A 57,671-nucleotide genomic window follows, 5' to 3' on the forward strand; every position below is an offset into this window, starting at 1 on the left:
CGTAAAGCAGGCCACCGCGACAGGTGGCGTAATGGCCGACATACAGGAGAAATACAGAAGGAACATGTGGGTGCCGAGCACTGGCAACCCGAATTCGCCGATGAGAACAGGGGCAAGCAGAGCCGCGCCCATAATGTAGACGGCAACTGTCGGCATGCCCATGCCCAGAATAATCAGCACCACCGCAGAAACGATAAGGGACGGTACCAGAAGGCCTCCGGCCAGTGCATACAGCACGGCGGCCGCCTTGCTGGAAAGGCCTGTCATCTCAATACATCCGATGATAATCCCTGCAACAGCTACAGCTGCCGTCAGGGGCACCACTCTAAAGCAGGTTTCCACACATCCGGAGATCAGTTTTCTGGGGCCAATGGCGTGCCGAACAGCGATCCAGCTGGTTACCAGGGTGACCAGACAGGCCCCTGCAGCGACGTAGGCGGGCGAAAAACCACTTAACAGAAAGTAGGTCAACACAAAGATGGGAATCAGGCTTGGCCAGCCACGACGCAACGCCACCATCAGGGTAACGCGCTCTTCAGCAGGCATGGCCTTGATACCAAGGCGCCGGCATTCAAAATGAACGAGCGTAAAAACACCCAGGTAATAGAGACAGGCAGATAACAGGCCTGCGATCAGAATGTCTCTATAAAGAATGCCCGTCATATCTGCCATCAGGAACGCTACCGCGCCCATCACCGGTGGTAGTAACGCACCACCCGAGGAAGCAGCCGCTTCGGTTGCGGCGGCCTGTTTTTTGCTGATGCCAAAACGTTCCATCAATGGAATCGTTATCGGCCCGGTCGTAGCCACATCGGCCGTAGGGCTTCCCGATACCGAACCGTACAAAGCACTGGAGACAACACAGGCTTTTGCCGGACCGCCGATCATTCCTCCGGTACTGCAGGCCGCAATATCGAAGAAAAGCTGGCCACCGCCAGACAGCTGAAAGAAGGCACCGAACAACACAAAAAGGAAGGCATAAGTTGCCGCTACATAAAGCGGAACACCAATCAGTCCATCCATCGTGATGGCCTGCATTTCGATAAAATAATTCAGGTTAACGCCACCGTGGGAGAAGCTGCCGGGAATGTTTGGCCCCCAGACCACATAGCCCAGAAATGCAAACGAAAGCAGAAGCAAGGGCCATCCGGTCGCCCGGCGCACCATTTCCAGTGACAACCCCACTAGCGCAAGGCCACCCCAGATTTCATAAGTAGTCAGTTGATCAAAGCTCTGCATCCAGTTGTGGTAGCGGGGTTCGTAATAGCTGAATCCGGCGGCAAGTAAACAGCCGGTAGCCCCCAACACACCATCAAACCAGGTAATACGCTCAACACTTTTTGAGATTGTTGTTGTGAGAAATGCGATAGGAAACAAAAACGCCAGAAACAGACCGACATGCAACAGTTCAGACTGGCTACTGAACAGCGCCATATAAATAACCACCGCTGTTCCGAGCACAGCGAGTAGCGCGACAAATCTGCCCAGCCAACCAGTAGGCACGAAACGGTTGCCTTCACCGGTAAGCCAGAAAAATCGCTTCAGTCCGTGTATAAGACTGCTTTTAGCAGACATACCCCCCCCCTAATCACCGAAACTGCGGCAGGTAAAAATAGTTCTGTGACCTGGGCGGAACCGCCGACCTGATCAATCGGCAGTTCCGCCTACGGCACTTCATTACTGCTTTCCGGTCGGAGCTTTAGTCGATAAGGCCCTTCTCACGGTAGAAGCGCTCGGCTCCCGGGTGCAGAGGGAGATTCATCGGGTTCCATACCATCATCTCCGGCCCGAAGTTGCGCAGGGAAGAGTGAATGGACTGGACGCGATCAACATTCTTGCTAATGGCTGTCAGGAATTTGTAGACAGTTTCTTCGGAGACGTGTGGGCCAGCCTGCAATGCGTTCCACATTTTCTGTGTGGCACTGTCTTTCTCAATAAACGGGCTTATCCCGGCTGGCGCGATATACAGGTCGTAGTCCCAGCCTTCGGCAGCGGCCGCCATCTTGTCGCGGTCAATGTCGATCCATTTCAAAGGACGGTTGTTGTGGATCTCTTCCAGACGCGAGTCAGGCATAAACCGGCCATTGATAAAGACGTCCGCACGGCCATCGGCCAACGCGTCCATACCAATGCCTGAGTTACCACGCAGTACGGAACCTCCCCAATCTTCGACGTCATCCATGGAGAACCCATACTCGTTAAAGATGTGCTCATACATGGCGATGGTTGACTGAAGATTGGCTTCGGTGTTCACCGCAATTTCCATGGGTGGCTTCTTCTCTGCGATGTCCGCCATTGACTCGATACCATGTTCTTCAGACCACTCTTCGGTCATCAGATAATGAACGGTCAGTTCATTGTGGATCGTCATTACATGAAAAATCTGGTCTTTCAGGGACTCCCGGAATGGCGCCGTTCCCTCCAGCGCGTACTGAACTTCCACTGCGCCACTGGCGCCCGCAAAATCCGCATTACCACGGGTGATTTCAAGCAGACTGCCTGCTGGAGAGCCGGGCTTGAACTCTGCTGCAGAGTCAGGGTATTCATCCCGCACAATCCCGTTCAGCGCTTCAAAAACAACCCGTGAATATCCACGTGCGCTACCGCCTGTGGCGGTGTATTTGATGGGATCGTTATCCTGGAATTTTTCCTGGGCGAAAACCGCTCCTGATCCTGCGGTGGCTAGTGCGCCACATGTAATCAGGACGCCAAGGCCGGCTACTTTCAATTTCTTTTCGAAGGTCATGTGCTACCCCTTATTGTTTTTGTCCGAGTTAGGACCATGCTGTTTTCTCTTTATGGACGGAAAGAGAAACCGTTATTCAGGCACTTCACCAAGAACCGTCACTCGCCGCAGCCATCTGCGTTCCGCCGGATCAAAATCACGACGTGCATGCAAAGTGCAACGGTTGTCCCAAAGCAACAGGTCCCCCACCTGCCACTCGTGGACATAGGAAAGTTCTGGCTGGGAAATGGTTTCAAACATCACATTGAGAAGGGTTTCACTCTCATCAGAGTCGAGACCTTCTATTGAATGGGTCATCAGTTTATTGACGAACAAACTCTTGCGGCCGGTGGCCGGGTGTGTCCGTGCAATCGGGTGGGCCTGCGAAATACCGTCTTCTATACTGACCATATTCTTCCGGTCGGTGCCCTTGCCGCCATAGTCATACACGTGGGTAGCCCTCAGGCCCTCGATCCTTGACTTGACGGAGTCCGGCAACCGCTCATAGGCCATGTAGCCGTTGGCGAAAACGGTTTCACCACCGGCGGAAGGAATCTCGATGGCGTACAGCATGGTCCCTTTGGCCGGGCGCTGCTGATAGCACTGATCGATATGGAATTCCATTTCACCCAATGGCAAGGCGCCTTCGCTTTTGCCTTTTTCTTTCAGGTTACCGATGTACATCACCGCCGGGTGGTTACCCTGGTACTCAGGCACGTGAACTTCCGCCAGCTCGCCGAAACGGCGGGCGAACGCCACTTGCTGCTCTTCTGTGGGCAGGCTCTGATTGCGAAGCAGAATCACCTGATACCGGTGCCACGCCTCAATTATCGTGGCGAACTCTGCATCCGTGACACCTTTGCTGACATCCACACCCCGGATTTCTGCCGCAATGGCCGGGGAGCAAGGCACGATTTCAATACTCATACAAACAACTCCTGCCTGAATTAATTCAGTGCCAGATGGACGGTTTTGGTCTCTGTGTAGGAAAGCAGCTCTTCAATGCCCTCCTCCCGTCCAAGCCCACTGTTGCCCATACCACCAAACGGCGTTCCAAGGTGATGCGCCGAGAATCCGTTCACCCACACGTAACCAGCCTTAATCCGGCGGATGCACCGCGTTGCTGCATTGAGATCGTTCGTCCAGATGGCAGCGGTAAGCCCGTATTCCGTGCTGTTAGCAATGCGTATTGCCTCGTTCTCATCCTTCCAGCGGAAAACCGACAGCAAAGGTCCGAAAATTTCTTCGTGTCCTATGCGCATTTCGGGCGTCACATCGGCAAACACCGTAGGCTGATGCCAATAGCCATGCTCAAACCGGGCGCCAGGCGGGCGTTCTCCGCCGGTCATCAGGCGTGCACCGTCCTCATGGGCGGTGCGCACATAGTGTTCAACCTTGTCCAGCTGCATGCGGGAATTCATGGGCCCCATCTGGGAGCTCGGATCCAGCGGATCCCCCATCACCAAACGCTCTGTTTTTTCAACAATGCGCTTGAGAACCTCTTCATACAGGGATTCGTGAACGAGCAACCGGCTGCAGGAGCCACAAGACTGTCCCTGCCAGGCAAAGTTCATTGCCGCTACCGCTGCCGTCGCTGCAACTTCAGGATCGATGTCGGGAAAGATAAGCATCGGGTTTTTACCACCCAGCTCGAGACTGACATGCTTGACAGACACTTCTGCCGCAGCTTTCTGAATGACCAGCCCGGTAGGAACGGAACCGATAAACGCGAGACGCTTGATATCCGGGTGCCGAACGATAGCGTCGCCCGCCTCCGCCCCGAGACCGGTGATAATATTGACAAGGCCCGGCGGCAGTTCGTCCCGGCAAATTTCAGCCAGAATGCCGGCGGAAAGGGAACTCGACTCAGGTGGCTTGATAATGATTGCGTTCCCTGCCATCAGAGGAGCAGCCATCCTTGACAGCGCAAACATGATGGGGTGATTGAACGGAATTATCCGTCCGACGACACCGTAAGGCTCCCGCACAGAAAAGTGCAGGTTGCGCTGGCTGGCAGGAATCGTACTGCCTTTAAGCTCAAGCCCAAGGCCGGCGTAATATTCCAGGACCTTGATACCCATTCCCACGTCACCGCGCATTTTGGTGATGGTGTTGCCCGTATCAAGAACTTCCAGTTTCAGAATTTCCTCTGCACGCTCGGCAACCCTGGCTGCCACTGCGCGAAGCCGCTCTGCCCTGTGGGACATTTCGGTATTCGCCCATTCAAGTTGGGCTCGAGTAGCTGCCACCACAGCGCGGTCTACATCTACCGTGTCACCGGCCGGAATCCGACCGATCACTTCTTCTGTTGCTGGGTTCAGCGAGTCCAGCGTTTTTCCACTGGCGGCTTCAACCAACTCGCCATCAATCAACATCAAGGTCGTTTGGACATTCGTCATTTTCTTGTTCTCCGATTCAGCTTTTACACACTCAGTGCATGGACTTCCCGCCATCGACGTTAATCGTCTGGCCGGTTATGAAATCGCTGGCAGGGGAGAGCAAGAAAAGGACCGTTCCAACCAGATCCTCAGGTGTCTGGGGACGCTTCAGGGCGCGCTGCTGATTGTATTCGTCACTCAGGTAGCTGGTGCTTGAAGATGCGAGTTGGGTATCGCTCAGCGTCAGTCCGGGCATAACAACATTGACATTAATGCCGTCATCCCCGACTTCTCGGGCCAGCGCTCTGGAAAAGCCGATAACACCCGCCTTCGCTGAGGTGTAATGAAGCCGGTTGGGCGTACCTTCAAGAACGCGGCTGGATGAGACGTTGATGATCTTGCCGCACTTTTGAGCCTTCATGTGTGGGTAGACAGCGCGACAAACCGTCAACAAACCGCGGAGATCAACAGCCATTACCCGGTCCCACTCTTCCGTGGGAATTTCAAGCCAGGAACGGCGGGGCAGCGAACTCATCAAAGATGCGTTATTCACAACACCATCAATGCGACCAAAGGCCTCCATGGTTTTCCTGGCCATGGCCGCGACACTTTCCTCATTGGAAATATCGGTGGTGACAGCAATGGCATCACCGCCGGAATCCCGCAATTCCGCGGCAGTCGTCTCCGCCTCTTCCCCATGAATGTCCGCGATAACAACATTCATACCAGCGTCCACGCACGATTTGGCATAAACCTTGCCAATCCCGCGACCCCCGCCAGTGATGATCACTGTGCGTCCTTCAAGATCAAACAGCTTAGAAGCCATTGAACCAACCCCCTGTGATTGTTTTTGTTGTGCGAAATCTGCTGATCAGTGCCCGCCTGACTCATCGAAGCCATTCAAGCTGCCAGCCACATTCTTTATTATTGAGATGCTATTTTGTTTTGTGAAATCTAACTATAAAATTATACAAACGGCTTCAGGTGTCAACTATTAATTGGAAATCGGCAGAAACAAATAACTCATGGGCTGGAGGCGTATGAACAATTATTATTTTGTATTATTTTCATATGGCTTTATGACGACACATCTACTGCGTTTATTGTATTAAATAACTATACATATCTGACTTTATTAAAGACTTATTACTTTTCCTGAATAAGTATTACAAGGCACTTAATTCTATATATAGAATCCTGGGGAATACCCAAACTTCTCCTTGCCTTGCGCAAGCCTCACCTCACTTCGAGGCTTGACGTACACAACACCTGACGGTACCTTTCGACTATACTATAGTGAAAGCCACTCTCGCTTAATGATAAAAAACACAAAAATCAGGAACAGAAAATGGTTGCCGAAAACACGGGAAATACACCCTCTCGCCCCCTGCCACCTTCACCTGAAAAGCTGGAATGGGGCAGCGATGCCGTGGCCTGGACGCTCAGGTCACTGCCAATAGACTTCATTGCGCTCAATCCCGGGGCCAGCTACCGAGGCCTCCACGACAGTCTGGTTAACGTTCTTGAGGATACGGCCCCGGAAATGCTGGTATGCCTTCATGAAGAGCACGCCGTTGCCATGGCCCACGGCTATGCCAAGGTAACCGGACGACCCATGGCCGTCGCCCTTCACAGCAATGTCGGCTTAATGCATGGCAGCATGGCCATCTACAATGCCTGGTGTGACCGCGCACCCATGCTGATCCTCGGGGCTACCGGGCCGGTTGACGCAAACCTGAGACGGCCCTGGATTGACTGGATACACACGTCCCAGGATCAGGCTGCCCTCATTCGCCCGTTCATCAAGTGGGACAACCAACCTGCATCGGTTGAAGCCGCTGTGGAGTCCATTCTGAGAGGCTGGCAGGCGACCATCCGGCGGCCTCAGGGCCCGGTGTATATATGTCTTGATGTAAGTTTGCAGGAAAAGGCACTGGACAAACCGCTGTCGCTGCCCGATCCGTCCCGCTTCGCGCCCGGCGAACCGCCAGTGCCGTCGGCGGGGAAGCTGGATACAGCCGCGCAGATGATTCGTGCCGCCCGGAATCCCGTGATTCTTGCAGGCAGGGTTTCCCGGGATTCTGCGGACTGGGCCAAGCGGGTAAAGTTGGCTGAACGGCTTGGCGCAACCGTCATGACCGACCTCAAAATCGCGGCGGCCTTTCCGACCGATCATCCCCTCCACCCTTTACCACCCGCTTTCCGGCTGGATAGTGCCGCGGTACACCTGATATCCGAGGCAGACCTGATTATCAGCCTCGACTGGCTGGATCTTGGCGGAACACTGTATACGGTTTGGCCTGATGGAAAGCCCTCGGCAAAAATCATTCACGCCTCGCTGGACGATTATGGGATGAATGGCTGGGCGATGAACCATCAGCGCATGGCTCCGGTGGATCTGGCTCTCGATGGCACACCAGAGAGTACCGTTGATGGTCTGCTTGAACGAATGGAATCCACCGCTGCCGTTAATACACAGAGCTCCTACCAGCGGCCACCGCTCCCATCTCAAACCGGCGTATTCGATCTTCTTGCCCTGGCAACGACACTGGCATCAACGCTCGAAAACAGGGATGTCAGTTACCTGCGCCTGCCACTGGGCTGGCCTTCATCCACCAGCACCTTCAGGCACCCGCTGGACTACCTGGGTTATGACGGCGGAGCCGGTATTGGTTCGGGGCCGGGAATGGTGATTGGCAGTGCACTGGCTCTCAGGGGTTCCTCGAGATTGCCTGTCGCTGTTCTCGGTGACGGAGATCTGATGATGGGTGCCAACGCACTCTGGACCGCTGCCCGCCACAAGATTCCCGTGCTGATTATTGTTGCCAACAACCGCGCTTACTATAACGACGTCGCGCATCAGGAAACGGTCGCGATCAACAGAAGCCGTGACGTTGAAAACAAATGGGTTGGTCAGCGGCTTGATGATCCCGCGATTGACCTGGCGTCCATTGCCAGAGCGCAGGGTTTCCAGGCGGAAGGCCCGATCCTTGATGAGGAGTCTTTCCGGACCGCACTGAAAAAAGCCATCACCGCCGTGGAAAACGGCCAGCCAGCGCTTCTTGATGTTGTCGTCAAAGCCGGCTACATGAGCGGAGTGGTTGATTTCAATAGTGATTCCCACTCAGACGGCAATAAATAAATAAAGGGAGCCACCCACAATGACCACCAGTAACCAAGCACTCACAACCAAGTCTGTGCTACCGCTCAACCGCGGGCTCTATTATGGCGGCGCCTGGCACAAAGCCGCCCTTGGGCGCCAGATTGCAGTGACCAACCCGGCCGATGGCAGCAGCCTGGGCGAAGTGGATGAAGCAACGACTGAGGACATCAATCATGTCGTGGACGCCGCGCGCAAGGCTCAACCCGCATGGCGGGCCATGGCCCCGACACAACGGGCAGCAGCGGTGCGTAAGATGGCGCAGAAAGTGCGCGATCACGCCGAAGAGCTGGCCCTGCTTGATGCTCTTGACTGCGGCAACCCACGCTCCGCCATGGTGGGAGACATGCAGGTAGGCGCGCATCTGCTGGATTACTTTGCCGGCCTCGCCACGGAACTCAAGGGTGAAACCATTCCCACCGCCGCCGGCCAGCTGAACTACGTCCTGCGGGAACCTTTGGGTGTGGTTGCGCGCATTGTTCCATTCAACCATCCCGCGATGTTTGTCTGCGCCAAAATCGCCGCGCCGCTGATCGCCGGTAACAGCGTCATTATAAAGCCAAGTGAACACACGCCACTGTCGGCTTTGAAACTGGCCGAACTGTTCGATGGCCTCTTGCCAGCCGGTGTACTCAGTATTGTCAATGGCCAGGTGGAGGCGGGAGTTGCCTTGTCCGAGCACGAGCAGATCGACAACATCAGCCTGGTGGGCAGCATCCAGACCGGTAAGGCCGTATGCCGGGCTGCCGCCAATACCCTCAAGAGCACCCTGATGGAACTGGGCGGCAAAAACGCCATGCTGATATTTCCGGACGCCGACCTGGAAAAAGCGGCGGCAAGCGCCGTGCACGGAATGAACTTCGGCTGGACCGCCGGTCAGTCGTGCGGCTCAACAAGCCGCCTGTTCGTCCAAGAAAGCATCTATGACGAGGTGCTCAGCCGGATTGTCGAACAGACCAACGCTATCAAGATGGGCTTGCCGGAAAAGGTCGAGACCGAGATGGGCTGCGTCTCAAGCAAGCCCCAGTTCGACAAGATCATGGAATACATCCGTATTGGTCAGTCAGAAGGGGCACGGTTAGTTGCTGGAGGTACGCAGCCCGACGACCCTGCACTTGCCAATGGCTATTTTGTGCGCCCCACCATCTTCGCCGATGTGTCAGCAACAATGCGCATCGCCCGGGAAGAAATATTCGGGCCCGTGCTCAGCGTAACTCCGTGGTCCGATGAACAGTCTGTATTCGCCATGGCCAATGGACTTGAATTCGGCCTTACCGCGTCAGTCTGGACAAAGGATCTGGCCCGGGCGCACAACGCCGCCGCCAAACTGGAAGTCGGATACGTCTGGATCAATGGCTCCAGCGCCCACATACCCGGCGCGCCATTTGGCGGGAGCAAGCAATCAGGGCTTGGACGTGAGGAATGTATGGAGGAGCTCCTCGCCTTTACACAGAGCAAAAACGTCAATGTGACTCTGGAACCATGATATGACGGCAATTCTTGAAATCGCGGATGTCTCCAAGACATTCCAATCCGAGAACGGGGAAAGCATTCAGGCTCTGGCTCCGGTAAGTCTTGGCATCGAGCAAGGGGAATTTCTTTCCATCATCGGTCCCAGCGGCTGCGGAAAATCCACACTATTCAATGTGATCGGGGGCATGACCCCCGCCGATTCCGGACAGGTGTCAGTAAACGGCAAGCCCGTTTCCGGAACCCATAAAGATATCGGCATGGTTTTTCAGGAAGAATCGACGTTCCCCTGGCGGACTGTGATCGACAATGTCGCTTTCCCTCTCGAAGTTGCCGGAATGGCTAAAAAAGAGCGCCTGGAAAAGGCTCGTCACTTTGTGCAGCTGGTTGGGTTAACCGGATTCGAAAATCATTTTCCCTATCAATTGTCCGGAGGCATGCGCCAGCGCACGGCCATTGCCCGCACACTGGCATCCGAGCCACGCATTCTGTTAATGGACGAACCTTTCGGGGCGCTGGATGAGCAGACACGGCTTTTACTTGGGGACAAGCTACTGAAGATCTGCGATGAGCTGAAGCAGACCACAATGCTCATTACACACAATATTACTGAGGCTGTGCAGCTCAGTGACAGAGTGGCGGTCATGTCTTACCGCCCTGGCACCATCATGCGAGTGATCGACATTGAACTGCCGCGACCGCGCGGTTCAGAACTGATTTCGACGGACAAATTTTCCGGCTACGTCGGGCAAATCTGGGAGGACCTGCGCACGGAGGCAGACAGAGGGATGAAAGCAGCCGGTGAAGCGTGAAGCCCGCCGGAACACCTTGTAACAAAAACAAAAGCATTAAGGAGAACAATCTGATGAAACGCCAACTGTGTAAATATGTGGTCACCCCCGTGGTTGCGGCCATGCTGTCACTGAGCGCTGTCGCCCAGGAAATGGACGAAGTTTCGGTCGCTATCGGCCAAAGGGGCCTGTGGGACACCCTGGTGGTGCACCAGGGTATTGAAGAAGGCATCTTTGCCGAAGAAAACCTTTCTGTTGATATGACCTGGACCAAAGGCGGAGCCGAAACACTTCAGGCGGTCACGACCCGAAGCGTTGATATGGGTTTTGTTAACGGTATGCTCGGTGTTCTCGGAGCCTATCAGCGCGGCGCGCCGGTGCGGATCGTAGGCGCTGAAATGACAGGTTCCAATGACCTGTTCTGGTATGTAAAAGGTGACAGCGACCTGGAAAGCCTCGCCGATGCGGAAGGCGCGACTGTGGGCTATTCCCGTCCTGGTGCATCTACCCACCTGGTTTTGCTGAACCTCCTCGCGGAAGCCGGGGTAGACGCTGAAATTGTCTCTGCAGGCGGCATTTCCGATAACCGCACCCAGGTGATGTCCGGTCAGCTCGATGTTGGCTGGTCAGTCCCTCCTTTCAATCTTGACCTGGTCGCCGCGGGTGATCTGAAAATCATCGCGAAGGGCAGCGACATCCCGGAACTGGCTGAACAGACTGTACGGGCCAATATTTCCAATACAACGTTCCTCACTGAGCGTCGGGATGTTGCCAAACGTTTTATGCGCGCCTACATGAACACCGTGGACTGGATGTATGACAACAAGGACGAAGCCATTGAGCGTTTTGCAGAATTCAACGACATTGAGCTGGAAATTGCGAAAGAGGCTGCAGAGTTCTATCCCAAGGAGGCGTTGCTGTCGGTACCTGTAAAAGGACTGGATAAGACGATCCGGGAAGCCATGGAACACGATGCCCTGCGGGAGCCCCTGAGCGAGGAGCAGATTGACGAGTTGCTGGACTATGTCTATGACCCCCGCTGAACACCGTCGCAAACCATTCCTGGCGTTCATCTGGGGCCCGACAACAGCAGCTCTGCTTGTGCTGCTATTGCTGGGGCTCGCCCTGGAGGGGCTGCTTGCATCGGGGCTGGCTGATCGCTCCATTGTCGCTGCACCTTCGGAAATGCTGCAGTCCCTGGGACGCCTGTTCGCCAGGGACGAACTGGGCATTTCCTTTCTGATAACCCTGGCACAGGCATTGTCTGCAACGATAATGGCCATGCTGATCGGATTGCCGTTTGGCTACGCCCTGTTCCGCTATGAGCTTCTGGGGCGCGCCTACAGGGGTTGGCTCGCCGCCTTGTTTGCAGCGCCTTTGGTGCTGCTCTACCCACTGTTTCTGGTGGTCATCGGGCGCAACTACGGGACCACGATCACCATGGGCGTCATGACCGGTATGATACCAATTGCTCTGTATACCTGTGAGGCCCTGCACAAGGTGTCCCCCACGCTGTTAAAAGTGGGGGCAGCTTTCAACCTTACCGCCAAGCAGCGGTTTCGGCTGATACAGATTCCGGCTGCGGTGCCAGACACCTTCACAGGGATCAGGCTCGGGCTGATCTACGCCCTGGTCAATATCATAGGCATTGAATTTCTGATCGATTTTGGTGGGCTCGGACGTGTGGTATCCACCATGTTTTTCCGCTATGACATTCCGGGAATGTACGCCGCGATCTTCTTTATCATTTTGATCAGCTTACTATTTCTCACAGTTCTAAAAAGGGTGGAACGATGGCTCAGACCCGTATAGATCCGAAAATGCGCCGTCAGGTTCTGACCCTTCAGGTGCTGACACCGGTCGTACTGATCATTCTGTGGGAGCTCATTGCCCGCTCGGGTTTGCTGTATGAAGGGGTTGTTCCCACCACTCTGGAGGTGGTACGAGCATTCTGGGGTGAGATCACGAGCCCGGCGCTTTACCACCATTACGGCATAACCCTGATGGAGCTTTTCGGCGGCTTTATCATTGCAACCATCACCGGTGTTGTAGTCGGAGTGGCGCTTGGCAGCCGGCCCTTTGCTTCGCGCGTGGCTGACCCATTCCTGTCATCGCTTGCGACAACTCCCAAGATTATCTTTCTGCCGGTCGTCATGCTGATGTTCGGTATCGGGCCGGAATCCAAGGTTGCCCTGGGGGCACTGGCGGGATTTTTCCCTATTGCGCTCAGCACCATGGCGGGAACACTTGGCGTACGCCCGGTGCTGGTTAATGTTGGCAAGGTGCTCAACCTGAGCCGTTGGCAGATGCTGACAAAGATTTACCTGCCGTCGTTGGTAGGCCCCATCATCCGGGGCATGCGGCTTGGGCTGGGGGTAACCGTCATCGCAATACTGCTGGGAGAGATCAAGTTATCAAATGCTGGTCTTGGCTTCCTGGCCATTGAATACTACAACTCTTTCCATATCGCGAACATGTACTCAATCCTGATCATTATTTTTCTAACGGCCCTGATCATCAACGCAGCCATGAGCTACATCAGTCAGCGTTTCGATCGGTCATGAATTCCCGGAGAATACCAATGCCAGAATCAGACAGCCCCGTATGGGGAAAGAGAATGGGGTTTGGACAGCGCCCGGCCCTATTGATCGTTGACCTGACCCGCGCCTTCACCGAAGCGGGCCGTCCGCTGGGTTCGTCTATGCCGGCGACCCTTGAGGCCACCAATGCGTTATTGGATTGTGCACACAAAGCGGAAATTCCGGTCATTTTCACGACGGTGAGCTACGACTCGAGTGACCTCAGCGATGCGGGAATCTGGATCACCAAGATAGGTGGCCTTGAAGATCTCAGATCCGGCAGCAATGGCGTCGATATTGCCCCTCAACTGCACCGTGAAGAAAAGGACGGACTGCTGGTCAAGAAATACGCCTCCTGCTTTTTTGGCACTGACCTTGTGAGCAGGTTGCTTTCGATGGGTTGCGACACCCTGATCATGGCCGGCTGTTCCACCAGTGGTTGTATCCGGGCGACAGCCGTGGATGCCATCCAGTATGGATTCCGGCCCATCGTGGTAGAGGATGCCGTGGCAGACCGCTGGCCAGAGGCTCATCGGCAGTCATTGAGTGATTTGCAGGCAAAATACGCCGATGTATTGCCGCTCGAAGACGTGCTGGCACATTTGGAGGCGCCACTGAAGGCTTGATCAACGAACAGTACGGGACTGAGGGAACGGCTCTTATGGCGCAACACGACAGGCAGTTCGGTATTGTCGGGGCAGGAGGCATTGGCAGCTTTTACGCGATGAAGCTGTTAAATGCCGGGCATCGCTGCGTGATGGTGGCCCGCGGGAAGCGCCTAGGCCAGTTGCTTGAGTCCGGCCTGCGGCTATCCCATGATACGCAATATCATGAGGTGCCTTGTCCGTCTGCCTGTGACCTGAGTCAGCTGTTTGAACACTATACCCCCGGGCAGTTTCATGCTCTTGCTCTTTGCACAAAGTCTTCTGCAACCAAGGAACTCGCCGGTGCCATTGCCGGGTGGTTCGCTCGCTGTAATGCCACTTGCCCGGTCATCTCATTACAGAACGGCATGGATAATGAAAGCACCCTGGCAGGAGCACTTCCCCGGAACTGCGTGTTCGGGGGGCTTGCGGTGAAAATCGGTGCGCATCTGACCGCCGATGGCTCTGTAGAGGCGAAGGGACCGGGTGAACTGATAATCGGCCCCTGGCCCAAGGGTTCACCGGACAGGGTGCCGGCTGAAGTGTCTACTGCCTTTGAGCAATCAGGCGCCCCCATCAGAATCAGCAATAATATACAGCGGGAACTATGGCTTAAACTCGCCATCAATAATGGCGTCAATCCACTGTCTGCACTGACAGGCCTGGATACTCGGAGCCTGAGCCGGGAGCCCCCCTTTGCGCCGATGGTTTACAGCCTGATGCAGGAAGTCGCGATAGCCGCAAGTGCGGACGAAGTGCTGCTAACCCGCCAGGACATAGACGATATGTACTACCTGATCCGTAGTTTTGATGCGATCAAGACATCCATGCTGGTTGATCATGAACAGGGGCGGGCCCTGGAGCTTGACGCCATCTGTGGCGCAGTGATGTCTCGCCATCAGCGACTGGGAATCGATGCACCCTATACCCGTTTGGTCTATGCCCTTCTGAGCCAGATGCCCGGCTCAGTTCAACATTGATGAACCCGCCTGCCAAAGCAGGCGCACCGACAGAAGCGTCAGTACGATATTGAACAAGCGATGAAAATGTTTATTGGAGATAGTTCGGAGCACGTGCAACCCCAGCCAGGTTCCGACAAATCCGAAAATTGCCATACCCGCCATGAACAGCAGCCACTCCTGGAAAACAAAGCCCGCAAAACCAAACACAATGGCTTTCGGAGCGTGTTGAAGAGCCATCGCGGCCGCCTGGGTAGCGACGGTACCGAAACGATCCATTTTTATCTGCTTGATAAACGCAGCCACCAATGGCCCTGTAGCGCCAACAAACAGGCCGATAAAGGTGGTTGCGGTGGCGGCAATAAAGACACCGGTACTGCCAAGTACAGCCTTCGGCAGGCCGGGGCCCCAGCACAGATAAAGGACAAACAGCCCGATGGTCAACTGCCAGATATAGGCGGGCAGTTGCACCAGCAACAGGGTACCCAGCAATGACCCGGCAACAACCCCTGGTATAAAGGCCGCCAGGACCTTCCAGTTGATGTTTCTCCAGGTCAACACCACCCTGCCTCCGTTCGAAGCAAACTGGATGATGCCATGGACCGGAATAATCGCCGCGGGTGGCACCCACATTGCCATCAGGACAAGCAGCAACAGCCCTCCCCCGACCCCGAAACTTGCGGTAACCATGGACGTCATGATTGAGCAGATGAAAAGAAACGCAACAATGCCTGTTGTCAGGGAATCAGGTATCAATATCAGTTCCATCGTTGCCCCATCAGAATTATTCTCGTATATTAATATTTCATCTTGTTTATTAAGATTTTTGGCGATTATACGATTCCCGTGTGACAGCCACAATTGTTTGTTGCGAATCCACCAATTACAAAACCAACAGCAACGAAAGGGGAAGTAGCATGCTTTTTCTGAACAACGATGATATTCATGAATTGTTGAACATGAGGGATTGCATAAACATTCAGGAAGAGGCGTTCAAGGGTCTTGCAAAAGGTCACTCGATACATCGCCCCAGGATTGACATGTACGTGCCTTGTGAGCGAGACGACGGATACTGGCGCTGGGGCACGATGGAAGGCGCAACCCATGCCCCCGGACCCTATTTCGCGATTCGGATGAAGTCGGATGTCATCCAGTGGACCGAGGATAAGCGCAGTGGTCTGCCCCGCGAGGATAAATACTGCGTGGAACCCGGCACCTACTGCGGGCTCATTATGCTGTTCTCAACCCGGAATGGCGAACCTCTGGCCATGATGAATGACGGCCACCTGCAACATATGCGCGTGGGAGGCGGAGCCGGTATCGGAGTCAAGCACCTTTCCCGTGAAGACTCCACCACGGTTGGCATGCTGGGCTCCGGTGGTATGGCGCGCACCTACCTGCAGGCATTCTGCTCGGTACGCCCCATCACCAGGGTCAAGGTGTACAGCCCCAGCAGGGAGAATCGCGAACTCTACGCCAGAGAGATGGAGCAGGAACTGCAACTTGAAGTCATCCCCGTAGACAGTGCAAGGGAAGCGGTTCGGGGGGTAGATATTGTCTCGTCATGCACCAGCAGCATGGTACCGACCATCGAACCCGAGTGGCTGGAGCCGGGCATGCATGTTACCAACCTGGGGCCATTCGAGCTGTCTGAAGAGCTGCTTCTTCACGCAGACGTGGTTATTCGCCAGGGCATTGCCGGTGGCGCCCCCACTGCAGGCGAAGATCCGGTACGAGTACGATCGGGTGTTGGCCATAGCCCGGTTGCCTACATTGCCGGCACTGAAGAAGAACTTCGCCGGTTACCGGAAGCCCGTCCCCGGAATACCCTGTTCCGCCGGGATTGTCCCGACTTCTCTGATCTTGTTAGCGGTAAAAGCGCCGGGCGACAATCCCCTGACGATATTACTCTCTACATCAACGGAGGTAATCAGGGACTGCAGTTTGCCAGCGTTGGCGGCCTGGTCTACGAGGCCGCCAGGCTGAAGAAGCTGGGTCGCGAGTTACCCAGTGAATGGTTCGTGCAGGACATTCGCGACTGACATCGCAGAAAGAAGTGCAGGAAACCGGTCAACGGTATGCGCAGTTTCCTGCACTTCTGATTGGCTAGGCCTTTCCATAGTCCTCGTGCGCCGCACGTGATGAAACATAACCATCCGCTACGTCCTGCGCCACTTTCTCCGCCGCTCGCAGGCATGGGTCACCGTAACCCGCACCGCCACTCTGTTGCAGTCGCAACACCTGGCCCGCCTTCAAATGGCAGGTGACCAGCGGGCCCAGCTCTTCTTCGCCAGGCGTCCCCGGGTCCAGAATAGCCCTGGAATGCTGCGGTGGCTTGCCTCCTTTCAAGCCCCAGGCACCGTAGGTATGATTTGATGTCCTCACGGTTACCACGCAATCGCTGAGAAACTCATACTCCCGAATGAATCCGATACCACCACGCTGCTCACCCGGCCCGGCCGAATCACACCAGATATCAAAGCAGGATACCCGCACCGGATACTCGGTCTCCAGAACCTCGACCGGCGTACTGGGCGTAAAGTGATTGATGGGTAGCACCACCGATGCACCATCCTCAAGACTGGTACCGCCAAGAGACGTCACCAGTAACTCATATTGCACCGCACGTTTACCCATTCGCGAGTAAGGGTAGCCCACGGCAAGAGCGCCGGTTCCCAACCCTGAAGGTGCCACAGCACGGGTAGGATTAAGCTGGCCGAGAGCGGCCAGTACGACGCTGTAGATAAGGTGTGACGTGGGAAAATAATGATTCACTGTCGCCGGATGCTGTGGGCTTACCACCAGGCCCGGCGGGATCATGAAATCAACCTGATCCACAAGCCCCGAGTTAATGGGGATAGTCGGATCACTCACCGCAATGGCCGCCAGCAGGCAAACCGCCTGCGCGGTTGGCGTGCAGCAGTTCACCGGCCCCAGGGTTTGGGGGCTGCAGCCACTGAAATCGAGGGTAAGCCGGTCGCCGGTTTTTGTCGCCTTCACATGAATGCGCACGGGCACATCTGTGTTTGCCCCGTCATGATCCAGCAGTCCCTCAGCTTCTGCGGACCCATCGGGCCAGTCGTTCAGCTCGGCAGCCAGCCGCGCGGCCGTGCTTTCCAGCAGTGACGCCATCACTCCTGTGAGCGTCGATGTACCGTACTCCCCACACAGATCCACTAACCGCTTTGCACCCAGCCGGGTACACCCGACCTGACCTCGCAGATCACCTACAACAGCTTCCGGCACCCGACTGTTGTTGCGGATAATGTCCTCTACAGCTTCGTTCACGCCCTCCTTGCTGGAATAGAGCACCGGGGGTAATAACAGGCCGTCATGATAGATTTCCCGGGCGCCCGCCCCCGAAGACCCGGGTACCAGTCCGCCCAGGTCCGCCTTGTGAGCCAGGCTCACTGCAAATGCAATCAGTTCACCTGCAACAAACACAGGCGTGATAACCATCATATCCGGAACATGCGGATTACCGGCCAGGTACGGATCATTCAGGACATAGCAGTCCTCCTGCTGAATCCGGTCGCCGAACCGCGCCAGCACACTGCGTACTGCGGTGGTGTAAGGGAGCGAGTGATATTGTAGGCCACCACTGACGACAATGACCCGGCCACTGGCGTCAGTGATCCCCGCAGTACCATCCTGGGATTCACGCAGAATGGTTGAGTAGCCACTGTGGTAGAGCGCGTGCTCCATTGTCGCCGCGGTCTCTCGCAACCGGTTGATAACCACTTCCGTCGTAATCGGATCGGTGCTCATTGCCTCACCTCCGTATCGATGACCAGCGCGCCAGAGGCATCCACTGTCAGGCGCTGCCCCTCCAATACCCATGTAGTGGAATCGAACTGCTCGATAACACAGGGCCCCGCAATCGAGTCGCCTGCCCCCAGTCGGCTGCGATCATAGACAGCCGCGGTCACACTTTCGCCGCTGTCGATATCCAGCACCTCCCGCTCCCCTTTGTAAGCAAGAGTGATGTCGCCGCCACGATCAATATCCTGCTCTGTTAACTGTGGAACTTTGATGCTGGCCTGCAAACGGAAGGTCACTATTTCGGCCGGCTCATCAGGCGCACTTTGCCCATACAAGTTGGCGTGCAAATTATCGAAATCCTGTTTGATCCCGGCTTTGTGCTCCTGACGGACCGGCACATTGGGGCAATCAACGGTCAGCTCGTAGCCCTGATGCAGGTAGCGAATATCCAGCTGATAACGCAGCTCCACCTCTTCCGGCTGAAAGCCTTCCTCACGGGCATCGGCGTATGCCTGCTTACCCAGCTCGTCCATCAGGGCGTTCATTTTACTGACATCAAACTCGTCCAGTATGCCCGGCGCAGAGCGGACATAAGTGTGCTTGACTTCAGTCTGCAGCAAGCCCAGGGCACTGTTCAGGCCCGGGTGACCGGGAACAATGACGCGGGGAATGCCCACTGCGCGAGCCAGCCAGCATGCATGCATAGGGCCAGCGCCACCAAACGGCACCAATGAAAAGCGACGGGGATCCTGGCCACGTTCCTGAAGCGCAAGCCGCAAGTCGATGGCCATGTGATTGTTCACGATTCGCAGAATGCCCGCCGCCGTATCCAGTGGCGTCAGGCCCAACGACTCGGCAATTTCCTCCATTGATCTGGTCGCCGCTTCCAGGTCCAGATGCATACGACCATCCAGAAGGCTTCCTGCACCCAATATGCCCACCACGAGATTGGCGTCTGTAATGGTAGGCCGGGTGCCACCGCGGCCATAACAGGCAGGGCCAGGGACAGCACCAGCACTGGCCGGGCCCACCTTCAGCAGGCCATCCTTCCCGACATAGGCCAAGGTTCCACCCCCCGCGCCCAGCGTACGCACCTGTAACATGGGCGTGCCCACATGCTGGCCTCCCAGCACACCTTCACTGGTCTGCTGAGCAAGTCCTCCCGCGATCACACAGATGTCAGTGCTGGTGCCGCCCACATCGAACGTAACCAGATTGCCGGTACCTGCGCGCTCGGCCAGTCTTAACCCTGCAACAACGCCACCGGCCGGTCCTGAAAGAAGGGTCTGGTTGGGAAACCGGGCCCCGATGGTAATCCGCATCAAACCACCGTTGGACTGCATCAGATAAACCTGGGGTGTGGTTACACCCCGTTCTTTCAGCCGCCCGGCAAGACTCAAAAGATAGTGTTCAACAACCGGTCCGATGTACGCATCCACCACGGTTGTTGATAATCGCGGGTACTCTCTTATCAGGGGCAATATGGCCGAGGAAAGCGAAACCCGCACCCCGGGCGCCTCTTCAGCAATGATTTCAGCGGTGCGTTGCTCGTTCACGGGATTCAGGAAGCTGAACAGGTAACACACAGCAATGGCTTCAACGCCCTGATCCCGCAAGTGTCTGACAGATTCCCGAAGCCGGGCCTCATCCAACGGAGTCTGGATGCCGCCGTCATAACCCAGGCGTTCATCCACTTCGGCTGTGAATCGCTGCGGTGCAAGTAACGGTGCTTTCGAGTAAAACGGGTCAATCAGGCTCACCGGGTCCGGACGTGTCCAGCCCCTGGCCTCATAGACCGCCCGAAAACCTCTGGTTATCAGAAGCCCTGTAGCAACGCCTTTGTTTTCTAACAGCGCGTTGGTGGCTACCGTCGTACCATGCACCAGCATCTGTATTTCCCCAGGTGCCACGCCCTGATCAAACAGGTCCTCCAGTGCTGCCATTACCGCCCTTGAAGGGTCCTCCGGTACAGAGGGTACTTTCGCCAGGCGCAACGCCGGTTCGTCGGGGCTGAACGCAACCAGATCCGTAAACGTTCCCCCTGTATCGATTCCCACCAGCCATCGTTTCACAGTTCCGCCCCCTTTACTTGCCACTTACTGAAATGTGATTCCAGCATCGACAGAAGCCAGTTAACGGTCAAAACCGTCAACAGCGCCATAAGAATGCCAAGATAGACATGGCCGGTATCAAACATGGTGCGATGGTATGCAATCATGTAACCGAGCCCCCCGAACGAGGCAAGCATTTCACTCACCACCACGCTGATCATGATCAACGCTGTACCAATGCGCAGGCCGGAGATAACCGATGGCAAAGCCAGACGTAAAACGACGCGATAAAAAATCTGTAGTCTGTTCGCCCCCATAGCTCTGGCCATGGTGACGTAGTTCTGATCCACCTGACGCACACCCGACAGCGTGTTCAGTGCTATCGGGAAAAAGCCGGCTATAACCCCGAACAAAACCTTGGATTCAGGCCCCATACCAACCCATGCGATAAAAAGTGGGTAAAGGATGATGGCGGGCACCGCAAACAGCGACCCCAATATGGCTGACGCTGCCATGGAAGCTGCCCTGAGGGTGCCAAAGAAAGCTCCAATGACAATCCCCAGTGGCCAGGCGATGACTATAGCGGCCGCGATCTCAGCGGCGGTCAGGGCAAACGCGTCGAGAAAACGGGAGCCGTCGGACTGCCAGGCGGCCCACAATCCTGACGGTGGAGGCAGCTGCATGGGCTTTACCCACTCCATGGCCGTTACCAGAAACCACAACGCAATCAGACCCAGGATGATCCCATAGCGTATCAGGGCTGGTTTGCTCACGCTTCAGCCCCTTCCTGAATCAGCTTCCAGATCCGGTTACGAGCCTGCCCGAACACCTCACTGCTGATCATTTCAAACGTCCGTGGGCGTGGCAGATCCACCGGAATTACGTCAACAATACGACCGGGCTTGCTGCCCATCACCAATACCGTGTCGGACAGATAAATCGCCTCGGTCAACCCATGGGTGATGAACAGAATGGTTTTGCGAGTTTCCTGCCAGATCCACAACAGCTCTTCCCCCATTTTGAAACGGGTCTGCTCATCAAGTGCCGCAAATGGCTCATCCATCAGCAGAATGCGGGGGTCGCGAACCAATCCACGAGCAATGGCAACCCGCTGGCGCATGCCGCCAGAGAGCTCTGCCGGGCGGTGGTTGATGAAGTCACCCAAACCCACAAGCTTTAGCAGGTCGCGAGCCCTGCGCTGACTCTCATCTCTGTCGGCACCACAAAGCGAGAGTGGAAAAGCCACGTTTTCTTCAGCGGTGAGCCAGGGCAGTAATGTGGCATCCTGAAACATCACGCCGGTCTTTTCCGGCAATGGCCCACGCACTTCAACACCATCGATTAACACCTGTCCGGAGGTAGGTTCAAGCAGGCCGGTCAACAGCTGAAGCAGGGTCGACTTACCGCAGCCACTCGGGCCGACAATGCTGACGAAGCCACCTTCCTCGATAGCAAAGCTGAGTTTGTCCAGGGCATGAAAGTCACCCTCACGGGTGGAGTACATCTTGCTCAGATTCTCGACTCTGATAATTTCACTGCTCATGCCTGGTAACCCCCCGCGGCGCGATGTTCGCAGTAACGCATAACCTCATTGATTATGATGGTCAGCGCAGAGACCAGCAGAATGCCCGCCAGTAACAGGTCGAGTTGAAACCCCTCCCCCCAGGAAAACAGTCGTCGACCAATACCGGCGCGGCTTGCATCCATTTCTGCCAGCAACACACCAATGATGTTAAAGATCATTCCCAGCCGGAGACCCGTCATCACCACTGGCAACATAGCGGGGAGATAAACTCGCAAATAGATCTGTCGGGGCGTGGCGCCGAATACCCTGGCTACCGTTACGTATTCGCGCGGCACGCTGTGAACTGCAGCGGTCGTCGTTACAACAATGACGAACAAAGCGTGGGTAATACCAAAAACGACTTTTTCCAGGAAGCCGATACCCAGCACAAGCATGAAGATTGGCAGAAAGATGGATTGCGGGACTGCCATCATGAAGTGAAACATCGGGCTTAGAATCTGCCCCAGATAAAGTTTCTCTCCAAGCAAAAAACCAATAGAAATACCTAAAGGGGCGGCAATGATAAATGCCACGCCCACTTCCAGCCCGGTTATACCCAGATCCATCAGGAATTCCCGCTGTGTCAGCAAGTCTCCCAGCACTCCCAGAACCGTAAGGAAGGAGGGCAGCAGTCTTGGATCAACAAGCTCCAGCCGACTGGTCGCCTCCCAGACTACGGCAAGCAGGAGGAAGAAGCCGGCCTGAGCTCCGAGCAACACGGACAAACGCATGTGCGCACCTTGGTATTGTTGTCGTAGATCTGACGCAGGACTAACCCTTCTTCGACTGAAAGTGAGCAACGATCTCTTCCACATGCATCACATCTGCGTATTTATGATGCAAGTCGAATAGATTCACTTTGTGGGACAGAAGGCTGCGATCGAAACAGGCCTCTTCAGCCATGACCACATGAAAACCGTATGAGTAGGCATCCACTGCCGACGCGCGGACACAGCCACTGGTGCTCTCGCCACAGACGATCACAGTGTCAATGTTCATTTTCTGAAGGTAAGCGATCAGAGGCGTGCCAAAGAACGCACTGGCCCGCTCTTTGCCAATAACCAGATCCTCTGGTTGAGGCTGAAAATCCGCATAAATTTCGAAGTCGTCATTGTGGGACGCATCCACTGCACGCGACGTTGCACGCACTCCCGCTTGCCGGCGTTCAACCTGAGTGGTGTAGATAAGGGGCACAGAGTGCTCACGCGCCACGGCAAGTAATTGTCTGGTTGGCTCTATCGCATTCCAGGCATTCTCCCCACAGCTACTCGGGAACTCATTCAGCAGTTCAACCACGGGGCGAGCCCCTCCCCTGTAAGCTTTGTTATAAAGGTCAATCGCTAGAATCGCGGGGCGCGGACCGATATAGGTATTGCGAATATACGCTTCATAGATGCGAAAAATATCGGGGCTGACGATATCCTGCCAGCAATGGTCTTCGAAACTGTGTGGCATCGCTACTGACTCTCCTCTGATGACAATTGGCCTGATCTATGTGAGATCATTCCCCAAACTATTCGGCGCCAATGTCTGCGAACTGATCGGTATAAACCTCAGAGGGAGAAAGTGTTCCGGACCCGGAATCACCGGCAAGGCCAAGAGATGCCTTGAGCCATTCAGGCTCGATGTGGGCGCGGGTAGCACGGTTCATGATGCCCACTTCGTATTCCAAACGAAGTACCTCGGGGTCTTCCTCACCGGTGAATTCCCGGAGAAATTCGATGGAATAGTCACGGTTCTCCTGCATGTAACGGGTCGCGCGATACATTGCCCTCAGGACTCCCTCAACCTGCTCGGGATGGGCGTCAATCATGCTCTGGGATGCAATCCAGACATCCGGCAGGGTTGGCGGCATATCCGCGGCATAGTCGACAAGGGAGCGACCATCACCGGAAACAATCAATCGGTAGGTCAACGGCGAGAAGGCCGAAATGGCATCCACCTGATCAGACAACAACGCCGGGATCATCCCGGCGCCACCGACGGGAACCGTTTCAATCTCAATGCCGTATTGATCCGCTACCCAGAGGGCATAGTAGTCCGTTGTACTGTTCTTACCCGTAATCCCCACCCGGCGGCCATCCAGGTCTTCAGGCTTCTCGATGCCGGAATCGGACTTCACCATCATGTGCCAGCCATCCGGCCTGGCCGCTCCCACGGCTATCACTTTCTGCTCCACACCACGCTCAATGGCCACGGCCGCGCCCGGGGGGAAATAGTTGATGATGTCCATGCCGCCAGAGGCAAGAGCCTGCTGCGCCGCACTGCCCCCGCGGAATGCCGTGATTTGAACGTCGACACCTTCATCCGCGTAATAGCCGAGATCCTCCGCCACATACACCGCGGCATAAGGGCCAAAGTTTGGTACTGACAGCCCGATATCCACCCTCTCTGCGGCATGAAGCGGAGATAATGTAATCGCCGAAGAGAAAACTGCGGTCAAAAGTACATTTTTCAAATTCATGCCCGATATCCTTCTATTTATTGTGGTGAATAAAGGATTGCTGATAAACCTCACATCCAACTTTTATATCACATATCAAGATTTATTCTTCAATAATGATATATTTTAATAGTCCAACGAGCGGCGACTGTCAATAATTCAAAAAAATAAATGCCTAGACCGCGCCAGCCTGTACCAGTGACTCGATCTCTTCCTGGCTGTAGCCAATGTTGGTTAGAATTTCTCTGGTATGTTCTCCCAATCCGGGTACCGGACGCTGGGCCTCATCCCGTGGGCGTGTTTCGTCATCCACCCCATAGCCAACCAGTGGTGTGGCTCGGCTCCCTGTACCGAAGGTGCGAACCATGTCCAGGGCTTTGACCTGGGGATCGTTCAGCGCTTCCTCGATCGTGTAAATCGGGCCCGCAGGTACGTCATTGGCAACGAGTTCGGTCAGCCAGTACTCACGGGGACGTCTGGCAAATTCGGCTTGCAACTCGGCCCTGAGCTCATCGTAATGAGCAACCCGGTCAGTCTTTTTGATAAAGCGAGGGTCCTTTTCCAGCTCCGGACGGCCAACAGTGGCAAGCAGAGCCTTCCAGAATTTCGGGGGCGACGATAAATGAACCGCAAACGACAGACGGTCCTGCCCGACAAACGTGTAGGATTGAGAGAGGTGGGGGCGTGAGGACTTGTCAGCGACCTTTCCCGATAGCAAATAATCCGCCACCGCCAATGGCTGGAACGCCAGGCTTGCACCCAGCATGCTGACATTGATTTTCCGGCCCTTGCCGGTTTTCAGTTTCGAAACCAGTGCCCCAAGAATACCGTAGGCGGTATAAATACCCGTCAGTTGGTCCGAAAGCGGTGGTCCCACCGGTTCAGGATCTTCAACGTCAGAAAGCTGGCTCCACAGGCCGCTCATCGCCTGGGCTATGGCATCGTATGTTGGTCGATCGCGGTAAGGGCCAACGGTCCCCATGCCGGTTGCCGCGCAGTACACCACTTCAGGGTTGGTTTTACAGATCTCATCGTACCCAACGCCCAGTTTGTCCAGAATCCCCGGTCTGAAGTTGTCGAGCACTACATCCACATCCGAAGCCAGGCGAAGGTAAAGTGCCCGCCCTTCCTCGGTTTTGACATTCACCGTGATGCTCTTCTTACCCCGATTGAATGCCGCAAATGCCGGATGCACACCGGCATCCTCACCGGCCCAGTTGCGAAACGGGTCCCCGGTTCCCGGCATTTCGACCTTTATGACCTCGGCCCCGAGATCGGCAAGCAACATACTTCCAAAAGGTCCGCTGATGACATTTGCCATCTCCAGCACTTTGATTCCAGTAAGCATCGCACTCATTCAATACCCCTTCTGTCGTTGCATGCGATCCGGGTGGTACGCAGCAATCTGATCAGTATTTATCGTTTCTGAAACATGAACTCTGGCAAGGCAGTGGCCAGATCCTGAAAGAAAAAGACAATAATCATCCCTATTACTGATACCGCTGCCGTAGCAAGGCCAGCTTTGTATAGGTCCATAATCCGGCTTTCAGGAATTGCGCCTTTCAACACAAAAATCATGGAGCCAACTGGTGGCGTCATACTCCCAATGGGGAGGGTGATCAGGAACAGGAGGAAAAACCAGACAGGGTCAATGCCAGCCGGCACAATCAAGGTGGAAAACAGAGGGGCCAGCAATACAATCAATGCCAGTGTGTCAATGAACGTACCCAATACCAGCAGCAAGCCCAGCAGAACGGCTGCCAATACCATGGGTGGCAAAGACATTTGTTGCAACCAGAGGTTAAGCGACGTTTCTGCGCCACTAAGCGCAAGAATCTGGCCAAACAGCACGGCCCCCATGATCACAATAAATACCATCGCCGTCAGCCTGGCAGTCGCAAGCAGAGCGCGGGATAACACAGAACAGTCCAGGCGACCATATAATGCAGCCACCAGCATTGCACCGACTGCCCCCGTAGCAGCAGCTTCACTGGCTGTCGATATCCCGAAAAGTATGAAACCCAGGACCATGAATATAATCACGCAGAAGGGCAGGCATTTAGCCAACGACAGCCATCGCTCTCGCCAACTCGCCCTTTCTACTTCCACCGGGGGAACCAGTGAGGGGTTTAACCTGACCCGAATAAACACGTACAACGCAAACAACACAGCCAGCAAAACACCCGGAATCAACCCCGCCATCAACAAAGCGCCGACAGATACGTTCGCCAATCCACCGAGAATAACTGCAAGGCCGCTCGGAGGAATGATTGGGCCGAGCGCACCTCCGGCCAGTACAACGCTGTAACTGATCTGTTGCTCATAGCCTTTTTCGGCAAGCACAGGGTATAAAGTGCGGCCTATGAGAGCCGTATCCGCAGACCCAGAGCCACTCAAGGCCGCCAGCCCCGTGCCCCCTCCAATGGCAACGTAAAGGTGCTTCCCCCGCACGCGGCCGATCCACTTCCCCACCATATCAAACAGCAGATCAACGACACGGGACTGGAATAATACTTCACCCATAAGGTAGAACATCGGGATAGCAATCAATGCAAACCCGGAAATCGAATCTACCATGCTGCCGGCTACTATATTTAAACCATGGGGGCCAATAAATATCATGACGCCAATGAGATTAACCGCCATCAATGCAAAAGCAACATGAATTCCAGATAGCATCGTGCCAAGCAGAAGCCCGAACACAAAAAGGAAAATAACATACCACTCCATGACGCATACCCCAGAAATTAATTGTTTTTATACTGTAATACTTAGATTTAAACCTGGGCGTCTATCTGCTCTTGTCGACGCTCGGCAATCTTTCTGAATATCGTAAAGATGAACTCAAACGCCATGGCAAGAAAACCTATTGGCATTACTATCCAGAGCATCCAGTTAGGGACGGGCACCGCAGCCGGTGAAACGTTTCCAAAAAGGTACTGATTCCAGGTCGCCGAGGCGGACAGCCAGAACAAAATAAGACAGATGACAGCAGAAAACGCGATATTAAAATACTCAAGCCTGTTCCCAAGGTGGTCAGGGAGCACAAGATGAAGTAAATCAACACGAATGTGTCCTTCCTCCCTTGTCAGCCAACCACCAGCAAGGAATGTAATATAAACCAGTGCATATTGGGTAAAATCAAATAACCATTCGAGGTTATAACCCAGGTATTTCCTCATTAGAACATTTGCAGTGATCGTTACAGCCATCAGAAAAACAAGTGAAGCGGCAATAATGTTCAAACCGAAAATAAGACCGCTGTAATAACGAAATATTGTTTTTTTAATTGATGGTGCCATGAAACATTTGCTCCCCATGCCAGGACCGGGTTGCCGGTGATGAAATAACCAAACGGTGATTTCGCCACCACCAGCAACCGGGACCGGAACGGTTTCTCAGCTTTTATCCGATAACCCACGCAGACACCGGCTGACCGGAAACCAAACGCGGGCGACCCATCCGATACGCCCTACCCTTCTGAGCGATCCCTCACACACTCAAGGGCTTTCATGATTTTTGGTCCATGCTCAGGATCGGCATCGAGAACATAATTTTTGGCAATACCATCGTAATAGAAGCTCTCAAAAGACTTCCGTGCATCCCCCTTGAGCTCGGCAACTTCTACACCCGCAGCCGGGAGTTGTTCCATGCCTTTCTTGTCGCGCTCGATCCCTGCCTCCCTGCGCTCAACCTGAGTTTCTTCAATCGCCTGTCGGATAATTTTCTGCACATCATCATCAAGCTCGCTCCAGCTATCCTTGTTGACAAAAAGTGCGTAAACAACTTCTCCCAGTGCAGGCTCTATTGCATAAGACATCACCTCATCCCAGCTCAACTTCTCCAGTGTGCCGAGGGCTCCGGAACCGTTAAACGCTCCGTCTATCATTCCCCGTTGCGCTGCGGTATAGGTTTCCGCTGATGAAACCCTGACTGACGAAGCTTTCATGCCGTGGATAACCGGGTTGTAGAAGTCGGTCCCCCGAATCCTGAACCCTTCCAACGCGCCACCTTCTTCATTTATTGCTTTGGCCATATAAAGCCGGTAACCATGACCAGTCGGGAATTGCGCCAGATAGGAGACATTGCTTTTGGCAAGGTATGCGTCATTGACCGCCTTGGTAAGGCCACACTCGCGGCGAACCTGGGCCGAGCCCTCCGCAAGATCCAGCCCCATTCCCACTTTCACTGAGTCTGCGTGGTACGCGGTATGCGTAAACAACATGTCGAATACCCGGTGTTCTATCGCACCAAACTGCCGAAACGCCGGAACTGCAGCGGGACCAAAAAATTCGACAGTGACCTCGCCCCCCGACAGCTCCTTTACCTTCTCTGCAAATGGAATTGCCCCCAGGTCAACGCCGTCGTCGGTTCCTGCGGCCCATGTCGAGAGCATTCGCAGTTTCACTTCCGCCACTGCAACAGGCGCACCCATAACGGCAAATATCGTCAAACCACAGATGAAACTAACGGCAAGCCTTTTCTTGTTACGATTAGCCTTCATTGTTTAATCCCCCGATACTGTTTTATCATTGTTTTTCGGAACATCCGTTGTGTTCAGACACCAACCAGATCCAGATGCCTGCAAACCTCGGCCGACAGCTAGACATCAAGGCCAAAGAATTTTTTTGCGTTCTCAAGCATGATTTTGTTCCGGACTTCCGGCTTGATACCCAGCTGATCAAACTCCTCCACCCAGCGCTCCACTCCCAGTACCGGCCAGTCGGAGCCAAACATCGCCTTGTCCTGGAGAATCGAGTTAACGTGGTGAACCAGTTCCGGCGGGAAGTACTTGGGTGCCCAACCGGAAAGGTCGATAAAAAAGTTGCTTTTATGTTGGGCAATCGCGAGGCTTTCGGCAGTCCAGGGCCAGGACGGATGCGCACATAGTATTTTCAGTTCCGGAAAGTCCGCGGCGACATCATCGAGATGAATGGGCTGTGTATACTTCAGCTTGTTCCCCATCCCCCCAGGCGTCCCTGCGCCAGCGCCCGCCATGCCACTGTGAAACATTATCGGCAAACCCAGCCTCTGGGCTTCTTCCCAGAGAGGGTAGAACCGAGTGTCATTAGGGAAAAACTGCTGGCGCGCGGGGTTGAGTTCGCCAATGCCGTGAAGGCCCAACTCTTCCTTGCAACGGCGAATTTCCTGGAGAGCCAGCTTGCCCAGCCACGGGTCAATGGCCCCAAATCCGAGGAACACATCAGGGTGTTTCCTGACCGCATTGGCAATATGGTCATTCGGGACCGGTGTAAGGCCTGACACCGAATCATCCCGTGTGTTAACGAGTACTGCCATCATACGGCGCTCGCGATACTGGTCTGCCAGTTCATCAACGGATACTACCGGCCTCTTACGGCGGAAATACTGCTCCATCTGCTTGGCTCGCGCCCCCACTGCCTTGATGGATTCCTCATCACTAAGATGCACATGTACATCGATACCCACGATATCCATTCTTCTCTCCGTTCCAGTCATGGTTTTATGTTGGTCACCGGCACGCCAGCCGGGCAGATGCATCAATGTCGCAAATTCAGTGACAGGCCCGGCCTGCTAAAGGAAATAACTTTTTTGTCTGTTTGGCGGGTAAGGCCCTGAACCAACTGCATCAGCGGCTCCCTGGAGGAAAGTTGCCCGACGGGTGTTTTTGCCCTGCGCGCAATCTCAACGGCCTCGGAATCAATGTAAGTACGCAGAATCAGCTCTTCGTCAGTAAGCTGCTCACCAAACTTTTGGCGCACCTCTTTCAGGGACAATTGCGGGGGTTCCTCAGCTTTGAGCTCTTTGGCCCTCGCCCGGTCAAGAATTTTTTCACGAACATCCGGGGCCATAACCTGGACAGCTTCCTTGCCCCAGTAACCGAGCGCATACTGGATGGTTTCATCCGTCACCTGCCGATACCGCTCACCCACAATGACGTTTATGGCTGCCTGGGTGCCAACAAACTGAGAAAGTGGAGTTACCATTATGGGATATCCAAATTCCGCTCTGACACGAGCTGCCTCAACCAGAGTTTCATCCAGCCGATCTTCCATGCCGACTTTGGCCAGTTGATAACGCAGATTTGAAATCATGCCGCCCGGAATCTGGCTCTGGTACAAACTTGCGTCGTACTCTTGCGGGGCGCCAATCGTAAAACCCTCGCTCCTGGCGATCCTGGTGAAGTGTTCTGTTACCGGGAGCAACAGCTCTTCCCGGATATCAGGCTGGTACCCCAGCACCCTGAGATTCTTTGCCACATTGAATACGGAGGGTTGTGCAGAGCCATTGGCCAGGGGTGGTATTCCCGTGTGGACATGCGTAATTCCAAGCTTTACTGCTTCCAACACATTGAGTGGTCCAAGCCCGTTATTGCAGTGGCAGTGAAACTCCAGCACCACCTTTCCCACCGCTTTCTGAACTTTGGGTAGCAGTTCCCTCAAACGCTCAGGCGTGAGCAGTCCACCTACGTCTTTAAAACAGATCCGGTAAGGTTTCAGTGAGGCAGCGTCTTTGGCGCGCTGTACAAAATATTCGTCGGTATGGCGAGGAGAAACCGTGTAAATCAGATTCACGACGGTCGCCATGCCCAGCTTTCGCAAGCCCTCTACTTCATCCCTCATGATTTCAAAGTCATTCCATGAATTTGAGGTGCGCGTAACGTTGATACCGTGTTCAACCACTTTTTTGACAAGAAGTTGGCTGACGCATTCCGGCACCTTTTTCAACCCACCCTTATAGCCACCATGCAGGCGCAACGGTGTCTTTCTGGCCTTCCTGACACCCAGCTTCAACCACTGCCATGGATCTTCCCCGAGGTCCCGGATCATTTTCTTCATCTGTACAATCGGCACAAAGAACTCGATTGCTTCAAAGCCCGCGTCATCCATCGCTTCAAGTGCAGGTAGCATCATGCTCGTGCGCATGTTCAGGGCCCACAGACTCTGCTGCCCATCACGCAGCGTGGTATCAATAAACTGAATATCCGGCATGCTACCCCCCTCAAAACGGCATTCGTTTGACGTGCTGACGCACCAGACACATCAACGAATTTCCTGGATTTCATACCCGCGTATATTCACAAACTCAATCCGCAAGTATGAACATTTTTTATCTTTTATGAAGAATGCCTCTCACTTATTAATATAGACAATAGCAGGGAGGAAAGATCTGTCAAGAAACAAACATCGAATTTAAGTGATGAAACGGACCGCAAAAATCAGGCTTGGCGAGAATGAAAAAAACTGAAGGAACCGTCAGGAAGTTGTTTCAGCGCCCTCCGGATTTCCAAACTTGATAATTTCCAGGCGCTTGAGCATGAATGCCAATGCTACCCCGAAACAACCAACAGCGGGGAACACCCACCGGCCAGCGTCCCAGCCACCAAATCCAGCCACAACCCCTGCAATCAGGGGAGGCCCCAGCAGGATGCCGACGTTAATACACTGCACAACAATACCATTACCCAAAGCGACTTCTGCCGCATTACGAGCATGAACGGGTATGCCAGCCATCACGGTACCCGGGATCGCGCCGCCTGCTATCGAGGCTGCAATGGCTGCAAATATCCTTATCTCGGGAGGGATATCCGATGAAAACACCACGAAGCCAAAACCGGAAATCAGAACCTGCGCGACCGCAATAACCTGCCAGCGTGAAAATCCGGCCGCGGCCAGGTAAGGAGCCGCCAGGTTACCCAACGCATTTGCAAGGACGACCAGACCCGTCAGCAGCGCGGCCTGGCCCAGGGAAAGTTCCATGTAGGTGACCGCGAAAGAAGGCAGCCAGGTACCAATCATAAACCATTGCGAAGAGTAGATCGCGAAAGCACCGCCCATGACCCAATGGCCCGTTAACCGGGTGCTTTGGCGCAGTTGGCTCAACAAGGTTTGTTGCCCAGCGGAGGATGGCTGCTTCTTTGGGAAAGTGCCTCTCACCCTCCAGGCAATAACAAGTACCGCAAAAAGCAGCCCTCCATTCACCCACCACACCGTTTGCCACCCGCCTTTTAAGATAAGCAGTGGCGTGAGAACAATCATGCCTGCAACGCCAATGGGCATGTAACATCCCCAAACCGCCAACGCCCGCCCCCGCCATTCCGGCGTTGCGCTGGCCGCGATAATCGAGGGTGCGGACACGGCTATCAGCACAAATCCCACGCCTTCCAGCAGTCGTGTCCCAAGCAACATCTCTCCGGTCGGACTCAATGCACCGAGCAACGTGCCCACAACCGCGGTCAACAAACCCAGCAGTAATGTGTTTCCCGCACCGGTTTTTGCGGCAAGCAAACCGCTCACCAGACCAAGTACGGCCGCTGCACCGTTGATAGAAGCTGACAGCCAACCGGCCTGCACAAGAGAAAGGTCAAAGGAGTCTCGCAATACTGGCAAAGCCGAGGGCATTTTCCCGATCTGTGCGGCGATAACGATGCCTGCAAGCAGGGCAACGATAAAAGCGATCAACCCTCGGTTCAAAAAAAGCGACACGTCGTAAACCTCACTTAATATTTTTTATCGATATTGAAAGTCACAGGTAGGCATTATCAGTCCTGACTTTTATCTGGCAGTCGCCCACGTCTGAATAGCCAGGCCCCTCCCATAAGAAAGACGCCACTCACGTAGAACACCAGCACCAAACCGCCGAAGGCGCCCAGCCCTCCAAAAAATACCGGCGCAACCAACTGTGAAAACCGGTTTACGGCCAACCGCAGTCCAAGAACTTCTCCGGTTCTGTCTTTGGGTGAGGCGCTGTAGGTAGTTGATATTGATAATGGCTGCCCACACCCGAGACCCAATCCCATCAGCCCACTCAGCAGGCCCAGAACCCATACGTCTGCTGTCATGGGCATCAATAAAAAAGCCACACCAGCCGTCAGGATTGAAACGAAAAGAACATGGTTTCGTCCGAACCTGTCGCACAATCGCGCCAGGAAGAATCGCACCACTATCTGTGCAAATGCCTGAACGGAAATTATCCACCCGATCGTCGTGCCCGAAAGGCCGGCGTCGCTGGCGAACAATGGAAAATAAACAATGAAAATATCCCTCGAATAAAGCACGAGCGCACTGGTCACCATGGCACGGCGTATTGCCGGGTTTTTCAGAAAATGCAAAGCACTCGATTGCTTGGCTAATGTTTTCGCGACGCCTTTTATGGATGGAAGCAGAAATCCCAGAGCTACAGGAAACACACCTGCAACACCGGCAATGAGAAAAGCGACAGCATAGGAGTACTGGTCTGCGAGGTAACCACCGCACACCGGTCCGATAAGATTCCCGACGGAGGCTGAAAGGGTAAAAATCGCAAATTGCTGGTCTCGGTTTTCAATACTCGAGATCTTTCCGATCAGGTTCTGCACCGAGACCATACAGAGTAGCTGCGAGACCCCCACGATGATCTGCGTAAGATAAAGCGCCCAAAGCGACTGGGCTGCAAAGGGTATAACCAACCCCAGGGCCATACCGGCAGACCCCATCACGACTGGCAGTCGGTCGCCGATGGCATCCGAGAGCTTGCCCACATGCATAGCAAGCAGCAACGGAAGTAATGCATACACCGCGGCAAGCAGGCCCACATCCAGCGTGTTGGCACCAAGGCTGGCAGCGTACAACGAGATCAATGGGCGGGTGGCACTCAGAATCAGGTAAATGCCGAAGGTGACACCCAATACGATTCTGATCGTCATCCTAAGCTACCGCCGTATCAGCCAGGAAAGATATCGGGCCGGGCAAATGCTTACGCGTCAACGGCCTGGCTTTCAAGAAAGGTTGTCGCGATTTTCTCAAGCCAGCGGGTGTTGAATTGACCGGACACAAAGTCGTTACTCACGATCACGTATTGCAGAAATGGAATAGTGGTATCGACACCCTGAATCTCGAAGCCCGCAAGTGCTCGCTCCATAATAGCCAGGGCATCCTGTCGGTCTTTGCCATGAACAATAAGCTTGCCCAGTAGCGAGTCATAGTACGGCGGCATGAAGTACCCCTCAAAACCATGACTGTCGAGCCGTACACCGGGGCCTGACGGTGGCTGCCAACGGCTGATGCGGCCTGGTGAAGGCTGGAATCCGCGCAGAGGGGCTTCAGCGTTTATCCGGCACTCAATAGAATGCCCTTCAACTTTGACCTCTCCCTGGCTGATAGTCAGTGGATCCCCGGCCGCGATGCGTAATTGTTGAGCCACAATGTCAATGCCCGTTACCGCCTCCGTGACCGGATGCTCGACCTGAACCCGAGTATTCATCTCCAGGAAGTAGAACTGCGAACGGTCCATATCCACAATAAATTCCACGGTGCCGGCACTCACGTAACCAATATTCTTTGCCAGGGTCACGGCTGACTCGTGAATCTGTTTACGAAGCTGGTCAGTCAGGCCTGGGGCCGGTGATTCTTCAACCATCTTCTGGTAGCGCCGCTGTAACGAACAGTCGCGCTCGCCCAGATGGATCACGTTGCCATGGTTATCGGCAAGAATCTGTACTTCCACATGCCGGGCATTGCCGATATAACGTTCCATGAACATAGCGCCGTCTCCGAAGGCTGCCGCAGCCTCCGCTGAAGCTCCCTCGAATGCAGCTTTCAGTTTTTCGGGCGCATCCACAACCCTGATACCGCGACCACCGCCACCAGCGGCCGCCTTCAGCAGAATCGGATACCCCACCTGCTCCGCAGTTTCCAGGGCTTCGTCCGAGGAATACAGGCGCGCAGAGCCTTCAGCCAATGGAACATTGAACTTTTTGGCCAGCGCTCTTGCCTCAAGTTTGTTGCCCATCCGGCGTATATTTTCAGGCGTGGGCCCCACAAAAATAAGGCCGTTCTCCTGACACAGCCGCGCGAATTCTGCATCCTCCGATAAAAAACCGTACCCCGGATGTACCGCATCACACCCGGTAGCCAGAGCTGTTGTGATGATGCCTTCACGATTCAGATAACTGTCGGATGACCTTGGTGGGCCGATACAGACAACTCTATCCGCAAGCCTTGCCCCCATGGTTTCTTTATCTGCCGAGGAGACCCCCAGTACGGTATCTATTGAAAGCGCCTTGCAGGCCCTTATCACGCGAACCGCAATCTCACCACGATTCGCGATAAAGACTCTTGAAATGGTCATTAACGAGCCCCCTCTGAAGGCTCCACCATGAACAGCGGCTGGCCATATTCAACCAGTTGGGAATCCTCGACACACACTTCGACAATCCTGCCCTTCAGGCCTGCGGAGACGCCATTGAACACCTTCATAACCTCAACAAGACCGACGGTGGTATCAGCATCAACCTCAGAGCCGATCTGGACAAATGGCTCGGCACCCGGTTCCGGCGCCGCATAGAAGACTCCGACCACCGGTGCCTCCACCGCTACCAGGCTGGAGGAAGCAGCAGCCGGGGCTTCCTGCTTGCGAGCAGCCTCAACCGGGGGCGCGCTCTGATCCAGATTTTCAGCAGCCTTTGTAACCACAGGAGCCGGTGCAGCAGAAGCCTCCGCTGCAGCCTGTACCGGAGCTTGCGATACCTGCGGCACGAAATTACCCGATTTGCTGACCGCCAGTTTGACATCGCCATATTCCAGTTGCAGCGAGTCGAAACTGGATTCTTCAACCAGCCTGAGGATGTGCAATACGTCAGTTTCGGAAAGTGTCATATCAATAACCCTCTTGTTTTTATATCAAGTCACATAAGCTTCCCGGACCGGGACGCCCCCTTGAACCAACCCTGTTTTGCTAAAGGAATGTTGTACCTCCATCTACCGTCAGGCTCTGCCCTGTCAGGAACCCGGAATCGTCAGACGCCAGGAACATGACGACGCCAGCCAGATCTTCCGGCGTTTCACCCCTTGGTATGGACCGCATGCGAATCAGTGCCTCTCGCTGCTCCGGTGTTACCGTATCCCGTTCGATTTCGGTATCGGTGGCACCTGGCAGTACAGAGTTGACGGTGATCCCGTAGGGCCCAAGTTCACGGGCCAGGCTTCTTGAGAGGCCAATCACACCTGCTTTTGAGGCCACGTAATGCACGTACAACGGCCGCCCCATATTCACCACAGCCGACGAGATATTGATGATTCGCCCCCAGCCCGATTTACGCATGGGCGCCGCAGCGAAACGGCTGCACAGAAAGACACCCGTAAGATTGACGTCGAGCACCTTTCTCCACTCGGCAATCGGAATTTCATCGTAAGGGCGCATCTTGAGCGTCGAAAAAATGGATGCGTTGTTAACAAGCACGTCCAGGCGACCATAGTGCTTCACTACCTCATCAACACCACCACGCACAGACTCTTCGTCCGACACGTCCATGGTCAGAGCCATCGCTTCCCCGTTTCCTGCACAGATGTCATCAACGACGGCTTTTGCCGCACTTTCGTTGATATCGCTGACAACCACGATAGCTCCGCTATCAGCGAACCGGTGGGCAAAGCACCGCCCCAGACCCTGTCCCGCGCCGGTAATGAGCACGACTTTTCTATCTACATGAGCCATAACACCTCCAGGTCACAACAAACAATCCACATACCTTTGCCGGCAACGCCTGCCACTCCTCAGAGCAGGCCGGGCAAGTACGTCGCCAAAATCGGGAAAATGGCCAGAAGAACCATGCCGAACAGAAACAACAGAACGAACGGCCAGGCCGCACCATAGACCTGCATAAGGGTTCCTTCCGCCCACGCACTCTTGAGTGCAAACAGCGTGTAACCGAAAGGCGGCGTCATGCCACCAACCGTGATATTCACCAGAAACAGTAACCAGAACCACAGTGGATCAAATCCAAGAATCTCGATGATCGGTTTGTAGATCGGAATAATGATCAGCATCAGTGCAATCTGATCGATGAACATGCAGAGCACAAAAGGCAGAGCCATCAGAATGATGAGCATGATCCAGGGCGCGAATTCCATGGCTGCGACCCACTCCGTGAGCGCGGATGCCCCTCCAGTAAAGGCCAGTAGCTGGCTGAAGAGCTTGGAGCTGGCCATGATGATCAGAATCATCGTTGAAATCATTGCCGCCGAACCCACGGACTCAACCACCATTCTGTAGTTCAGGCGCCGGTATATCGCCGCTGCAATCAAAGCCCCGATGACACCCATCGCGCCGGCCTCATTGGGGGTTGCGATACCCATCAGGATAAAGCCCATCACCGAGATGATGATGATTGAAAACGGCAGCATCCTGATGACAGCCATCACTTTATCCCTTGCAGTCACTTCCCGATCTAATGTTTCGGATTCCGGTGCCAGCTTTGGGTTGAGACGGACACGAATAAAGGTATAAAGCAGAAACAGGCCAGCAAACATGAGGCCCGGGAGGATACCGGCAACCAATAACCCTGCAATTGAAACGCCGGCAAGGGTGCCGATGATAATCACCAGAACGCTTGGAGGCACCAGGGGGGCGAGGCTTGCTCCCGCCAGAATATTACCGGCCGAGAGTTTAGGGTCGTAGCCCCTGGCGATCATCCCCGGCAACAAGGACCGGCCCAGCATGGCTGCCACCCCCATCGCCGCACCCGACAATGTACTGAAGATGGTCGCCAGTGCGATTGACAGTACATACTGTCTGCCCCGTATATGCCCAATGAGCTCGTCCATCGATCGGAACAATACGTCTACCGCGTTGCTCCGGAACAGAATCTCTCCCATGAGAATAAACAGTGGAATTGTGACCAGCGAACCCGACGTTGTGGTCTCGAAAAAGCTGCTGGCGAGCATGCCGAAACCGGGCGGACCAAGAAGTACAAATACGGCAATCAGGTTTACCAGCATAAAAGCCACAAAGACCGGCATGCCGAGCAACATAAATAGCAACAATAGCCCTGCACCGGCCATCACCGCGGGGATACCCGAAATCATCAGCTTTCCTCCGCGGATCTGGTAACGTCACGTCCTGCCGCCAGGCGTAAAAAATACAAGCCTGAGTTAAACAGCCCATAGCAGATCAGTGCGAAAAGCACCCACTTGGGTATGCTAACGGTACTGAGGGTGCCGGACCCGCGCTCAAAGAGCGTCAATGCTTCGAAGTAGACTATATACCCCAGGCACAGGCATGCAGCGGCGCCGACGAGGTACCCGCCCCGCATCATGACCTGCCGCCCACGCTCGGGCAGTTGATCATTCAATACAGTGACCGCAACGTGACCACCCGCGCGCGTCAGCCAGGGCATCACCAGAAATACCGTGATGAGCAACAGGAACGACACGAAATCGCTCGCCCAACGTGTTGGAGCACCAAAAAGGTAACGGGAAACAACTTCATAGGAATAGATAACAACGATCAAGCTAAGCGCCAAGATGCCCAACTGGTACAACGTTCGTGACATTACGTCATGCCATCGCAAAACACTCGCCAAAACCGAACTCTGTTTTATTGTCATAAATAAGGGTTCGCTTCAGTTCATCTATTGATTCAAAAAGGTTCGGCTCCGGGCCGGTTGCTTTTACCTCGGAGCCGAACAAAACGGTCAGGCTCCCGATCAGGGTGCCATTCCCGCCTCCGCAGCAAGTTCGCGAATTCGTTTCACAGCTTCAGGGCTTTGCTTCTCAGCAAGGTCCATTGCACCCTGAAACCAGGCCTTGTCTACCTGAGCCTGCTGCTTGTCGTTCAACTCGGTAATAGTCACACCTTCCTTCTCAAGCGTGGATTCCTCCATGGCGACAATCTCATTGAATTTATCGACCGCTTCTGCCTCGTATTCTTCCGCCACTCTTGAAATCAGGTCGCGAGTTTCCTGATCAAGACTGTTCCATTTGTCCAGACCCATGAAAACCTCATGACCAACCTGCCCGAACGAAGGTCTCAGCATATAGTCCGCCACCTCATACAGACGCAGCCCTACAGGGCCAACGGTTGGCCATGCTGCACCGTCGACAACCCCACGTTCGAGGGCCGGGTAAATTTCACTGGCAGATAACACAACGGGGGAGGCGCCAAGCGCTTCAATGACCGGGTGGTAAATAGGCGTGCCACGAATCCGACGACCCTTAAGGCCGTTGTCAGGATCAAGAGCTTCCCGGAGCATGATCGCATAGCCGTTCATGTCATAAAGTACAGCAATGAGTTTGAGACCACGTTCCTGATAACTCTCGTCCACATGGTCCCAAATGCCGGATTCCCTGAGCTTGTCAGGACCGCCAATCAGAGAGTCCAGAGACATGGCCACGGCGGTATCGTTGTAGTGATAGGCACCGTTGGTGAACAGCATGTCCATCAGTCCACGGGAAACCGGGTCCAGTTGTTCGAAGGGGGGGAAGGTTTCCGGCCCCGAGACCCGGGAGGTAATCTCGCCGTTTGACTCTTCTTCAAGGCGCTCCAGGAAGCCTCCGAGGATCTGGCCAACCGGTTCGTAGCTGTTATCCCAACTACTCAGTACCCGGAATTGCTCAGCAGCCAGTGCCTGACTGAGTGTCAGGCTCATCACCAGAGACATACATAATGCAAATTTACGACACATACTTTTCTCCTTCAGGGATTGGTCTTGTTCTACTTGTCGATACCCGAATTTTGAACGACTTGCCGTGTTGCTTCGTTCGAGCAAGTAATCCACTATTATTTTTTATACTGAACCGACTCCTCCGCAGCGTGGGCCATGTGAAAACCAATAGGTTTCGTTGATTCCTCGTATAGATGTGCCAGCAAACCTGCCGTTCGTGCCAGAATCGGAATTCCCTTGAGCGTTTGAACCGGAAAACCCAAATCCAGCAGCACCGCAGGAATAGCAAAGGACACATTCATCACCAGGTGTTTGCCCCACACGGTGTCGACAGCTGACTGAAGAGCGCGCGTATAGCGACAATACTCACCCGACACGCCACGCTCCTCTGCCATTGACAGTAGGCGCTCACAACGGGGATCCAACGGTTTGTGTAAAGGGTGCCCGAATCCCGGAAAACGCTTACCTGCGGCCTTCACTGAAGCAGCCTGTTCCAGTGCCACCTGGCCTGGCTCGCCGCCATTGTTGCGCCACAGCTCAACGCCTTCCTGTAACACATGGCCTGCCGCTTCAGCCGTCCCGAGAACCGTACTCCCGCAGCCGAGAATTCCCGCCGCCACGGCACCCTGAAGCGCCTCCGGCGCCGCCGCAAAGGTCATTCGGCTTGCCAGGACACTGGGCGTAAGTCCATGTTCGGCAATCGCAACCAGGGTGGCGTCCAGGAAATCCCGCTGGTCCGCTGTTGGCTGCTTACCGGTTAACATTAAAAAGTAGAACTCGGTAAAAGAGATCTGCCCTATCAGGTTATCGCTCAAATTACGGCCACGAACCTGTATCGAAGCTGCGTCCGCCGTTGCAATCGAGGTCTGTCCCTCGGAGTGCCCAATTTTCATTGCATAACCTCTGATCGGTTCACGCCTGGGGCGATTTACTCATGGTTAATGAGAAATTCCGGCCTTTCTGAACAGACACAAAGCCCCTGTCTTTCAACCTCGACAAGCTGCCTACAAGCTCAACAATCGGTTGACGGGTACTGAGCCCTCCCGTTGCCGATGGGCGCGACCTCCGGGCAACCTCAACAGCCTGTTCATCTATAAACGCCCGAAGAATCAATTCTTCGTCGGTCAGACTCTCACCGTATTTGTGGCGCACTTCCGGCAACGTAAGCTCCGCGAACTCAATTCGGGCAAGTTCCCTGGCACGGTTTCTGTTCAGAATCCTGTCTTTGACATCCGGGTCCATCACGTCCGGTGCTTCCTGGCCAAACTGCCCGAGGGCGTAGTAGATCGTTTCGTCAGTCACCTGCTCATATCGTGCGCCGGTCATAACGTTAATGGCCGCCTGGGTACCGACGAACTGGGACAAGGGTGTCACCATGATCGGGTAACCAAAATCTGCCCTGACGCGGGCAGCCTCTTCCAGGGTCGCTTGCAGATGCCCAGACATACCAACTTTTTCAAGCTGGTATTTGAGATTTGAAATCATGCCACCAGGAACCTGGTGGCTATAAAGACTCTGGTCGTACTCCAGCGGTGCACCAATCGCAAAACCATGACGTTTTGCGATACCCGTGAAATGTTCCTGCACGGGCCTGAGCACATCCTCCGAAACCAGCGTGTCGTGCCCCAGTGCGCGGAGGTTGCCCGCCGTATTGAAAATCGATGGATTCGATGAGCCACTCGCCAGCGGAGGCACCGCGGTATGCACATGGGTAATGCCAAGCTTGACGGCTTCGATAACGTTCAGTGGCGCAAGCCCATTGTTGCAGTGCACGTGTAGTTCAAGAACGATGTCCCCAATCACAGACTGGATCTTTGGTAACAGCTCCCGAACCCGGTCGGGGGTCAGCAGGCCGCCAACGTCTTTGAAGCACAGCCTGTAGGGCTTAAGCTTCGCAGCAGCACGGGCACGCTTCACAAAATAGTCATCGGTATGTCGCGGCGATACCGAATAGATAATGTTAACAACTGAGTCCATACCCATTCGCTTCAGTTCGTCGACTTCCTCGCGAAGTTCCACAAAGTTGTTCCATGGATTGGAAATCCTTGCGCAGGTTATCCCCTGATCAATGACTTTCTGGACCATGAGCTTTTTAACCGACTCAGGCACCTTGCCCAACCCGCCCTTGTAACCCGCGTGCAAACGGAGCGGCGTTTTCCTGGCGACAGCCGCACCCTGACGGAGCCATTCCCACGGATTCTCGTTGAGATCCCTGATCATCTTCTTTAACTGCACAATGGGGACAAAAAATTCCATGGCCTCAAAGCCTGCCTCGTCCATCTGCTCCAGGGCAGGAAGCATCATCTCGGTCGTCATGTTCAGGGCCCACAGGCTCTGCTGGCCATCACGCAGCGTTGTATCTATAAACCTGATCTGAGACATAAACTCCTCGCACCACTTAAGTCGCACTCACCCCTGCGCCTCGAAGATCACAGGGAGGTGAAGGCCCTCCAGAAAACGTTTCGGCCATCAATTATTTATCAATTATCAAGATGGCTTCTCACATATGGTTACAAGCCTAGCATCAGGGAAAAACCTGTCAAGCGCAAATACACCCTGCAGAAACCCATTGACAAAACAACATTGGGCTTTCTATAGTTAAAATAACATCTCACTTAATAATAATTATTATGATTACGCAATGAATCCCTGAGCAGCTTCAACGAACCATACTGATATCAACAATAAGAGGGTTCAGACGATGGCCAGCTGGCTTAACCTGTCTGCCGATGATGGGCACGAATTTTCCGCTTATTACTCAGAATCAGCGTCTACCCCCAGTAAGGGGCGGGTCGTTGTCGTCCAGGAAGTATTCGGAGTTAATCAGCACATTCGCGATGTGTGTGACCGGTTTTCACAGAATGGTTACGACGCGCTTGCCCCATCCCTTTTTGATCGACTGGAGCCAGGCGTCCAGCTGGGCTACTCGGCTGAGGACGTTGATAAAGGAAGGGACCTGCGTTCACGCCTGGACTGGAACGACGCACTCAACGACACACTGGCAAGCATTAGCTATCTCGCCCAGTCAGGCCCCGTGGCCGTTGTAGGTTTCTGTTACGGGGGAGCCATCGCCTGGCTGGCAGCCAGCACATCCCATGCCCGGATGGCAGTCTGTTACTACGGTTCCTACATCCACAAGTTCAGGGATCAGCACCCTCAATGCCCGGCTCTACTCCACTTCGGGGCACGTGATCCTATGATCCCTCGGGAGAACGTCGAAGACATCAGGGCCGAAAACACGGAGGCCAACCCTGATATCTGTATCTATCCCGACGCAGGACACGGATTCAACTGTGATTATCGGGACAGTTTTCATGGACCCAGCGCAGAGCTGGCGTGGCAACGCACCCTGGATTTTCTATCGCAGAACTTCACCAGGGCCTGAACAGCCCGGGCTGAGGTATGTCATACCTGACGCCGGAGTATCAAGGAGTATACATGCAACGTTTCACGGTTTCACTTGACGACGATCTTGCAGAACTTTTTGACCAATTTCTCCATCGCTTCAGCTACAACAACCGCTCCGAGGCGATTCGGGATCTAATTCGGAAAAAACTTGAAACAGATGAGCTCGAGCACTCCCTGGATGGCCACTCTGTTGGCACGATTACCTATGTGTATAGCCATAAGGAACGTGAGCTGGCAACCCGATTGGCACGGATACAGCATCAACACCACGACGTTTTGGTATCAACGCTGCAGGTCCACCTGGATCATGACCATTGCCTTGAAACGCTTGTAACCCGTGGCCCGACAAAGGAGCTAAGGGCGTTCAGCGAACACCTGATTGCAAAACCGGGCATTCGTCACGGTCAGATCTACCTTCTGCCAGTGGTTTATGAAGTGGCATCCCACAGTCACAACGGGTTATCCACGTCCCATGAGCCACACCAGCACGTTCATACTCACCCGGCCACCTGAACTGGCCAAAGCGAAAAGGAATTACCGATGTCAGCTAGTTTCCAGAAAGCAAGAAAGTACGCCCTTGTTGCAGGAGCCTGGTTATTCATTGTACCTGCCATTTCATCGGCCCATTTTCTGGAATTGATCCCTCAACACGCTGTGGTTTCAGAACAGACTAGCCAGTCCATTAATCTCGATATTCAATTCACCCATCCGATGGCCAGTGGTCCCAGAATGGATATGGGCATGCCGGTTCGGTTTGGCGTGATGACAAGGGGCGAACAGCAAGATCTTCTCGGCTCCCTGACCATTCATGAGGACGATGGAAAGCGACACTATTCAGCAAGCCAATCTGTCGCACGACCCGGCGACCATGTTTTCTTCATTGAACCGGAGCCTTACTGGGAACCCTCAGAAGAAGTCATCATCGTTCATTACACCAAAGTCATCGTCAGTGCCTACGGTGGCAGCAGCGCCTGGGACCAGCTCGTCGGCATGCCGGTGGAAATCAAACCTATGACCCAACCCTATGGATTGTGGTCCGGAAATCTATTCAGGGGCGTGGTACTGAAAGATGGCGAGCCTGTGCCCGGAGCAACAGTAGAAGTTGAGTGGAGAAATGATGGTTCGGTAGCCATCCCTTCTGATGAGTTTGTAACCCAGACCATTAAGGCCGACCAGCAAGGAGTATTCAGCTACGCGATGCCCCGTGAGGGTTGGTGGGGGTTCGCTGCACTGCTAACGGCGGATAAGCCGATGAAAAATCCGGATGGCGAAACCGTGGATGTCGAAGAAGGTGGACTCATCTGGGTTTACGTTCAGGATATGGAGTAAACAGCCACGTGGCTCATATACCGGAAGGCATTCTTTCTGAGCCAGTACTGATCGGTGGTGCTGTTCTGGGGGTCGCAATGCTGGGCTATGCTCTGAAGAGAATGCCGGCAGAAAGCATCCCCCAGACAGCTCTGCTTGCAGCTGCCCTATTTGTTTCTTCTTTGGTCAGTATCCCAGTGGGGGTCAGCAGTGTTCATCTGTTGCTGAACGGCCTGATGGGCATTGTTCTGGGTATCGTGGCGGTACCCGCCATACTGATTGCTCTCGTCCTTCAGGCGGTATTCTTTGGCTATGGAGGGCTGGTTGTCCTGGGCGTCAACCTGGTCAACCTGGCGCTGCCAGCGGTGTTGTGTGCGGTTGTCATACGCCCGCTGATTCATAACGCATCTCCCAGGAAATCTTTCTGGCTCGGCCTTCTCGCAGGCGGCCTTGGTGCCTGCATGACGGGCACTTTATTAACCGGCTCAATCATGCTCTCTGATCCAGGTCTGATTCCCGCAGCCAAGATCATCCTGTTAACGTTTGTTCCTTTGATGGCTATCGAGGGCGTAATTACGGGCTTCACGATTGGGTTTATCAAGCGTGTCGCACCGGAATTAATTCTGCCAAAGGAGGGCCGTCATGTTTAACAAAACTCTGCTGACAATTCTTGGTTTTCTGATTTTCCATGGGTCAGTACAGGCGCATCAACTTAAAGTGTTTGCTTACGCTGAACAGGATCGAATCACCGGAGAAGTATACTTTGCTGGAGGTCAGAAGCTGAAAAATGCACGGGTTTCTCTGGCCAGCCTCAAAGGTGATGACGAGATCGCAAACACACGCACGGATACCGACGGCAGCTTCTCTTTTCCTGTTAATGTTCGGCAGGGCTACCGCATCAGTGCCAATTCGGGGGAGGGTCATGTTGCACATTGGGACGTCCAGATGTCCGAACTGATTATGTCCGAATCAGAACCAGGCAGTCTGCAACCGTCAAACCCTGCTTCTCCCCCTCCAATGTGTGAACCACAGTCAGGCAAGTTGAAGACACTGATTGAAAGTGCCGTTTCCCGCCAGGTTGCTCCGCTGCGTGCGGAGCTGCAGGAGGTCCGGGATGAGCGGCAAATTCAGGACATACTCGGGGCTATTGGTTATATAGCAGGACTCGCCGGGCTCGGTATGCTCTGGTTTTCCAGGCGTCGGGGATCCAGGCTATGACTGATGTCCTGTACTCTCAGACCGATCAAAGTGGTACTTCTCCGATCAATTATCTTGATCCCCGTACAAGACTGCTAACAGCGGTTTTGACCACAGTCACCCTGATCAGTATTGATAGTCTTGTCATACTCACCGGCGCCCTTGCGTTTGCAGCTGGAATCACGGCACTTGCAGGCCTCGGTGCATTCTCTGTGGTCCGTCGTTTAGTTCTGCTGGAAGGGTTCGTGATTGTCTTGCTGTTGGTTCTTCCTTTTACCACCACCGGGAAACCCTTATTCGAGCTCGGACCGGTTGCACCGTCAGGGGAGGGCCTTAAGCTTGCAGCGGTTATTGCCCTCAAAGTCAATACCATTACCTTGCTGAACCTTGCTTTGATTGGAACCCTGTCACCGCTGCAGGTTGGCAATGCACTCAGGCTGTTGAGAGTGCCCGGGAATCTGGTCCAGTTGTTGCTCATGTCGGTTCGGTATATCAGTGTACTGGAAAACGAATATGTCCGCATTCGTCGCGCCATGAAAGCAAGGGCGTTCGTCGCCAGATCCAATATCCACACCTGGCGCACTTTTGGCTGGCTGGTCGGCATGTTACTGGTAAGAAGTTTCGAGCGCTCGCGCAGAGTGAGCAACGCCATGAGGTGTCGCGGCTTCAACGGTTCCTTTACCTTTCATTCAGAGAGTCAATGGAGAATTCTTGACGGTATTACCCTCACACTAGTAACCGCTGCCTCCGTATGCCTGATATTCCGGAGTTACATGACATGACCTCTTCCTTATTGGAACTCCAGGGTGTAAACATTGATCGGAATAACGAACGGTTGATAAGTGACATAAACTTCCACCTGAACCCTGGCGAACGGGTTACTTTGCTTGGAGCGAATGGCACTGGAAAGTCCACGTTTCTGGACGCTCTGGTCGGGCTCCATCCATTATCAGGGGGGGATTACGCCGCATTCGGAAAAACACTCAACAATGAATCCGACTTTCATCAGATACGGTCGAAAATCGGCCTGGTGTTTCAGGATTCTGATGATCAGCTGTTCTGTCCTTCCGTAATCGAGGATGTCGCCTTCGGTCCTATCAACCTCGGGCATAGCCCCAGGCATGCCAGAGCTATAGCCCTTGACACTCTGAACAAGCTCGGCTTGGGGGAATTATCAGAAAGGATTACCTATAAACTGTCTGGCGGAGAAAAAAGGCTGGTCTCTATCGCGACTGTGCTCGCCATGGACCCCGACATCATTCTTCTGGACGAACCAACAACCGGCCTTGATGAGGGCGCCAGGCAACGACTCATCAAGTGTCTGGCAGAACTCTCACAAGCGCTCGTCTTCACCTCACACGACCAGGATCTGATTGACCAGTTGGCTACACGGGCAGTGCTGATAAAAAATGGATCTTTCGTGAATTCCATTCTTCATCAGCACCCCCATGTTCACGTTCACTCACACAAACATGTACATTCAGATGACGACCTCACACACACTCCCCCTTCAGACCCGGAGCATTCATCTCATTATCATCCCGGCGATGCGAACAGGCAAAAAAGCTAGACGGTAATCAGGTTCCGGAATAACTGAATCGCATTGAGAAGTCGACTGCTTTCAGGTCTTTGGTGAGTGACCCCACAGAAATGAAGTCTACCCCTTTTATGGCATAATCCTTCAAGGTATCCCAGCTCACTCCTCCGGAGACCTCAATGAGCATCCGCCCCTGATTCAGTTTCAGCGCATCATGCACAAGTTGCGGCGTGAAATTATCCAGCAACACCATGTCAGCGCCAGCAGTCAGGGCTTCTTGCAGTTCATCAAGGTTCTCGACTTCAACTTCCAGTTTCGAGTAGCTGTTGTGTTGACGCGCAACCTCTACAGCCTTGGTGATGGAGCCACAGGCGACGATGTGGTTCTCTTTGACCAGAAACGACTCCGCAAGGGTAAGGCGGTGATTGACGCAGCCTCCGCATGCGGTCGCGTATTTCTGGGCAACCCGAAGCCCGGGCAGGGTCTTACGGGTATCAAGCAACCTCACACCCGTGCCAAAGTCTTTAAGCGCATCCGAGTACCGCCGCGATACAGTCGCGATGCCTGAAAGCATTTGGAGGAAGTTAAGTGCGGTACGCTCCCCTTGCACCAGTGCACCGGCCGGCCCTGAAAAGCGGCAGAATACCTGGTCGGGAGTCAGCGGGTCGCCGTCATCAACATCCCACTCAATGGTGATTCTGGGGTCAATCTCCTGAAAAACCTCGTCAAACCATTCCCGCCCACAGAACACCGCGTGCTCTCGGCAGATAATTTGTCCGTGGGCAACATGGCCATAGGGAATCAGGCCTGCGGTGATGTCTCCCGCCCCCAGATCCTCATCCAGAGCGCGCCGAACATCCTCGCGAACAACCAATCTTGATAACCGCACTATGCTTTACTCCTTGCTGACTAAACAGCATACCCAAACTGAAACAATAGTCACAGTGTGCAGGCACTGTCCAATGATTACAGCCCGCAGGCCTCATTAATAACCCGAAAATTTCTCAATAAAACGGATCGTAGTGAATCTGGCTGTTGGGGACATTTCCCTTCAGTTGAAGCATCTTCGTCGTCGCCTGAACCATTGGTGGCGGGCCGGCGAGGTAACATTCAAACCGGGAGAGCTCATCCCCATGCCGGTTTTCTACAATCTCGTGGATAAATCCGGTATCCCCCGTCCAGTCCGGTGCATCTTCAGGCATTGAAATGGCGGGATAGTAGTGAACGCGACCTTCGAAACCAGGCAGTGCTCTCAGTTCCTCGAGCCCGCAAAGGTCATCGGGGGTTCTGCCACCGAAGTAGAAGTGTATATGGCGGCCGGCCATGTCGGGGTTCATCAATACACCCCGAGCGATCGATAGCACCGGCGAGATACCGGAACCACCAGCAATACACATGATATCTCTTTCGCTCTCCGCGCGCAGGTAGGCGTGACCATAGGGTCCATCGATGATTATCTTGTCACCGGGCTGGAGCTCATCAAAAAGAGCACCGCTGACTTCGCCACCGGGTTTTCTTCGAATCCAGAACTCCCATACCCCGTCACCATTAGGGAGATTACTCATGGAGTATGCGCGCGGCCCCCTGCCATCAAAAAAGGTAAGCATGGCATATTGCCCCGGAAGAAACTCCGCAGCCTGGCCCCCAGGAGCCTGAAAGCAGAACTCGACAATGTCGCTCGTAACGTCCCTGCGCGAGCTCAGGGTTGCTTCAAATCGAGCGGGTACATTGGCGGGGATATACTCCGGGGCCGTCCGCATTTTGATCACAAGGTCTGTGCTCGCTTTGCATTGACAGGCCAGCTTACGGCCCTTCTTGATGTCGCGGGCAGTGAGAGCCGGGGCATCTGGCCAAAGCTCTTCAATTTCGCCTTCAACCACCTCAAATTTACAGGTCCCGCAGCCACCCGAGTTGCATTCGTAAGCCAGGCCATAGCCAGCGCCAAGCCCTGCCCGAAGGATACAGTCGTGAGACTCTGTCTGTTCAAACTGTTCGCCGGTGCCAACAAGACTGATGGTGGGCATGATTGATTCCTCACAAGTTATTGTTCTGATTTCAGTAACGCAGCGGCCTCAGGGCCTGATCCTGATACCGGCTAGGGCTTCATCAATCCCAGGAAACGCAGGCAGTTATCATCGGTCAGGGCCAGAAGGTCCTTCTGGCTCAGACCTAAACCATCGAAGCGTTTGCCGGGGTGCCTGTCTCTGATGACAAACGGATAATCCGTCCCCATCATTACCTGTCGGACGCCGTAGATTTTCATCAGATAAGCGATGGCATCCTCGTCATAAACGAGCGTGTCGTACCAGAACCGACGCGCCTGCTCTATGGGTGAGAGCGGCATTGCATCCTGCAGGGCCTGACTCACCTCCCACCCATTCTGCAGGCGAGGTAACGTCATCGGAAAGCCCCCCCCCCCATGACTGAAGGCGATGCGCAATTTCGGAAAACGCTCGAGAACACTGTTGACCAGAAAAGAGACAATACCGATGCTGTTTTCATTGGGGAACGCAACCAATGGCTCCATCAACGGCAACGGATATAATCGATCCTTGTTGGGGTGCAGGGCATGCACAAACAGGCACATATCCTCTTCTTCCAGAGCAGCAAAGAATGGGTCAAACCGACGGTCCCCCATCGCCACACCATTAATATTACTTCCCACTTCCACGCCCAGCAGCCCGAATTCGTGCTTGAGAACTCTCACTTCCTTTGCCGCTGCATCCGGGTCCTGAAGAGGCACCATACCCAGGCCAAAAAACCGCTCTGGCATCTCGGCCACCAGGCCCGCTATCGTGCCGTTTATATGGCGACCGAATGCAAGCGCATCGTGCGTATTGAACCAGTAGGACAACAACTCAGGCATGGGTGACAAGACTTGCCGATCAACGCCCTCTTCGTCCATTTCCCGTAATCTTGAGCGGGCGCTCCAGGAGGTATCGTTCACTTCCCGGAACGCTTTGCCCCGGATCATCACGGTTTTATGATTTCCATGCCCACAATGCATGCATGGCCATGCATGATTGGGATCCCTGCCGGGATAGGGCGGGAAATTATCGGGAACCACATGGGTATGTGAATCAATCATAGCGCTCTCCGCACAGGGCTTTACGCCGGGGTTTTACCTTCTTCGAGGTTTACGTATACGCCGCCACCCTCAACCGTTACGGGGTAGGACTTCAGAGGCAGTACGCAAGGAAAATCAATAGCCTCACCTGTGCGAATGTCGAAGGTGCCTCCGTGGAAGGGACACTCTATGATGAAATCATCATCCACCTCGCCCTCGGCCAGGCTGGCCTCTCCGTGAGTGCACGTGTTATCCGTCGCAAAAAAATTGCCTCCAACCTTGTAAACAACAACAGGGGGTTGATCTGGGAGGTCAATCTTCAGCATTTCATTATCAGAGAGATCCTCTTCCTTACACGCAAAAAAATGCTGCTTATCGTTCGCATCAGCCATATCGACTCCTAATAGTTTCAGGCAATTCCGTACACGCTCACCATCATAACCCCTAGAACGGTAGCTATGGTTCCCATGACGACCTTAGTGGTAAAAATCTCATCTGCGCGAATAAAGATGTAGGACATCAGCAGCACAAACAAAGGGGTTGTCGAGGCCAAAGGTGCCACCACAACAAGATCCGAGTATTGCATCGCAAAAAAGAGAAGCACCGGACCAAACGATGAAAAGATACCGGCGAATATGAAAAACCCGAACTCTTTTCTCGTGCAACGAATCTGTTTGAAGCCACCAGTGAAACCGGTATAAAGACTGGCGAAAAACCAGGACGACGTCGTGGTGACTGCTGCAGCTGTTACCGCATCGGTTCCGATATCGATTCCTATCTTCCGGAATACCATTGATATTCCGTAGGAAAACGAAGCGATCATGGGCAATACAAGGTAGGTTTTTGGAACCGCTTTCAGGCTGGCGGTTTCGTTTTTGCCGCCCTGAGACCCGACAACCACACTACCCACAATAACCAGCAACGCTCCAAACAACCCCAGAGTCGTCAGGCTCTCCCCAAGAAACGTCATGGCAAGCACCAGCGACACCACAGGATGCGTCAATGTCAGCGGAGTTGTGATGTTCGAACCAAGCCTGGCCATCCCCAGAAACTGGAACAGGCGCCCCAACAGCGGGGCGAAAATACCTGCAAGCACAAAATAGCGCCATTGCCACCAGTCACCAAACTGCCACCCATAGCCCACGATGCTCCAACCCCAGAGAAACACCACATTGATCGACAGTGTCACCCAAAGGGCCGTCTCGCTGGAGGCTGACTTTACCCCTACCCTGACCAGCGTAAAGGTAAAGGCAAACATCAACGCAGAGGCCAGGGCCAATGTTACGGCAATAACTTCGCTGCTCATGACCTGCGCGTCCGGGACAAGCCTGTTCCCGATATCGTCCAAGGCACGCTCATGAAAAGAACTCCCGGAGATCTAAAGCGCATTCTTAACTTACCTCCGAAATTCTCATGCCTCTTTTCCCGGTGTCTATAACTTCACCGGTAATGTAAGAAGCGTCGGGAGATGCCAGGAACGTAATCGCAGCAGCCTGTTCCTCTACCGTGGCGGCGCGATCAAAAAGGCCTTCGCGCGTGACGTAATCATAAAACTGCTGGTTCCAGGCTTTCTCCTGGTCCGTAAGTTCACGATCGAGCCTGGGTGTAGGTCTTTCCCTGACGGCGGTGTTGCCGGGGGCAACGCAGTTGACCCGGATATTAAAGTCTGCAAGCTCAATGGCAAGGGCTGTTGTCAGCCCGACTACGCCGCCTTTGGAGGCAGAATAGGGAATGCGGAAAATCCCCATGGTTGCGTTGGAGCCAACATTGACGATGGCGCCGCCGTTCTTTTGCATATGTGGAATAGCCGCCCGACAACACCACAGTGGCGGCCAGAAAGAGCGGTCCACTTCTGCCCTGATCTCCTCCTCCGTGTAATGCCAGAAGGGCTTTTTCCAGATCGTGCCACCCACGTTGTTTACCAGAACGTCCAGTTGGCCAAACGCATCAACGCCCATCTTCATTGCAAGCTCAGCGCCAGCCAGATTTGAAAGATCGGAAACGGCGGTTACTGCCTCAATGCCTTCAGCCTTCATTTTCTGAACGGCGTCAGTTACAGGCTTTTCAGCTTTGTCCGCCAGAACCACTTTCGCGCCTTCATAACCGAGGCGCCATGCGGTTGCAAGACCTATGCCCTGGCCGGCGCCGGTAACTAATGCAACCTGGTTTTCGAACCGTCTACATTGATTATTTGTCATTCAATTCTCCAAAACAGGCTTTGATGAATGAAAGCAACTGATGGGGTCATTCGCTGAATTCATCAACATTCGGCTTTGCGCCCCACATGCAAAAAGAGGTCGGCGCCATTTCAAACTGACGGGGTGTATGATTCTCTTCATCCGATATACGTTTTACACCGGACGAATACTCATAAACGCGTTTGTCGGGCCCGAGGAAATAGATGAACATCGCCGTCGATGTCGGGTGACGGCCTGGGCCGAAGACGATCGGGACATTTTTTTCCTGGAGAAAGTACCAGGAACGCATGACATCATCGATGCTCGCAACCTGGAAGTTAACGTGCTGAACCCCGGTATGTTCAGAGGCAAAGAGGGCGATCTTGTGATGGACCGGGTCAATGCGTAACAGGGCACCCTCCCCGATCTTGTCGCTGACCCTGGCACTCATCACTTCCGTCCAGAACCGTATATCTCGTTCGCTGTTACGGGTATGCAGACCGAAGTGACCGAATTCCGTAATTCCCGCATCCCGGCCAGGAAAATAACGTACGCCTGTCTGGTAGGGTCGATACACCAGTTCAACACGGTTGCCGTTGGGATCCGCAAAGAACAGCGCCGAGTTTACCTGGCGTTCCTCACACTCCTCATCGGTTGCGCGTTTTGCGGTTATACCTTCCGCAGCCAGTTCTTTCTCTGCTTTATCAAGTTCAGAGAGCTCTCTTACTTCAAAGGCGCAGGCGTCATAGTCCGCATCACCCTCAATGTAACAAATGTTGAATGCGCTGCTGTCACCTCGCAAATAGGCATGATTGTCCGTTTTATGGCGCAGTTCCAGGCCAAGGATATCGGTTGCGAACTCAACCATTTCACTCAGGTTCTGGCAACCCAGGCGAAGATAGGAAATATCGTGTAACTGAATCATAGCTAGTGTTCTCCCCAATTAACTCGCAATAAAAAAACGATCTATTTTTCGAAATCGGTCTGCGACCCAACAGGCAATATGCCCGCTGAAGCCGGCGACCGGTAACGCTTGAAAAGCAGATAAGAGATCGCCATTAACAAGGCAGTAACGCCCGCAACGTCCCATACCGAGAATGCGATAAGCCCGGTAATAATCAGAGCCGCTCTCGCATACCGTTTAAGCTCGCCGTGGTACCAGCCCTCAACCGCCGTAGACATAATCAGTACGCCGCAGGAAACTTTGATCACGTCAAACACGATGGTTTCAAGAGACCCGATCATCAGAATTCCGGGGTTATAGACGAATGCGTACGGAAGGGTAAACGCAACCAGCCCCACCTTGGCAGCGGTCATGGAAACCGCCATCGGTCGCTCGTCCGCAATACTGCTTGCAACATAAGCCGCTACCGCAACGGGCGGAGTAATATAGGATGCCACGCCGTAAAATATCAGAAACAGATGCGCCTGAAGCAGGGACAGGCCCGCGTCCACGAGCGCCGGCGCCACCATGACCGCAACCAGCGAATAGACAGCCACAACCGGCATCCCCATGCCGGAGATAATTGTGACGATCGTTGCCAGCAACAACGCAAGTAACAGGTTCGCCTCGGCAACACTGAAGATCAGCGCCGATAATTTTGATGCCAACCCGGTAACGTTAAGGCCAATAAGCAGGATCCCGGCGCCGGCGACCGCTGCGATCAGTGGTGCAATTGCAGTGCAGATCTCAACACAACCCTGAACGAATCGCCTTGGTGTTATCGCCTTGCCACCAACAAACCAGCTGACGACTATAACGGCAACCAACCCGCAGGTTGCGGCAAGGGCGGGCGTTCTGCCACTCATTAGCACGTAAACCAGCAACCCCATTGGGATAACGAAAATCCATCCGGTGCGGAACGTGTGGAGCCAGGTAGGGATATCAGCGGCATCAATATGGCCAACATTATGCCGGGCCGAATAGCAATGCACCTGAACGTAGATTCCCACATAGTAAAGAATAGAGCACACAAGTATTGAACCGATGATGCTTGTGTAGGAAATACCGGTGAACTCAACCATCAAGAATACGACAGCCCCCATAACAGGCGGCAAAAGACTGCCGCCTGTTGAAGCCACGGCTTCAACAGCCGCTGCATAGCGGGGCGTGTAACCAACACGCTTCATCATGGGGATAGTGATCGAACCGGTCGTCATGACGTCCGAAGCAGGACTGCCGGATATCATGCCGAACAGTCCACTGGAGGTTACTGCAATCTTGGCGGAGCCTCCGGTACGACGGCCAGCAAGTAGGGCCGCGACGTTGAAGAAAAAGTCACCGCCACCACTCTTCTCCAGAAACTTGCCAAATGTGATAAACAGGAATGCATAAACAGCAGCCACCTGAATAGGCGCGGAGAACAAGCCCCCGTCATGTGGCGTAACCATCAGGCTTTCGAGCATATAGCTCAGGTTCAGGCCCCGGTGACTGAAAAATCCTGATAGGTGGCCACCGAACAGACTGTATAGAATGACTAACCAGACAACCACGGAAATACCGGGGCCGACACAACGCCGCAAAAGCTCAAGCGTCAGTAACGAATAAATGGCTGCGACCGTCAAATCCCCGGTCGTGTAGATATCCAGCCCTGCAATCCAGTTCTGGTAACGCCCCATCTGCAGGATAAGATAAATACCTGCAACAAGGCTTACAAGTGCCAGAAAATAGTCAAACCAGGTCGTGCGGTTGGAATCAGGAGCATGACTGATTGACAGAAAAGAAATGACATACATCGGGACCACGAAAAGAATCGCCAGCTCCAGGCGCCCGAAATTACCTGCGACAGCGTACCAGATTTCGAACACTGTCAATGGCACCGCGAGGAGTGCCACCAACGCATACCTAACCCCTTCCATCGGCACTTTGTTACCCATGGAAAACGCGAGCCAAATTGTTCTTTTTAACAGGTTCATAAACAATCTCATAAAGAATACACGCCCGACCCTGGGCCTGGGCAGAGCACTTCTGTGCCGGCAACCCGTATCCGGACGCCGGCACAGAAGAAATTACTTCTTTAACTACTTACCACTCCAGCTGGGTTCTAGCCTGGACGAAGGTCGGATCAGAGCCGTCGTTCGGCCCACCATCAACTGACACCAGGCCGGCATTCACACTGAAGCGCAAACGCCGCTCCGGGAACCAGTTGAGGCCGAGGGAGGCAACGTCCATTTCCCCGCCGTCGATACCACCGTCGGTAAGATCAAGGGTGCTGAAGCGACCACTAATTGCCCAGGCACCACTTCCCCCCATGCTCAGCGGATTATTGGGGCGTACCGGTCCGTACACGCCGCCCATTTTGGGTGAATAGGGACGGGACTCGCCGGTCAGGTAATAGATACCGGTGACCGTGGCGCCGGTAAAGGATGGTTCCTCACCTGTGTTTGCCCCTGCATTTTCGAGATCTTCGTACTCAGCCCAATAATATTCCGCGTTGATGTTGAATGGCCCCTGAGTGAAGCCAGCTTCCAAGTTCGCTGCAACGAAACCGTCTGAGTCACCTACCGCTCCGGTATCAACCGGCCGGTATCCATCGACCCGATTCTCCGGGCGCGAGCGAAGGCGGAAACCATCGCTGCTGTCGCTGGCATTATGCTGCCTCAGGGAAACACCAAGGTGTACCAGCCTTCCTTTCTCCAGCACCGGATCAAACCAGAGCTTGGTGGAAAAATCGAGTTCATCATCGTCATCCGGATTAGCAGCGCTACCAGGAACTTCCTGAGCAACACCAGCAGCCCAGCCCCAGCTATCACCAACCAGATCACCCCGGATACCAAGGCGGCGGGCGCCTGCGCCAAGCACCTGCCCTGGGCCGGACAATTCCATCATCGCGGTGTATTTCGGGCTTTGAAGGCCTTCGAAGCCAAACGGCTGGAACTGGTTACCGATAGACAGCACGAAATCATTACCGCCTGGCTTGAAACCATGGTACTGAAGATAAGCGTCCCGGATGCCGCTCGCACCGCTTCCGAGGAACTCATACTGCAACTTGTATCCCCAGTCCTGGTAAAGTTTGCCAGAAGCGGCAAATCGGGCGGCCCGAATAAAAGTCTCCTGACCAAGATCACGGCTGTCGTCATCTGTGTCAGCCCAGGCAGTATCCATCAGCAAGCGACCGTTTAGGTTAAACCCGAAGTTACCATCCGCACTGGAGAACCCCAGGCGATTTCCTTTGTAGGTTCCTACCACATTCGACTTTTCTTGTTCAGCTTTAAGGGTTTCAATCTCATTTTCGAGTGTTTCCACCCGGTCACTCATACTTTGAGCAACGGCTACCTGAGACCCCATGCCGAACACGACAGCACTCGTAATCGCTAACAGGCTTTTTTTATCCAGGAACTGATTGGATTTGTTTTTGTTCATTGTGCTTCCCCTTTCTGCTTTTATTGTAATCGGATCAGAGTTTATATCACTTGTTGAAATACTATCTCTTTAATTAAAATCTGCAAAATTTTTTACATTTCTCTTTAGCAAAACTCGCCTCGTCCTGAACCGAATTTTGCTTTAGGGTAAGAGCTTTACATCAGTCAATCAGTCCTACTTCCTGATAAAAAGCCTTCGCACCTGGATGGAGTTCGAGATAGCTAACATTTGGTAGCTGTTCGCGAGACGCCTTTTGCAGTGCTCGGTGAGAGGAACGGTAGTGTTCCATCTGTTCGTACATGGATTTGGCCAGCTTATAAGCATCCTCATAAGTCGCCGCCGGTCCGGCAACAATCATAAAACTACTCATGACAGTGGCGAGTTCCTGATCTACAAAATCATAGGAGCCGGCAGGGATGGAACCAACGCTGGCACCAAGATCATCAGCAACATGCTTGACCAATTCGTCTGAAAGCGTGACAAAAGCGAGATCCTGAACACTACCCAGTTCGACAATCCTGCCAGAAGGTGTTGCGCCCCCGGTTATAATCACGTCAAGACGGCCATCACGCATCAGGTCGTGAGATGCACCCGTTGGTTGAGCAACTAGCTCACCGCCCCATGCCTCAACATCTTCCATAGTCTTCCCGAAATAGGAAAACAAAGCACGAACATGTTCTCGGGCCCA

At 54.1% G+C, this 57,671-nt stretch carries 55 protein-coding genes (2 of these 55 running past the window's edge); 16 read left to right on the forward strand and 39 right to left on the reverse strand.

From position 1 onward, the window contains the following. The 5 genes from QPL94_RS19150 to QPL94_RS19170 all read right to left on the reverse strand — a co-directional run. On the reverse strand, positions 1-1,575 hold the 5' portion of the coding sequence (locus QPL94_RS19150; protein ID WP_285359520.1) for a TRAP transporter permease. 429 nt of this gene lie to the left of the window's left edge; only the first 1,575 of its 2,004 coding nucleotides appear in the window; it begins with the start codon at positions 1,573-1,575; the stop codon falls past the left edge of the window. Between the two features lie 124 nt (positions 1,576-1,699). Next, on the reverse strand, positions 1,700-2,746 hold the full coding sequence (locus QPL94_RS19155) for a TAXI family TRAP transporter solute-binding subunit (RefSeq protein ID WP_285359521.1): 1,047 nt from the start codon (positions 2,744-2,746) through the stop codon (positions 1,700-1,702). A 72-nt stretch (positions 2,747-2,818) separates the two neighbouring features. After that, entirely contained in the window at positions 2,819-3,652 is an 834-nt protein-coding gene (locus QPL94_RS19160) for a TauD/TfdA dioxygenase family protein (protein ID WP_285359522.1), read from the reverse strand. 20 nt (positions 3,653-3,672) lie between these two features. Next, on the reverse strand, positions 3,673-5,124 hold the full coding sequence (locus QPL94_RS19165) for an aldehyde dehydrogenase family protein (RefSeq protein WP_285359523.1): 1,452 nt from the start codon (positions 5,122-5,124) through the stop codon (positions 3,673-3,675). Positions 5,125-5,155: 31 nt separating this feature from the next. Beyond that, a complete protein-coding gene (locus QPL94_RS19170; protein WP_285359524.1) occupies positions 5,156-5,929 on the reverse strand; it encodes an SDR family NAD(P)-dependent oxidoreductase in 774 nt (257 codons plus the stop codon). 522 nt (positions 5,930-6,451) lie between these two features. Between QPL94_RS19170 and QPL94_RS19175 the strand changes: the two genes are divergently transcribed. The 8 genes from QPL94_RS19175 to QPL94_RS19210 are packed head-to-tail and all read left to right on the forward strand — an operon-like array spanning position 6,452 to position 14,727. Beyond that, on the forward strand, positions 6,452-8,245 hold the full coding sequence (locus QPL94_RS19175) for a thiamine pyrophosphate-binding protein (RefSeq protein ID WP_285359525.1): 1,794 nt from the start codon (positions 6,452-6,454) through the stop codon (positions 8,243-8,245). A 19-nt stretch (positions 8,246-8,264) separates the two neighbouring features. Further along, the gene (locus QPL94_RS19180; RefSeq protein ID WP_285359526.1) at positions 8,265-9,749 is read left to right on the forward strand and encodes an aldehyde dehydrogenase family protein; all 1,485 of its coding nucleotides are present in this window, start codon (positions 8,265-8,267) and stop codon (positions 9,747-9,749) included. A 1-nt stretch (position 9,750) separates the two neighbouring features. Continuing rightward, on the forward strand, positions 9,751-10,545 hold the full coding sequence (locus QPL94_RS19185) for an ABC transporter ATP-binding protein (protein ID WP_285359527.1): 795 nt from the start codon (positions 9,751-9,753) through the stop codon (positions 10,543-10,545). A gap of 53 nt (positions 10,546-10,598) precedes the next feature. Beyond that, complete coding sequence (locus QPL94_RS19190; RefSeq protein ID WP_285359528.1) at positions 10,599-11,567, forward strand: ABC transporter substrate-binding protein; 969 nt, start codon at positions 10,599-10,601, stop codon at positions 11,565-11,567. After that, complete coding sequence (locus QPL94_RS19195; RefSeq protein WP_285359529.1) at positions 11,554-12,336, forward strand: ABC transporter permease; 783 nt, start codon at positions 11,554-11,556, stop codon at positions 12,334-12,336. Before QPL94_RS19190 ends, QPL94_RS19195 begins: the two co-directional genes overlap by 14 nt. After that, positions 12,318-13,088 (forward strand): ABC transporter permease, encoded by a 771-nt coding sequence (locus tag QPL94_RS19200; RefSeq protein ID WP_285359530.1) that lies wholly within the window; start codon positions 12,318-12,320, stop codon positions 13,086-13,088. The genes QPL94_RS19195 and QPL94_RS19200 overlap by 19 nt, the downstream gene beginning before the upstream one ends. Positions 13,089-13,141: 53 nt before the next feature. Next, positions 13,142-13,729 carry an isochorismatase family protein gene (locus QPL94_RS19205; protein ID WP_285359531.1) on the forward strand — a complete coding sequence of 196 codons (588 nt, stop codon included), beginning with the start codon at positions 13,142-13,144 and terminating at the stop codon, positions 13,727-13,729. A 35-nt stretch (positions 13,730-13,764) separates the two neighbouring features. Beyond that, entirely contained in the window at positions 13,765-14,727 is a 963-nt protein-coding gene (locus QPL94_RS19210) for a ketopantoate reductase family protein (RefSeq protein WP_285359532.1), read from the forward strand. Here the strand turns inward: QPL94_RS19210 and QPL94_RS19215 are convergent. Continuing rightward, positions 14,713-15,474, reverse strand: coding sequence for a sulfite exporter TauE/SafE family protein (locus QPL94_RS19215; RefSeq protein ID WP_285359533.1), 762 nt, complete (start codon positions 15,472-15,474; stop codon positions 14,713-14,715). The two genes, QPL94_RS19210 and QPL94_RS19215, sit on opposite strands and share 15 nt — an antisense overlap. A gap of 149 nt (positions 15,475-15,623) precedes the next feature. On the opposite strand from QPL94_RS19215, the gene QPL94_RS19220 reads away from it, so the two are divergent. Continuing rightward, complete coding sequence (locus QPL94_RS19220) at positions 15,624-16,748, forward strand: ornithine cyclodeaminase family protein (protein WP_285359534.1); 1,125 nt, start codon at positions 15,624-15,626, stop codon at positions 16,746-16,748. A gap of 64 nt (positions 16,749-16,812) precedes the next feature. On the opposite strand, the gene QPL94_RS19225 is transcribed toward QPL94_RS19220, so the two are convergent. From QPL94_RS19225 to QPL94_RS19335, 23 genes are all read right to left on the reverse strand, one after another. After that, positions 16,813-18,474, reverse strand: a complete 1,662-nt coding sequence (locus QPL94_RS19225; protein ID WP_285359535.1) for a hydantoinase B/oxoprolinase family protein — start codon at positions 18,472-18,474, stop codon at positions 16,813-16,815. Beyond that, the gene (locus QPL94_RS19230; protein ID WP_285359536.1) at positions 18,471-20,540 is read right to left on the reverse strand and encodes a hydantoinase/oxoprolinase family protein; all 2,070 of its coding nucleotides are present in this window, start codon (positions 20,538-20,540) and stop codon (positions 18,471-18,473) included. The genes QPL94_RS19225 and QPL94_RS19230 overlap by 4 nt, the downstream gene beginning before the upstream one ends. Beyond that, positions 20,537-21,292 carry an ABC transporter permease gene (locus QPL94_RS19235; RefSeq protein WP_285359537.1) on the reverse strand — a complete coding sequence of 252 codons (756 nt, stop codon included), beginning with the start codon at positions 21,290-21,292 and terminating at the stop codon, positions 20,537-20,539. Before QPL94_RS19235 ends, QPL94_RS19230 begins: the two co-directional genes overlap by 4 nt. Further along, entirely contained in the window at positions 21,289-22,062 is a 774-nt protein-coding gene (locus QPL94_RS19240; RefSeq protein ID WP_285359538.1) for an ABC transporter ATP-binding protein, read from the reverse strand. The genes QPL94_RS19235 and QPL94_RS19240 overlap by 4 nt, the downstream gene beginning before the upstream one ends. Beyond that, the gene (locus QPL94_RS19245) at positions 22,059-22,814 is read right to left on the reverse strand and encodes an ABC transporter permease (RefSeq protein ID WP_285359539.1); all 756 of its coding nucleotides are present in this window, start codon (positions 22,812-22,814) and stop codon (positions 22,059-22,061) included. Before QPL94_RS19245 ends, QPL94_RS19240 begins: the two co-directional genes overlap by 4 nt. Positions 22,815-22,854: 40 nt before the next feature. After that, complete coding sequence (locus QPL94_RS19250; protein WP_285359540.1) at positions 22,855-23,538, reverse strand: isochorismatase family protein; 684 nt, start codon at positions 23,536-23,538, stop codon at positions 22,855-22,857. Positions 23,539-23,596: 58 nt separating this feature from the next. Next, a complete protein-coding gene (locus QPL94_RS19255; RefSeq protein ID WP_285359541.1) occupies positions 23,597-24,547 on the reverse strand; it encodes an ABC transporter substrate-binding protein in 951 nt (316 codons plus the stop codon). A gap of 154 nt (positions 24,548-24,701) precedes the next feature. Continuing rightward, entirely contained in the window at positions 24,702-25,883 is a 1,182-nt protein-coding gene (locus QPL94_RS19260; RefSeq protein WP_285359542.1) for a CaiB/BaiF CoA transferase family protein, read from the reverse strand. 59 nt (positions 25,884-25,942) lie between these two features. Next, a complete protein-coding gene (locus QPL94_RS19265; protein WP_285359543.1) occupies positions 25,943-27,256 on the reverse strand; it encodes a TRAP transporter large permease in 1,314 nt (437 codons plus the stop codon). Positions 27,257-27,303: 47 nt separating this feature from the next. Continuing rightward, a complete protein-coding gene (locus QPL94_RS19270) occupies positions 27,304-27,828 on the reverse strand; it encodes a TRAP transporter small permease (RefSeq protein ID WP_285359544.1) in 525 nt (174 codons plus the stop codon). A gap of 170 nt (positions 27,829-27,998) precedes the next feature. Continuing rightward, positions 27,999-29,030: a TRAP transporter substrate-binding protein DctP gene (gene dctP, locus QPL94_RS19275; protein WP_285359545.1), complete on the reverse strand. Its 1,032-nt coding sequence runs from the start codon at positions 29,028-29,030 to the stop codon at positions 27,999-28,001. Positions 29,031-29,128: 98 nt separating this feature from the next. Next, a complete protein-coding gene (locus QPL94_RS19280; protein ID WP_285359546.1) occupies positions 29,129-29,983 on the reverse strand; it encodes an amidohydrolase family protein in 855 nt (284 codons plus the stop codon). A 62-nt stretch (positions 29,984-30,045) separates the two neighbouring features. After that, entirely contained in the window at positions 30,046-31,497 is a 1,452-nt protein-coding gene (locus QPL94_RS19285) for a hydroxymethylglutaryl-CoA lyase-like TIM-barrel protein (RefSeq protein ID WP_285359547.1), read from the reverse strand. 264 nt (positions 31,498-31,761) lie between these two features. Further along, positions 31,762-32,991, reverse strand: coding sequence for an MFS transporter (locus QPL94_RS19290; protein ID WP_285359548.1), 1,230 nt, complete (start codon positions 32,989-32,991; stop codon positions 31,762-31,764). A 56-nt stretch (positions 32,992-33,047) separates the two neighbouring features. Beyond that, entirely contained in the window at positions 33,048-34,190 is a 1,143-nt protein-coding gene (locus QPL94_RS19295; protein ID WP_285359549.1) for an MFS transporter, read from the reverse strand. A 50-nt stretch (positions 34,191-34,240) separates the two neighbouring features. Continuing rightward, the gene (locus QPL94_RS19300; protein ID WP_285359550.1) at positions 34,241-35,614 is read right to left on the reverse strand and encodes an acetyl-CoA carboxylase biotin carboxylase subunit; all 1,374 of its coding nucleotides are present in this window, start codon (positions 35,612-35,614) and stop codon (positions 34,241-34,243) included. Beyond that, a complete protein-coding gene (gene accB, locus QPL94_RS19305) occupies positions 35,614-36,141 on the reverse strand; it encodes an acetyl-CoA carboxylase biotin carboxyl carrier protein (protein WP_285359551.1) in 528 nt (175 codons plus the stop codon). Before accB ends, QPL94_RS19300 begins: the two co-directional genes overlap by 1 nt. 79 nt (positions 36,142-36,220) lie before the next feature. Next, entirely contained in the window at positions 36,221-36,979 is a 759-nt protein-coding gene (locus tag QPL94_RS19310) for an SDR family NAD(P)-dependent oxidoreductase (protein ID WP_285359552.1), read from the reverse strand. A 59-nt stretch (positions 36,980-37,038) separates the two neighbouring features. Next, the gene (locus tag QPL94_RS19315; protein ID WP_285359553.1) at positions 37,039-38,349 is read right to left on the reverse strand and encodes a TRAP transporter large permease; all 1,311 of its coding nucleotides are present in this window, start codon (positions 38,347-38,349) and stop codon (positions 37,039-37,041) included. After that, entirely contained in the window at positions 38,349-38,774 is a 426-nt protein-coding gene (locus QPL94_RS19320) for a TRAP transporter small permease (RefSeq protein WP_285359554.1), read from the reverse strand. The genes QPL94_RS19315 and QPL94_RS19320 overlap by 1 nt, the downstream gene beginning before the upstream one ends. Positions 38,775-38,969: 195 nt before the next feature. Next, on the reverse strand, positions 38,970-39,947 hold the full coding sequence (dctP, locus tag QPL94_RS19325) for a TRAP transporter substrate-binding protein DctP (RefSeq protein WP_285359555.1): 978 nt from the start codon (positions 39,945-39,947) through the stop codon (positions 38,970-38,972). A 95-nt stretch (positions 39,948-40,042) separates the two neighbouring features. After that, on the reverse strand, positions 40,043-40,819 hold the full coding sequence (locus QPL94_RS19330) for a citryl-CoA lyase (RefSeq protein WP_285359556.1): 777 nt from the start codon (positions 40,817-40,819) through the stop codon (positions 40,043-40,045). Positions 40,820-40,838: 19 nt separating this feature from the next. Beyond that, positions 40,839-42,308, reverse strand: coding sequence for a hydroxymethylglutaryl-CoA lyase-like TIM-barrel protein (locus QPL94_RS19335; RefSeq protein ID WP_285359557.1), 1,470 nt, complete (start codon positions 42,306-42,308; stop codon positions 40,839-40,841). 319 nt (positions 42,309-42,627) lie between these two features. On the opposite strand from QPL94_RS19335, the gene QPL94_RS19340 reads away from it, so the two are divergent. The 7 genes from QPL94_RS19340 to QPL94_RS19370 are packed head-to-tail and all read left to right on the forward strand — an operon-like array spanning position 42,628 to position 47,409. Continuing rightward, complete coding sequence (locus tag QPL94_RS19340; RefSeq protein WP_285359558.1) at positions 42,628-43,311, forward strand: dienelactone hydrolase family protein; 684 nt, start codon at positions 42,628-42,630, stop codon at positions 43,309-43,311. Between the two features lie 53 nt (positions 43,312-43,364). Further along, positions 43,365-43,847, forward strand: coding sequence for a nickel-responsive transcriptional regulator NikR (gene nikR / locus QPL94_RS19345; protein WP_285359559.1), 483 nt, complete (start codon positions 43,365-43,367; stop codon positions 43,845-43,847). A 27-nt stretch (positions 43,848-43,874) separates the two neighbouring features. Continuing rightward, positions 43,875-44,663 (forward strand): DUF4198 domain-containing protein, encoded by a 789-nt coding sequence (locus QPL94_RS19350; protein WP_285359560.1) that lies wholly within the window; start codon positions 43,875-43,877, stop codon positions 44,661-44,663. Between the two features lie 8 nt (positions 44,664-44,671). Further along, entirely contained in the window at positions 44,672-45,292 is a 621-nt protein-coding gene (gene cbiM / locus QPL94_RS19355; protein WP_285359561.1) for a cobalt transporter CbiM, read from the forward strand. Further along, positions 45,285-45,860: a NikL family nickel/cobalt ECF transporter subunit gene (locus QPL94_RS19360; RefSeq protein WP_199447396.1), complete on the forward strand. Its 576-nt coding sequence runs from the start codon at positions 45,285-45,287 to the stop codon at positions 45,858-45,860. The genes cbiM and QPL94_RS19360 overlap by 8 nt, the downstream gene beginning before the upstream one ends. Continuing rightward, positions 45,857-46,621, forward strand: coding sequence for a cobalt ECF transporter T component CbiQ (gene cbiQ, locus QPL94_RS19365; RefSeq protein WP_199447395.1), 765 nt, complete (start codon positions 45,857-45,859; stop codon positions 46,619-46,621). The genes QPL94_RS19360 and cbiQ overlap by 4 nt, the downstream gene beginning before the upstream one ends. Next, entirely contained in the window at positions 46,618-47,409 is a 792-nt protein-coding gene (locus QPL94_RS19370; RefSeq protein WP_285359562.1) for an energy-coupling factor ABC transporter ATP-binding protein, read from the forward strand. The genes cbiQ and QPL94_RS19370 overlap by 4 nt, the downstream gene beginning before the upstream one ends. A gap of 7 nt (positions 47,410-47,416) precedes the next feature. Here QPL94_RS19370 and nadC read toward each other — a convergent pair whose 3' ends face one another. The 10 genes from nadC to QPL94_RS19420 all read right to left on the reverse strand — a co-directional run. Beyond that, positions 47,417-48,265 (reverse strand): carboxylating nicotinate-nucleotide diphosphorylase, encoded by an 849-nt coding sequence (nadC, locus tag QPL94_RS19375; protein WP_199447393.1) that lies wholly within the window; start codon positions 48,263-48,265, stop codon positions 47,417-47,419. 115 nt (positions 48,266-48,380) lie between these two features. Then, positions 48,381-49,400 carry an FAD-binding oxidoreductase gene (locus tag QPL94_RS19380; RefSeq protein WP_199447392.1) on the reverse strand — a complete coding sequence of 340 codons (1,020 nt, stop codon included), beginning with the start codon at positions 49,398-49,400 and terminating at the stop codon, positions 48,381-48,383. A 71-nt stretch (positions 49,401-49,471) separates the two neighbouring features. Continuing rightward, entirely contained in the window at positions 49,472-50,464 is a 993-nt protein-coding gene (locus tag QPL94_RS19385) for an amidohydrolase family protein (RefSeq protein WP_199447391.1), read from the reverse strand. A gap of 20 nt (positions 50,465-50,484) precedes the next feature. After that, positions 50,485-50,835: a non-heme iron oxygenase ferredoxin subunit gene (locus QPL94_RS19390; RefSeq protein ID WP_285359563.1), complete on the reverse strand. Its 351-nt coding sequence runs from the start codon at positions 50,833-50,835 to the stop codon at positions 50,485-50,487. 17 nt (positions 50,836-50,852) lie between these two features. Further along, the gene (locus tag QPL94_RS19395) at positions 50,853-51,791 is read right to left on the reverse strand and encodes an EamA family transporter (protein ID WP_285359564.1); all 939 of its coding nucleotides are present in this window, start codon (positions 51,789-51,791) and stop codon (positions 50,853-50,855) included. Between the two features lie 43 nt (positions 51,792-51,834). Continuing rightward, positions 51,835-52,641 carry an SDR family NAD(P)-dependent oxidoreductase gene (locus QPL94_RS19400; RefSeq protein ID WP_199447388.1) on the reverse strand — a complete coding sequence of 269 codons (807 nt, stop codon included), beginning with the start codon at positions 52,639-52,641 and terminating at the stop codon, positions 51,835-51,837. 46 nt (positions 52,642-52,687) lie between these two features. After that, positions 52,688-53,545: a VOC family protein gene (locus QPL94_RS19405; RefSeq protein WP_199447387.1), complete on the reverse strand. Its 858-nt coding sequence runs from the start codon at positions 53,543-53,545 to the stop codon at positions 52,688-52,690. 41 nt (positions 53,546-53,586) lie between these two features. Continuing rightward, positions 53,587-55,536, reverse strand: coding sequence for a TRAP transporter permease (locus QPL94_RS19410; protein WP_227663837.1), 1,950 nt, complete (start codon positions 55,534-55,536; stop codon positions 53,587-53,589). A gap of 109 nt (positions 55,537-55,645) precedes the next feature. Further along, positions 55,646-56,983 carry an OprO/OprP family phosphate-selective porin gene (locus QPL94_RS19415; protein ID WP_285359565.1) on the reverse strand — a complete coding sequence of 446 codons (1,338 nt, stop codon included), beginning with the start codon at positions 56,981-56,983 and terminating at the stop codon, positions 55,646-55,648. 160 nt (positions 56,984-57,143) lie between these two features. Then, positions 57,144-57,671 carry the 3' portion of a TAXI family TRAP transporter solute-binding subunit gene (locus QPL94_RS19420; protein WP_285359566.1) on the reverse strand. The gene runs 516 nt beyond the window's last position, so 528 of the gene's 1,044 nt are visible here — the last part of the coding sequence; its start codon lies beyond the right edge, outside the window; it ends in the stop codon at positions 57,144-57,146.

The sequence above is a fragment of the Marinobacter sp. SS13-12 genome (assembly GCF_030227115.1).
Classification (GTDB): domain Bacteria; phylum Pseudomonadota; class Gammaproteobacteria; order Pseudomonadales; family Oleiphilaceae; genus Marinobacter.

Bases quoted from the DNA above. Each gene is read 5' to 3' on its own strand.
- QPL94_RS19155 (WP_285359521.1), bottom strand. From the start codon at position 2,746: ATGACCTTCGAAAAGAAATTGAAAGTAGCCGGCCTTGGCGTCCTGATT.
- QPL94_RS19160 (WP_285359522.1), bottom strand. From the start codon at position 3,652: ATGAGTATTGAAATCGTGCCTTGCTCCCCGGCCATTGCGGCAGAAATC.
- QPL94_RS19165 (WP_285359523.1), bottom strand. From the start codon at position 5,124: ATGACGAATGTCCAAACGACCTTGATGTTGATTGATGGCGAGTTGGTT.
- QPL94_RS19170 (WP_285359524.1), bottom strand. From the start codon at position 5,929: ATGGCTTCTAAGCTGTTTGATCTTGAAGGACGCACAGTGATCATCACT.
- QPL94_RS19175 (WP_285359525.1), top strand. From the start codon at position 6,452: ATGGTTGCCGAAAACACGGGAAATACACCCTCTCGCCCCCTGCCACCT.
- QPL94_RS19180 (WP_285359526.1), top strand. From the start codon at position 8,265: ATGACCACCAGTAACCAAGCACTCACAACCAAGTCTGTGCTACCGCTC.
- QPL94_RS19185 (WP_285359527.1), top strand. From the start codon at position 9,751: ATGACGGCAATTCTTGAAATCGCGGATGTCTCCAAGACATTCCAATCC.
- QPL94_RS19190 (WP_285359528.1), top strand. From the start codon at position 10,599: ATGAAACGCCAACTGTGTAAATATGTGGTCACCCCCGTGGTTGCGGCC.
- QPL94_RS19195 (WP_285359529.1), top strand. From the start codon at position 11,554: ATGACCCCCGCTGAACACCGTCGCAAACCATTCCTGGCGTTCATCTGG.
- QPL94_RS19200 (WP_285359530.1), top strand. From the start codon at position 12,318: ATGGCTCAGACCCGTATAGATCCGAAAATGCGCCGTCAGGTTCTGACC.
- QPL94_RS19205 (WP_285359531.1), top strand. From the start codon at position 13,142: ATGGGGTTTGGACAGCGCCCGGCCCTATTGATCGTTGACCTGACCCGC.
- QPL94_RS19210 (WP_285359532.1), top strand. From the start codon at position 13,765: ATGGCGCAACACGACAGGCAGTTCGGTATTGTCGGGGCAGGAGGCATT.
- QPL94_RS19215 (WP_285359533.1), bottom strand. From the start codon at position 15,474: ATGGAACTGATATTGATACCTGATTCCCTGACAACAGGCATTGTTGCG.
- QPL94_RS19220 (WP_285359534.1), top strand. From the start codon at position 15,624: ATGCTTTTTCTGAACAACGATGATATTCATGAATTGTTGAACATGAGG.
- QPL94_RS19225 (WP_285359535.1), bottom strand. From the start codon at position 18,474: ATGAGCACCGATCCGATTACGACGGAAGTGGTTATCAACCGGTTGCGA.
- QPL94_RS19240 (WP_285359538.1), bottom strand. From the start codon at position 22,062: ATGAGCAGTGAAATTATCAGAGTCGAGAATCTGAGCAAGATGTACTCC.
- QPL94_RS19245 (WP_285359539.1), bottom strand. From the start codon at position 22,814: ATGCGTTTGTCCGTGTTGCTCGGAGCTCAGGCCGGCTTCTTCCTCCTG.
- QPL94_RS19250 (WP_285359540.1), bottom strand. From the start codon at position 23,538: ATGCCACACAGTTTCGAAGACCATTGCTGGCAGGATATCGTCAGCCCC.
- QPL94_RS19255 (WP_285359541.1), bottom strand. From the start codon at position 24,547: ATGAATTTGAAAAATGTACTTTTGACCGCAGTTTTCTCTTCGGCGATT.
- QPL94_RS19260 (WP_285359542.1), bottom strand. From the start codon at position 25,883: ATGAGTGCGATGCTTACTGGAATCAAAGTGCTGGAGATGGCAAATGTC.
- QPL94_RS19265 (WP_285359543.1), bottom strand. From the start codon at position 27,256: ATGGAGTGGTATGTTATTTTCCTTTTTGTGTTCGGGCTTCTGCTTGGC.
- QPL94_RS19270 (WP_285359544.1), bottom strand. From the start codon at position 27,828: ATGGCACCATCAATTAAAAAAACAATATTTCGTTATTACAGCGGTCTT.
- dctP (WP_285359545.1), bottom strand. From the start codon at position 29,030: ATGAAGGCTAATCGTAACAAGAAAAGGCTTGCCGTTAGTTTCATCTGT.
- QPL94_RS19280 (WP_285359546.1), bottom strand. From the start codon at position 29,983: ATGGATATCGTGGGTATCGATGTACATGTGCATCTTAGTGATGAGGAA.
- QPL94_RS19285 (WP_285359547.1), bottom strand. From the start codon at position 31,497: ATGCCGGATATTCAGTTTATTGATACCACGCTGCGTGATGGGCAGCAG.
- QPL94_RS19295 (WP_285359549.1), bottom strand. From the start codon at position 34,190: ATGACGATCAGAATCGTATTGGGTGTCACCTTCGGCATTTACCTGATT.
- QPL94_RS19300 (WP_285359550.1), bottom strand. From the start codon at position 35,614: ATGACCATTTCAAGAGTCTTTATCGCGAATCGTGGTGAGATTGCGGTT.
- accB (WP_285359551.1), bottom strand. From the start codon at position 36,141: ATGACACTTTCCGAAACTGACGTATTGCACATCCTCAGGCTGGTTGAA.
- QPL94_RS19310 (WP_285359552.1), bottom strand. From the start codon at position 36,979: ATGGCTCATGTAGATAGAAAAGTCGTGCTCATTACCGGCGCGGGACAG.
- QPL94_RS19315 (WP_285359553.1), bottom strand. From the start codon at position 38,349: ATGATTTCGGGTATCCCCGCGGTGATGGCCGGTGCAGGGCTATTGTTG.
- dctP (WP_285359555.1), bottom strand. From the start codon at position 39,947: ATGTGTCGTAAATTTGCATTATGTATGTCTCTGGTGATGAGCCTGACA.
- QPL94_RS19330 (WP_285359556.1), bottom strand. From the start codon at position 40,819: ATGAAAATTGGGCACTCCGAGGGACAGACCTCGATTGCAACGGCGGAC.
- QPL94_RS19335 (WP_285359557.1), bottom strand. From the start codon at position 42,308: ATGTCTCAGATCAGGTTTATAGATACAACGCTGCGTGATGGCCAGCAG.
- QPL94_RS19340 (WP_285359558.1), top strand. From the start codon at position 42,628: ATGGCCAGCTGGCTTAACCTGTCTGCCGATGATGGGCACGAATTTTCC.
- nikR (WP_285359559.1), top strand. From the start codon at position 43,365: ATGCAACGTTTCACGGTTTCACTTGACGACGATCTTGCAGAACTTTTT.
- QPL94_RS19350 (WP_285359560.1), top strand. From the start codon at position 43,875: ATGTCAGCTAGTTTCCAGAAAGCAAGAAAGTACGCCCTTGTTGCAGGA.
- QPL94_RS19360 (WP_199447396.1), top strand. From the start codon at position 45,285: ATGTTTAACAAAACTCTGCTGACAATTCTTGGTTTTCTGATTTTCCAT.
- cbiQ (WP_199447395.1), top strand. From the start codon at position 45,857: ATGACTGATGTCCTGTACTCTCAGACCGATCAAAGTGGTACTTCTCCG.
- QPL94_RS19370 (WP_285359562.1), top strand. From the start codon at position 46,618: ATGACCTCTTCCTTATTGGAACTCCAGGGTGTAAACATTGATCGGAAT.
- QPL94_RS19380 (WP_199447392.1), bottom strand. From the start codon at position 49,400: ATGCCCACCATCAGTCTTGTTGGCACCGGCGAACAGTTTGAACAGACA.
- QPL94_RS19385 (WP_199447391.1), bottom strand. From the start codon at position 50,464: ATGATTGATTCACATACCCATGTGGTTCCCGATAATTTCCCGCCCTAT.
- QPL94_RS19390 (WP_285359563.1), bottom strand. From the start codon at position 50,835: ATGGCTGATGCGAACGATAAGCAGCATTTTTTTGCGTGTAAGGAAGAG.
- QPL94_RS19400 (WP_199447388.1), bottom strand. From the start codon at position 52,641: ATGACAAATAATCAATGTAGACGGTTCGAAAACCAGGTTGCATTAGTT.
- QPL94_RS19405 (WP_199447387.1), bottom strand. From the start codon at position 53,545: ATGATTCAGTTACACGATATTTCCTATCTTCGCCTGGGTTGCCAGAAC.
- QPL94_RS19410 (WP_227663837.1), bottom strand. From the start codon at position 55,536: ATGAACCTGTTAAAAAGAACAATTTGGCTCGCGTTTTCCATGGGTAAC.
- QPL94_RS19415 (WP_285359565.1), bottom strand. From the start codon at position 56,983: ATGAACAAAAACAAATCCAATCAGTTCCTGGATAAAAAAAGCCTGTTA.